General features: G+C 38.3%; 55 protein-coding genes, 1 tRNA gene and 1 pseudogene (1 of these 57 running past the window's edge). 16 read left to right on the forward strand and 41 right to left on the reverse strand.

All coding sequences use genetic code 11. The features are described 5' to 3' along the window. Nucleotides 1–198 precede the first annotated feature (198 nt). The 4 genes from EAX61_RS09220 (at nt 199) to EAX61_RS09235 (ending at nt 2,410) form a co-directional block, all read left to right on the forward strand. A complete protein-coding gene (locus tag EAX61_RS09220) occupies nt 199–435 on the forward strand; it encodes a hypothetical protein (RefSeq protein ID WP_121917403.1) in 237 nt (78 codons plus the stop codon). A 157-nt stretch (nt 436–592) separates the two neighbouring features. Continuing rightward, the gene (locus tag EAX61_RS09225) at nt 593–880 is read left to right on the forward strand and encodes a helix-turn-helix domain-containing protein (protein WP_121917404.1); all 288 of its coding nucleotides are present in this window, start codon (nt 593–595) and stop codon (nt 878–880) included. Next, nucleotides 877–1,206 carry a hypothetical protein gene (locus tag EAX61_RS09230; protein WP_121917405.1) on the forward strand — a complete coding sequence of 110 codons (330 nt, stop codon included), beginning with the start codon at nt 877–879 and terminating at the stop codon, nt 1,204–1,206. The genes EAX61_RS09225 and EAX61_RS09230 overlap by 4 nt, the downstream gene beginning before the upstream one ends. Next, nucleotides 1,193–2,410 carry a primase-helicase family protein gene (locus tag EAX61_RS09235; protein WP_121917406.1) on the forward strand — a complete coding sequence of 406 codons (1,218 nt, stop codon included), beginning with the start codon at nt 1,193–1,195 and terminating at the stop codon, nt 2,408–2,410. Before EAX61_RS09230 ends, EAX61_RS09235 begins: the two co-directional genes overlap by 14 nt. Before the next feature lie 161 nt (nt 2,411–2,571). Here the strand turns inward: EAX61_RS09235 and EAX61_RS09240 are convergent, their stop codons facing one another. From EAX61_RS09240 to EAX61_RS09345, 22 genes are all read right to left on the reverse strand, one after another. Then, a complete protein-coding gene (locus EAX61_RS09240; RefSeq protein ID WP_121917407.1) occupies nt 2,572–3,285 on the reverse strand; it encodes a hypothetical protein in 714 nt (237 codons plus the stop codon). Between the two features lie 257 nt (nt 3,286–3,542). After that, nucleotides 3,543–4,559, reverse strand: coding sequence for a hypothetical protein (locus EAX61_RS09245; RefSeq protein WP_121917408.1), 1,017 nt, complete (start codon nt 4,557–4,559; stop codon nt 3,543–3,545). Between the two features lie 105 nt (nt 4,560–4,664). Then, nucleotides 4,665–6,176, reverse strand: a complete 1,512-nt coding sequence (locus EAX61_RS09250) for a reverse transcriptase domain-containing protein (RefSeq protein ID WP_121917409.1) — start codon at nt 6,174–6,176, stop codon at nt 4,665–4,667. 406 nt (nt 6,177–6,582) lie between these two features. Next, nucleotides 6,583–7,287 (reverse strand): hypothetical protein, encoded by a 705-nt coding sequence (locus tag EAX61_RS09255; protein ID WP_121917410.1) that lies wholly within the window; start codon nt 7,285–7,287, stop codon nt 6,583–6,585. 14 nt (nt 7,288–7,301) lie between these two features. Beyond that, nucleotides 7,302–8,048: a hypothetical protein gene (locus tag EAX61_RS09260; protein ID WP_121917411.1), complete on the reverse strand. Its 747-nt coding sequence runs from the start codon at nt 8,046–8,048 to the stop codon at nt 7,302–7,304. A 25-nt stretch (nt 8,049–8,073) separates the two neighbouring features. After that, nucleotides 8,074–11,328: an Eco57I restriction-modification methylase domain-containing protein gene (locus EAX61_RS09265; RefSeq protein WP_121917412.1), complete on the reverse strand. Its 3,255-nt coding sequence runs from the start codon at nt 11,326–11,328 to the stop codon at nt 8,074–8,076. A 171-nt stretch (nt 11,329–11,499) separates the two neighbouring features. Then, nucleotides 11,500–11,587, reverse strand: a tRNA-Ser gene (locus EAX61_RS09270). A gap of 92 nt (nt 11,588–11,679) precedes the next feature. Then, a complete protein-coding gene (locus EAX61_RS09275) occupies nt 11,680–12,705 on the reverse strand; it encodes an asparaginase (RefSeq protein ID WP_121917413.1) in 1,026 nt (341 codons plus the stop codon). After that, nucleotides 12,702–13,823, reverse strand: a complete 1,122-nt coding sequence (locus tag EAX61_RS09280; protein WP_121917534.1) for a 1-acyl-sn-glycerol-3-phosphate acyltransferase — start codon at nt 13,821–13,823, stop codon at nt 12,702–12,704. The genes EAX61_RS09275 and EAX61_RS09280 overlap by 4 nt, the downstream gene beginning before the upstream one ends. A gap of 77 nt (nt 13,824–13,900) precedes the next feature. After that, complete coding sequence (locus EAX61_RS09285; protein WP_121917414.1) at nt 13,901–14,668, reverse strand: TatD family hydrolase; 768 nt, start codon at nt 14,666–14,668, stop codon at nt 13,901–13,903. Between the two features lie 44 nt (nt 14,669–14,712). Further along, complete coding sequence (locus EAX61_RS09290) at nt 14,713–15,198, reverse strand: DUF4199 domain-containing protein (RefSeq protein ID WP_121917415.1); 486 nt, start codon at nt 15,196–15,198, stop codon at nt 14,713–14,715. Between the two features lie 155 nt (nt 15,199–15,353). Next, nucleotides 15,354–18,872, reverse strand: coding sequence for an efflux RND transporter permease subunit (locus EAX61_RS09295; RefSeq protein ID WP_121917416.1), 3,519 nt, complete (start codon nt 18,870–18,872; stop codon nt 15,354–15,356). A gap of 4 nt (nt 18,873–18,876) precedes the next feature. Beyond that, complete coding sequence (locus EAX61_RS09300; protein ID WP_121917417.1) at nt 18,877–20,037, reverse strand: efflux RND transporter periplasmic adaptor subunit; 1,161 nt, start codon at nt 20,035–20,037, stop codon at nt 18,877–18,879. A gap of 99 nt (nt 20,038–20,136) precedes the next feature. Beyond that, complete coding sequence (locus tag EAX61_RS09305) at nt 20,137–20,505, reverse strand: four helix bundle protein (RefSeq protein ID WP_121917418.1); 369 nt, start codon at nt 20,503–20,505, stop codon at nt 20,137–20,139. A gap of 72 nt (nt 20,506–20,577) precedes the next feature. Next, nucleotides 20,578–21,921: a TolC family protein gene (locus EAX61_RS09310; RefSeq protein ID WP_121917419.1), complete on the reverse strand. Its 1,344-nt coding sequence runs from the start codon at nt 21,919–21,921 to the stop codon at nt 20,578–20,580. Then, nucleotides 21,922–22,527, reverse strand: coding sequence for a TetR/AcrR family transcriptional regulator (locus EAX61_RS09315; protein ID WP_121917420.1), 606 nt, complete (start codon nt 22,525–22,527; stop codon nt 21,922–21,924). A gap of 166 nt (nt 22,528–22,693) precedes the next feature. Then, nucleotides 22,694–23,347 (reverse strand): transglutaminase domain-containing protein, encoded by a 654-nt coding sequence (locus tag EAX61_RS09320; protein WP_121917421.1) that lies wholly within the window; start codon nt 23,345–23,347, stop codon nt 22,694–22,696. A gap of 45 nt (nt 23,348–23,392) precedes the next feature. Further along, complete coding sequence (locus EAX61_RS09325; RefSeq protein WP_121917422.1) at nt 23,393–24,088, reverse strand: DUF6503 family protein; 696 nt, start codon at nt 24,086–24,088, stop codon at nt 23,393–23,395. Nucleotides 24,089–24,112: 24 nt separating this feature from the next. Then, on the reverse strand, nt 24,113–24,436 hold the full coding sequence (locus EAX61_RS09330; protein ID WP_121917423.1) for a DUF6804 family protein: 324 nt from the start codon (nt 24,434–24,436) through the stop codon (nt 24,113–24,115). Between the two features lie 144 nt (nt 24,437–24,580). Next, nucleotides 24,581–28,972: a DNA polymerase III subunit alpha gene (gene dnaE, locus EAX61_RS09335; RefSeq protein ID WP_121917424.1), complete on the reverse strand. Its 4,392-nt coding sequence runs from the start codon at nt 28,970–28,972 to the stop codon at nt 24,581–24,583. Nucleotides 28,973–29,113: 141 nt separating this feature from the next. Further along, complete coding sequence (locus EAX61_RS09340; RefSeq protein ID WP_121917425.1) at nt 29,114–29,560, reverse strand: ferritin-like domain-containing protein; 447 nt, start codon at nt 29,558–29,560, stop codon at nt 29,114–29,116. Nucleotides 29,561–29,792: 232 nt separating this feature from the next. Next, nucleotides 29,793–30,599 carry a DUF6252 domain-containing protein gene (locus tag EAX61_RS09345; protein ID WP_147448356.1) on the reverse strand — a complete coding sequence of 269 codons (807 nt, stop codon included), beginning with the start codon at nt 30,597–30,599 and terminating at the stop codon, nt 29,793–29,795. Between the two features lie 128 nt (nt 30,600–30,727). On the opposite strand from EAX61_RS09345, the gene EAX61_RS09350 reads away from it, so the two are divergent. The 5 genes from EAX61_RS09350 to EAX61_RS09370 all read left to right on the forward strand — a co-directional run bounded on the left by EAX61_RS09350 (nt 30,728) and on the right by EAX61_RS09370 (nt 35,186). Next, nucleotides 30,728–31,252 carry a 30S ribosomal protein S16 gene (locus tag EAX61_RS09350; protein WP_121917427.1) on the forward strand — a complete coding sequence of 175 codons (525 nt, stop codon included), beginning with the start codon at nt 30,728–30,730 and terminating at the stop codon, nt 31,250–31,252. A gap of 97 nt (nt 31,253–31,349) precedes the next feature. Continuing rightward, nucleotides 31,350–31,874, forward strand: coding sequence for a ribosome maturation factor RimM (gene rimM / locus EAX61_RS09355; RefSeq protein WP_121917428.1), 525 nt, complete (start codon nt 31,350–31,352; stop codon nt 31,872–31,874). Nucleotides 31,875–32,106: 232 nt separating this feature from the next. Next, entirely contained in the window at nt 32,107–32,862 is a 756-nt protein-coding gene (locus EAX61_RS09360) for a tRNA1(Val) (adenine(37)-N6)-methyltransferase (RefSeq protein WP_236642018.1), read from the forward strand. Nucleotides 32,863–32,921: 59 nt separating this feature from the next. Further along, nucleotides 32,922–34,100: an acyl-CoA dehydrogenase family protein gene (locus EAX61_RS09365; RefSeq protein ID WP_121917430.1), complete on the forward strand. Its 1,179-nt coding sequence runs from the start codon at nt 32,922–32,924 to the stop codon at nt 34,098–34,100. Between the two features lie 189 nt (nt 34,101–34,289). Next, nucleotides 34,290–35,186, forward strand: a complete 897-nt coding sequence (locus tag EAX61_RS09370) for a metallophosphoesterase family protein (protein WP_121917431.1) — start codon at nt 34,290–34,292, stop codon at nt 35,184–35,186. 1 nt (nt 35,187) lies between these two features. Here EAX61_RS09370 and EAX61_RS09375 read toward each other — a convergent pair whose 3' ends face one another. The 13 genes from EAX61_RS09375 to trmB all read right to left on the reverse strand — a co-directional run bounded on the left by EAX61_RS09375 (nt 35,188) and on the right by trmB (nt 45,085). Then, nucleotides 35,188–35,757, reverse strand: coding sequence for a hypothetical protein (locus EAX61_RS09375; RefSeq protein WP_121917432.1), 570 nt, complete (start codon nt 35,755–35,757; stop codon nt 35,188–35,190). Further along, nucleotides 35,757–36,638 carry a GIN domain-containing protein gene (locus tag EAX61_RS09380; protein ID WP_121917433.1) on the reverse strand — a complete coding sequence of 294 codons (882 nt, stop codon included), beginning with the start codon at nt 36,636–36,638 and terminating at the stop codon, nt 35,757–35,759. The genes EAX61_RS09375 and EAX61_RS09380 overlap by 1 nt, the downstream gene beginning before the upstream one ends. 41 nt (nt 36,639–36,679) lie before the next feature. After that, nucleotides 36,680–37,072: an early set domain-containing protein gene (locus tag EAX61_RS09385; protein WP_121917434.1), complete on the reverse strand. Its 393-nt coding sequence runs from the start codon at nt 37,070–37,072 to the stop codon at nt 36,680–36,682. 4 nt (nt 37,073–37,076) lie between these two features. After that, nucleotides 37,077–37,565, reverse strand: coding sequence for a DoxX family protein (locus EAX61_RS09390; RefSeq protein ID WP_121917435.1), 489 nt, complete (start codon nt 37,563–37,565; stop codon nt 37,077–37,079). A gap of 163 nt (nt 37,566–37,728) precedes the next feature. After that, nucleotides 37,729–38,919: a helix-turn-helix domain-containing protein gene (locus tag EAX61_RS09395; RefSeq protein WP_236642019.1), complete on the reverse strand. Its 1,191-nt coding sequence runs from the start codon at nt 38,917–38,919 to the stop codon at nt 37,729–37,731. 76 nt (nt 38,920–38,995) lie between these two features. Next, on the reverse strand, nt 38,996–40,141 hold the full coding sequence (locus tag EAX61_RS09400) for a tetratricopeptide repeat protein (protein ID WP_121917436.1): 1,146 nt from the start codon (nt 40,139–40,141) through the stop codon (nt 38,996–38,998). Nucleotides 40,142–40,277: 136 nt separating this feature from the next. After that, nucleotides 40,278–40,607, reverse strand: a complete 330-nt coding sequence (locus EAX61_RS09405; protein ID WP_121917437.1) for a 2Fe-2S iron-sulfur cluster-binding family protein — start codon at nt 40,605–40,607, stop codon at nt 40,278–40,280. A gap of 65 nt (nt 40,608–40,672) precedes the next feature. Beyond that, nucleotides 40,673–41,725 carry an NAD(P)/FAD-dependent oxidoreductase gene (locus EAX61_RS09410; RefSeq protein ID WP_121917438.1) on the reverse strand — a complete coding sequence of 351 codons (1,053 nt, stop codon included), beginning with the start codon at nt 41,723–41,725 and terminating at the stop codon, nt 40,673–40,675. A gap of 128 nt (nt 41,726–41,853) precedes the next feature. Then, nucleotides 41,854–42,096 (reverse strand): NifU family protein, encoded by a 243-nt coding sequence (locus EAX61_RS09415; RefSeq protein WP_121917439.1) that lies wholly within the window; start codon nt 42,094–42,096, stop codon nt 41,854–41,856. 3 nt (nt 42,097–42,099) lie between these two features. Beyond that, entirely contained in the window at nt 42,100–43,236 is a 1,137-nt protein-coding gene (locus EAX61_RS09420) for an Mrp/NBP35 family ATP-binding protein (RefSeq protein ID WP_121917440.1), read from the reverse strand. Nucleotides 43,237–43,423: 187 nt separating this feature from the next. Next, a complete protein-coding gene (locus tag EAX61_RS09425; RefSeq protein WP_121917441.1) occupies nt 43,424–43,774 on the reverse strand; it encodes an MGMT family protein in 351 nt (116 codons plus the stop codon). Beyond that, entirely contained in the window at nt 43,771–44,400 is a 630-nt protein-coding gene (locus EAX61_RS09430; protein ID WP_121917442.1) for a LysE family transporter, read from the reverse strand. Before EAX61_RS09430 ends, EAX61_RS09425 begins: the two co-directional genes overlap by 4 nt. A gap of 10 nt (nt 44,401–44,410) precedes the next feature. After that, entirely contained in the window at nt 44,411–45,085 is a 675-nt protein-coding gene (gene trmB, locus EAX61_RS09435) for a tRNA (guanosine(46)-N7)-methyltransferase TrmB (protein WP_121917443.1), read from the reverse strand. Between the two features lie 573 nt (nt 45,086–45,658). On the opposite strand from trmB, the pseudogene EAX61_RS16730 reads away from it, so the two are divergent. Beyond that, nucleotides 45,659–46,072 (forward strand): annotated as a pseudogene (locus EAX61_RS16730) (glycosyltransferase); the annotation flags it as partial. A gap of 114 nt (nt 46,073–46,186) precedes the next feature. Here the strand turns inward: EAX61_RS16730 and EAX61_RS09445 are convergent. Then, a complete protein-coding gene (locus EAX61_RS09445) occupies nt 46,187–47,239 on the reverse strand; it encodes a sensor histidine kinase (RefSeq protein WP_121917444.1) in 1,053 nt (350 codons plus the stop codon). Beyond that, nucleotides 47,239–47,922 carry a response regulator transcription factor gene (locus tag EAX61_RS09450; RefSeq protein ID WP_121917445.1) on the reverse strand — a complete coding sequence of 228 codons (684 nt, stop codon included), beginning with the start codon at nt 47,920–47,922 and terminating at the stop codon, nt 47,239–47,241. Before EAX61_RS09450 ends, EAX61_RS09445 begins: the two co-directional genes overlap by 1 nt. 204 nt (nt 47,923–48,126) lie before the next feature. Here EAX61_RS09450 and EAX61_RS09460 point away from each other — a divergent pair, with 204 nt between their 5' ends. From EAX61_RS09460 to EAX61_RS09470, 3 genes are all read left to right on the forward strand, one after another. Further along, a complete protein-coding gene (locus EAX61_RS09460) occupies nt 48,127–49,821 on the forward strand; it encodes a T9SS type A sorting domain-containing protein (protein WP_121917447.1) in 1,695 nt (564 codons plus the stop codon). A 78-nt stretch (nt 49,822–49,899) separates the two neighbouring features. Further along, complete coding sequence (locus EAX61_RS09465; RefSeq protein WP_121917448.1) at nt 49,900–50,883, forward strand: LuxE/PaaK family acyltransferase; 984 nt, start codon at nt 49,900–49,902, stop codon at nt 50,881–50,883. 83 nt (nt 50,884–50,966) lie between these two features. Then, nucleotides 50,967–51,419: a YHS domain-containing (seleno)protein gene (locus tag EAX61_RS09470; RefSeq protein ID WP_121917449.1), complete on the forward strand. Its 453-nt coding sequence runs from the start codon at nt 50,967–50,969 to the stop codon at nt 51,417–51,419. Nucleotides 51,420–51,556: 137 nt separating this feature from the next. Here the strand turns inward: EAX61_RS09470 and tyrS are convergent, their stop codons facing one another. Then, a complete protein-coding gene (gene tyrS / locus EAX61_RS09475; protein WP_121917450.1) occupies nt 51,557–52,852 on the reverse strand; it encodes a tyrosine--tRNA ligase in 1,296 nt (431 codons plus the stop codon). Between the two features lie 69 nt (nt 52,853–52,921). On the opposite strand from tyrS, the gene EAX61_RS09480 reads away from it, so the two are divergent. After that, entirely contained in the window at nt 52,922–53,968 is a 1,047-nt protein-coding gene (locus EAX61_RS09480) for an NAD-dependent epimerase/dehydratase family protein (protein ID WP_236642020.1), read from the forward strand. Here the strand turns inward: EAX61_RS09480 and EAX61_RS09485 are convergent. From EAX61_RS09485 to EAX61_RS09495, 3 genes are read right to left on the reverse strand one after another with little or no spacing between them, the layout of a single operon-like run. After that, nucleotides 53,915–54,424, reverse strand: coding sequence for a DUF4296 domain-containing protein (locus EAX61_RS09485; protein WP_161555216.1), 510 nt, complete (start codon nt 54,422–54,424; stop codon nt 53,915–53,917). The genes EAX61_RS09480 and EAX61_RS09485 overlap by 54 nt on opposite strands. A gap of 1 nt (nt 54,425) precedes the next feature. Then, nucleotides 54,426–55,766 (reverse strand): dihydroorotase, encoded by a 1,341-nt coding sequence (locus EAX61_RS09490; protein WP_121917453.1) that lies wholly within the window; start codon nt 55,764–55,766, stop codon nt 54,426–54,428. Between the two features lie 6 nt (nt 55,767–55,772). Then, nucleotides 55,773–56,501, reverse strand: coding sequence for a polyprenol monophosphomannose synthase (locus EAX61_RS09495; RefSeq protein ID WP_121917454.1), 729 nt, complete (start codon nt 56,499–56,501; stop codon nt 55,773–55,775). Nucleotides 56,502–56,652: 151 nt separating this feature from the next. Between EAX61_RS09495 and EAX61_RS09500 the strand changes: the two genes are divergently transcribed. Further along, on the forward strand, nt 56,653–57,264 hold the full coding sequence (locus tag EAX61_RS09500) for a DUF4271 domain-containing protein (protein WP_121917455.1): 612 nt from the start codon (nt 56,653–56,655) through the stop codon (nt 57,262–57,264). A 24-nt stretch (nt 57,265–57,288) separates the two neighbouring features. Next, nucleotides 57,289–57,671, forward strand: partial view of a uroporphyrinogen-III synthase gene (locus EAX61_RS09505; protein WP_121917456.1) — the 5' portion only. It continues 364 nt past the right edge of the window; 383 of the gene's 747 nt are visible here — the first part of the coding sequence; the start codon lies at nt 57,289–57,291; its stop codon lies off the right edge, out of view.

The following is a 57,671-nucleotide window of genomic DNA, read 5'->3' on the forward strand; positions in this document are numbered from 1 at the left end:
TGTTCATTTTCTTTGAGAGCTTTGATAATCTGACTCTCACTAAATTTGCTGCTTTTCATAATGACAGTTTGAATTTAAAGTTAGTAAATTCGAATTAGTAACTGTCCTATTTATGGGGAAGTCTACAGGGGTACTTTTTGTCATAGTATACAGAAAGAGTCCGAATTGTATTTCGAACTTAGAGGCGTAAAGGACAAAATGACTCATAAAGATATTGGCTATTTTCTGCATCGTTTAGAAGGCTTGTACAGCTATAATGTTTTTAGTTACGAATCTTGGCTATGCCAAAGGGTTGTTATCACTTCAACTCACGGAAAGAAAATGGATATGCCCAACTATTATAAAAAATATATTAGAGAGTATAAAGATGTGTATGATGCTCCTCCTCATATAGAAGAAATTGATAAGCTTTTCAATCAAATTGGCATAAGTTAATCCACAATTATGCCTGCTAAATATTTCCAATTCCAAATTGCAATGATGGCTTAACCTCTCAAATCACTACATACCAACATTTTAGATATTTAAAATATTTTAAAGTTCTCTATTTCAATTCCACTTGCAATCTCTGTTCTCATCGGAAATTGCAACTATGAAATTAATTATAACAAGTAAGGAGGATCTCGAAGATTTAGTACAGACCTCTTTAAACGATGCACTGGGTCAGTTTTACAAGAATAGAGCTAATCAGAAGAAAAAATCAAAGAACCTCACAGTTAAAGAATCAGCTGCGCTTCTTAAAGTTTCTGAAATAACTATTCGGAATTATATTAAGAAAGGTCTTATCTCGGCTGAAAAGATTGGGTCACGAATCATAATAAATCGTGAGAAACTCGAAAATACCTTAAAAGAAGTCAAATCTTTAAAATATAAAAGATGAGGCGGTCCAAAAGTGCTTATCCTTTCATTGAGAATGAACTAGATAAAATATCTATCCAAGTACATAGAAGTCTTGAAATAGAGAATCACAACAAATCGGCTCAACGCATTCTTTGCGAGGTTGCAGATGGATTGCAATCGGTAATTAACTTTTTAATTAATAATCCTTCCTTAAGTCTTGCTGAATTAGGGCTTGCAATCAATTCTCTTTATATGGCAGACCGCACCGTTGAAGCAATAGATGTACGCATACAATTGCAAGATAATCCCATACCCACTCGCATAAGCAGATTAACCTTTAAAACATTTACTTATGGAGTATCTTAGAATAGGCACAGAATACTATAAAAAGGTTGAAAAGCCAACAGCATCTGGAAACGTTGCAACCGTTATGCTACCTTGGAAAAAACAAACAATCCTTGACGACCACGATAAGGACTATTTACTTGCAATTCCAAAGTATGAAGGTTTTGGAGTTTACCCATCGCATATCAATTACGTCCAGGTTAAACAAGGGTTCTATAATAAGTACAAAAAGCTTTCTCATTCCGAAACACCCATTGCAACGAGTATTGCAACAAACATTGCAATGGAGCAAACATTTGTTGCAACCGTTAAATTTCTTGAGCACATCTTTGGGAATCATTATTTACTAGGTATGGACTACCTAACAATCCTTTACCAAAAGCCATTGCAAATCTTACCAATTCTTTGCCTTGTAAGCAGTGAACGTAATACGGGAAAAACAACCTTTCTCAATTGGCTTAAGCTACTGTTTGAAGAAAATATGACCATAAATAAGAATGAAGATTTTCGTAGTAGGTTCAATTCTGATTGGTCTGAAAAATTAATTATTGCAATTGATGAAGTTTTACTTGACAAAAAAGAGGATAGTGAAAGAATTAAGAATCTCTCAACTGCTGCAAATTTCAAAACGGAATCGAAAGGTAAAGACAAAGTTGAATCTGATTTTTTTGGGAAGTTTATTCTTTGCTCTAATAATGAAGATAATTTTATTCTCATCGACAAGCAAGAAATACGCTATTGGGTGATTAAGGTTAATCCTCTTGAAAACTCAGACCCTAATCTATTTAAAAAACTAGCCTTAGAAGTTACCCATTTCGCAAGCTATTTAAGAAATCGCATCATAAGCACGCCAAAAATGTCGAGGATGTGGTTCACAAAAGAACAGATTCATACAGAAGCTTTAAACAAATTAGTTCAGGGTACAAAGTATTATGCAGAAAGGGAATTAAAGGCTTTACTGCTTGAAATGCTTGATGATTTTGAAACAGATGTTATCTGTCTCACGGTTAAGGAAATTCTTGAGCTTTGCCAGTACTTTAAATACAAAATCAGTCGCACTGAAATTAATAGAATTATGCAGTCTTGGAGTTTAGAAAGTACAAATAGCAGCTATAGGTATTTTTACAAATCAATAAATCCAGCAGATAATGAGTGGCAAGTAAGCTCCACTACAAGAAAGGGAAGGTTTTATACTTTTGAGAAGAAATACTTGGAAAATTGTTGATATGTTGATAATACTTTCGAACTCACTATACTAAGTAATTTAGCCATCAACGGATAATCAACAAATTGGAAATTAAAATTTGTTGATTATCTGTTGAATGGTCTCTGGTAGTAATAGGCATTCTAGAGGTATGATTTCAACAAACAACATCAAAATAGAATTTAGGAATCAAACAAGCAACTTGCTTCTTTTTTTAATAATGATTTGATTGAAGTATTATATTTTTTTAAAATGAATAGTAGCGAATAAAGTTCTAAGTATCCGTATTTAATCTTACTCTCAAAAGAGCTATTAATAACCTTTAATTCTGAATATGCAGTAAGAAGCTTATTGAGATCGGAAGGTTTAATGTAGTCATAATTAATATATTCAGAATAACTTACTATTCCATTAGTCATCAATAAGTCCAATCTCTCATAATCTCCATTAGTAAATCTTTTAGCTATCTCTCCTTTACTAAATGCTTCAAAAGAATTCCCTTTAGGTTCATCTTGCCAAAATTTGAGAATCATATATGATTCAGAGAACGTGAACACTCGTCTATTTTGTAGTCCAAGGTTTTGTAAATGAGCATTAAAATATTTATTGAAAGTTCCTCGATCCTTTAACCCCGTCAATTCACGAAGCACTTTTTTAGGTAGTATTTTCTGATTTTCCGTGCTTTTAAATATTACACCCAGCAAATACTCATCAGTATATACATCAGCATCAAATTTGAGAGTATTATGCGATATATGATTTGTAAAATAAAAGAAGTAAAGAAGCTTACGATTAAAAGTTTCAATTTTCGAACAAAAAAATACAGCTAAAATAAATTCTGCATTAATCTCATTATTCGCTTTAAAACGATATGGGTTAATTGCTTCAATTTCCAATAGTACTCGATTTAAAAAGTCTCATTCAAGAATTGCTTAAATGAGACTTTTGAATAAGTTCTTAATTTTCTTCCCTTGAATTATGATATTCATCATTGTTAGGATTCAGTTGATTTGAGTGGTTATCCAAATCGTCTTGTGTGTACTCATAATCTTTGCTTAAGGACATAATTTTTATTTTTAATGAATTATATAGCTCAAATTTAATCTCACAAAGTTTTCCTACCATAGAAATTTTCTACGTTAGCAAAAAACAGCTATTGTATACTTTCAGTAATGCTCGTGAGTTTTAGATTACTATCCCAGAAAGTAAGAAGTTTGAGATCATATGTAGTATACTGTTCTTCTTCTGTCTTCTTTGACTTGAATAGCATAGTATAAGATGCATAGTAGCCCTTTTTATCTTCAACCACGATCAATGAGTTCCAGTCAACCTCTGAAATACGATATGGATATGTCTTATTGTATTCTTTCGCCGCAGTAATAATTTCTCCTAGTGTCATATCCTTTTGCCCATACCAATTCACATTTTTTTTACTTAAAAAATTAGGAAGTCGCTCTATTTGACTTTTATCTGAGCTGCTGTAATAGGTAGATAAAGTTTTCACCAGTTTATCCTTAATGGGTTGACTAGAGATCGAAGGTTTCGTAAGTAAAAATACCGTTAAACTGAAAACAACAGCAGCGGCAATTATATAGAAAATATTATGAAATTTCCATTTAGCTTTTTGGGGCGCTACAAATTCTTTCTCTACTTTATCCTTTGATATCTCTTGATTATTATTGAACCGCTCATTATTTAATGCTTTATTAAAAGGTTGCAACTCCTTGCTAGGATATAATCCCTTGTCTATCTTATAAATGACCACTAACTCGGGAGACAATTTTCTATTAATTATTTTTTGCAAAGGAAAAAAGCTTACGTAGTCAGGATTAGAAGCTAATCCTCCATAACCGAAAGCTACGAACACAGGGCTCTCATTTTCTTGAATTGAAGGAAAGCTCTCAAACTGCTGTTCGCTCAACAGCTCATATTCATTCAGATATGGTTTAGTTCTATACTTAGCCTCAACATAGAAAACAAAGCCTGTCAAGAGGCACTTAAATTGAAAATCTGGTTTTAATGAAGCTTTGACATACCGTTCAGAATTCTGTTTGAAGTCACTAGTTTTATACAGCAACTCGTAATACTCAGAAGGAAATAGAATATGCTCTACGTAGTTTTCAAATTGAGCGCCTTTTTCCCACGAGTCTTGTCGGTAATTACTTGTCATAAATTCAAAATTGATTTGGGATCAGTTTTTATGTAAATATATTGATTCAAATAGACACCATTCCGACTAAAATTGAATAAGTTGCCCTTAGGCTTGGCCATTCGATTATTCAGGACCATTCTCGAAAGAAAACTTTCTCATATAATTTTTCAAGATTATCATATGATGTCTCAACTGTCGCTTTATCTCTGGCGCCTCCATAATGTCAGAAGCGCGATATGCATACTTAATAAAGTTTCCTCTGTATTTTCGGGTAAATTTTTTATTTACAAGCTTGCCGTCTTGAAATATTGTTTTTGAAGCTGGCAATTCTCTAGATTGTATACCCCTAAAGCTATACAATCTATAAATCTTTCGCTTATAAATTATTGAATCATCTGTAAGATACTTCTGTTGGACAGTTTCTATTCGCTTCGCTTTTATAGCCATACTCTGTTTCATTTCACGATAGAAACGGGATAAATTGGCAGCCTTAATTAAGGTCTTATAACCATAGAAATCAAAACCGAGATATTGCAAATATGAGTTAGGAACTAAACCGCCATTTTCGATTTTATAACAAGACAACCGACTGTCCACAAACTTGAATTGAAATTTTTCTGTTTTTGATGGCGAAATCGAAAGTGCTATTTTTTTAATCTCAGTGAGTACAAATTGCTCTACATCGTCCACATCTTTCGTATTACATATAACAACAAGATCATCTGAGTAGCGCCTATAGTAGCAACCTTTTATTTGTACCAAATTTTCTATTACACTTTCATCAAACGGCAACATATACAAATTTGCCAACATTGCACTTATTGGCAACCCTTGTGGGATTCCAGATATTTTCTTACTACCTACACTTTGATTTTTGTAAACTTGAATTCCAGAATCTTCGAAGTCTTTATAATCATTAAAGAATTGAAACTTACCTTGATTTTTAAGGTGTGCAATTTTTTTTTCATCGAGATGACCTTTCCGTCTTTTGCGTAAATCATCATAATAGAAATAGCTATAATTCGTAATTGATTTAAAAACGGAGTAGTGATCCTCAGGCAAAGTCTTCGTACCCAAAATCTTTGACCATATCTTTTTGAGCTGACTGTGGTCTAGGGTTGGGAAAAAGTTCTCAATATCCAGCGCTAATACTGCACATTCTCCTCGATCTTTAACTTCATCGAATACCTCTTTTGCAAAATCAACATTATATTTGAAACGAACTTCATCCTCACTATCAATCTGCCTATAAGCAGTTACACAATTATTTAGGAGTGCATTGTTCTTTAAATACGCTTCATATTTTGGCTGAATAATTTTTTGAGAATAATAAGAGTATATATTAGAATCAATGTGTGTTGCGTACATTATAGGGCGAACTTTTGCATTGGAAACTAAATTACCTTTATCATCTACGCTTTTGTGTGAGCGCCTACCTAAATCTTTAGAGTATTTATAACGCCTAGTAGTTGTTTGTCTGAGTATGAACGGCGAAAACCTATGCTTTACAACATTTTTTGTTGATTTAATATATTTCTCCGCAGCTAGACGATCTACTTTTGATATTCTATTAGTTAAATGAAGGTAACCCCTATCTTTAAACCAATCTTTATGTTCTGTTGATGGATTATTCATAAAATAAAAGGAAGCTCCCAAAGCTAGTTTCCTAAAAATGCATAACACTAAATAATAGTCGCACCACTAACCGAATTCTCGGTTCACTTTTCGTCTTTACGGTTCTAAGATTAATTCTATTTATATTAACTCAAATAATAATTGCCTATATGAAGTACACAAATACCTCTAATGTAACAAATGCTATATTAAGTCGTCTAACAGATTTAGAGTTCTTAGTCAATTGCCTAGAAAGAATGAGTTGCATCGATGCAAGTTATTCTTTCGAAAGTGCAAGTAAATCAATCTACGTATTTATTCTCCCTCAAAATTAATTAAGGTCTGATTGATTGGACTTTTAAGTCCTAAGGTGCAATAGATGTCATTTTTAAATGTAAAGAGCTTCCTTAAAAACAAATTTAGATTATTAATTATCAACTGGAGGAGAAGAAACCAAACTTCTATATATTCTGCTATCATCAGTAAAAAATTCTGACGGCATAAACTCTTCTGAATACTTCTCTTGATATGAATTATACCATATAACTTTATAAAGATCTTTAGAGCATTGCCGTATTAATTTACCACTTTTACCATCGTATTGATTCCCTTTATCATTTCTCATAAAACCGCTGAGCAAAAAAGCTGGTGATGTGTGAGTCATTAAGCTTTTATTTGAGGAAACAGCGGATATTCCGGCACTTTTAAAAGTCTTTCTTTTTTCTAATTTATACGTTTTAAAAAAAATCCTTTTACCATATTGATAATTACAAATATTATAATCTAAAGTTTCATCTATTAATTTCTGGTGCAATTCCGACCCATTATCTTTTGCTTTATGAAACAATAGTTCTTCAAATGACAAAAGAAGCTCTTGATAAACATATTTATCCTCAAAAATCAAACGATGTTGATTAAAATAAGTACATAAGTATTTCACATTATCAGCTATCTGACTCCCCTCCATCTCTTTGCTGTACATCTCCTTTTTTCTTTCTATGTGTATCTCTTTAATGCACATTAGAGGCGGTATGTGACTTACAAAAGAATCAATTTCTCCTTTCGGTTGAAAGGCCATAGGATGAGATTTAAGTGTTACGATATCCCCAATTTTAAATTTTATAGTTGGCATATTTAATTTTTTTATTAGAAAAAAGATTCATCAAGATTAATATCTTCATCCTTCCATATAACAGGTAATTCAAAATTATAGTACTCTTTTAATACGGCATTCAAATAGTTGATAATATATTTAGAAGCTTCTTCTATATTCATAGGTGCTTTAGAATATTTTTTGCCACCAGCATATTTTGACCCGTGTCTTGCATCATAACCTCCGATCGACTTATTGTTCGCGGTCGCTTGAAATCTACCAAAGTCTTCATTAGACCTGAAATTTCTATCTCGACTACCCTTTGCCTTAACAAATGCGATGAGCTCATCATTGATCCGTGATATATTAGCCAAATTCCATCCTGACCCAGCATAAATTAAAATATCTCTAAAGAATCCAGGCTTAAAAGCTGCATTTATCACTCCATTATTATCATAACTACACTCTTCTTGGTCTAACAAATCGTCAATTGAATTGAGATCTAAATTTACAGACTCAATTGTTTCTCTTTTATTGTCAATATATAACCCCCTAAGTGAGGGTGAGAAACCTTCGTGATTAGCATCGATCAAAATACTATAGCCTCGTAAGAGCAGTAAAATAAATTCACCTACGCGAACTATCTCAGAAAGACTATTTTTATCTCGAAAATGTTTGCTCATTAACAAGTAATTTAAAGGCATCTGATCATTATCTTCTATAATACTATAATGACCTTCTCCTAATATCCTAAAGGTTCCTGTCTTATTACCAGCCGGGGCTAATTCAAAGTACACCATCTTATTTATTATTTAATTAACTGAACTAAGATTTCTCAATAATTTTTATCTCCTCCTTACTAAGTCCATACAACTCATACACCTTTTGGTCGATTTCCTTTTCTGTGGTGGCTATTTGGGTTTGTAGTGCAACTGCCTTTTTCTTGTTTTCTTCAAAAAGTTCCATCCACTCAAACTCATCTTTTTTGTTAAGCGTAGCGATTGGGTCAAGGTTGTCTTTGGTTCTTAATTTGTTGGTGGCTTTTACTGCCTTGTTGAGTTCTTTTATAAACTCTGAAAAATTTAAATCATACCAACTTTCGAGTTTTCTTTGAAGCCTGTTAAGTTGCAATGTGCCTTTAAAATAGTCTTGAAATCTATTTTCCAATATTTGAAGTTCACTAACATATTTTACAATGTTATCTGTCTCATCATTAAAATATGCTTCATTTTCAAACTGTGGAATGGGGATTTGTTCAAAATATTGTGGTTTTACTTCAATATACCCACCACTTCTTACTACACATATAGATTTAAGATACTCCCAAACTACTTTAGAATTTAGCACACATAATAATATTCGACTATCAGAAGGAATAAATACGGCAGGCGCATTAACGTAAGTGCCTTCCATATCTAAACAGAATTTGTTTGTGTTTTGAAGGTTTGGAAAGATGATTTTTGGCTTTTCAAACAAATCGTAATAAGCACAATTTCTTAACTCCCACCAGTAATCTCCTTGATCATAACGTTTTTTAGCGCGATCTATAAAAGGTAACAAGTGATTGAATATTTCAGGATGAGCTTTGGACAATGCATTTAATTTTTCATCTTCTGTTTCCAAATTTGAATATTCTTCGTTAGTCCACTTACTTTCGAAAAGGATTAGACTTTGTGTTGCGTCTTGTGTATTCCATTTTTTAATTTCTTTCCCTTCTAAAATTGGTTTTATATGTTCTGAATTTGGAAATGATTTTTGTGATATAAACGCATCATTCAAAGCAGTTTTCACTCCATAATAACACTTTCCGTATCTATCACGCACATTAGAAAAAGCATTTAATTTTTCGAATAGCAAGGATTTTTCTGCAGAAAGAAATGACCAAGAGTTGGCATCGAGACTTTCTTGTATCACATTGATAGCGTCGTGTACTTCAATATTGATGATACTTGCCTGTGAAGATTTTGGTATTTTGATAAATTTGAAAGTGTTATCGATTGGGGGATTTTTATCAAGAATAATAATCACTGGATACGTAGTTGCTCCACCAAATATCTGTACTTCAGTAAAATCGATGTATTCTTTAAAACGTGTTTGATTGTTTAAGTAATCTCGTAGTACTTTTCCTGCGGTTGTTTTGTCAAATGTGTTAGATATGTAGCCCATCAAACCATTTCTATTTATGATGTTTGAACCTAACTCGTAGAAATAAGCAAATAAGTCGCTTGCGGGATGAAATACTTTATAGTTCTTCTCAAAATAAGGGATAAAATCTGTGAGTAGCTCTGCTCTTACATAAGGTGGATTACCAATAATCACATCAAAACCACCATTTTCAAACACTTTCGCGAAAGCGGTCTCCCAATTAAAAGCTTTATCTCCTGCAACACTTTTATTATCAATCAAGCTATTACCACATTTTATATTGCTACTTAAATCATTGAGTTTACGTCGTGGTTGTGCGGTACGCAACCATAGGGATAGTTTTGCTATCTCCACACTTTCTTCATTGAGATCTACTCCGTAGATGTTGTTCTCCAGTATGGTATTTTCAATATCAGGAAATTGCAAACCACCACCCAACACACGTACTTTAAGCTCATCTATATAGCTGTGTTCTTTTATGAGAAAATCAAGTGCCTGGTTTAAGAATGCTCCAGAACCACAGGCAGGATCACAAATTGTAATTTGCAGTAACCACTCACGATAGGTGTCGAGAATGCTAACCAATTTTTCAATGGTTGTTTTATTACGGTTCTTACGCCCTTTAAAGTATTGCTCTTCATCAAAACCCAATTCTTGTTTCTTCTCATCACATAGCTTACCTACGGTATTTTCTACTATGTATTTGGTAACATATTTAGGCGTGTAGAATACTCCATCCTTTTTACGCTTACTGGTCTGTTTATCAAATTCGCCACCTTCAATCTCTGCATTTACGCTCTCAATCTCATTGAGTGAGTTTTCAAAAATGTGTCCCAGTATATTTACATCTACCTGACTTTCAAAATCGTAGTTGGATAATTTAAGTGTGAATTTATATAAGAGGTCGTTGTCTATTTCGAGTGCATCGAGTATGGCATCTGGTTTAAATAAACCACCGTTGTATGCGTAGATTTCAGCACGTTTCTCTGTACCCTTGCGCCCTATATCCAGAAAGTTAAAATAATGTTTAAAGAGACCATATAATGGACGTTCATCGCCAAAATCCCAATCATCTTTCCACTTGTTCAATATTTGTAACGTAGAGTTAGAAGGCAGTAACATTCTATCTTCTGCAAAGAAGATAAACAGAAAACGGTCTATGAGTTTTTGTGATTTTTGAAACAGCGTTAATTTGACATTTTTTTCAAGTCGTAGTATTTCATCTTGATTGTCGTTTTCGTTAGCATTTGTAGTACCATTTGCGAGTTTTGACTTAACCGTTTTAGAGTTCTTTTTTACAAGGTCACGGTATAGCTCTCGTTTAAAGATTGAATAATCTTTATAGAACGCTTTGGTAATTTCTTCTTCTTCTACAATGGATGCTTCTTTAATCTTTAGCGGTGTATTGTTGAGTACCTTATCAAGATGTAAACAGAAATAGAGTAGGTTAAACCGTTTTCGCGAAAGCGTAAACAAGTCAAATTCTTCAAACTCTGTAGCATCATTGATGTAAAAGCGCAGCTTTTCAAAGTTGGATGTTATTACGTACACACAGCCTTTTTGATTAGCCTTATAATCAAATGCCTGTCGCCTAATGCTCTCCAAGTCCTTTGTATTTGTTCCTTTTAACTCTATAACTCCTATGGCTGTACCGTCTTTAAGAATTGCGCCATCTGCCTTACGGGCGTTTTTCTCATTCTTAAATTCGGTAGTTAGGTTGGAATTAGGGTTTGGGAATAGTGTATAGCCCAGAATATTTACAAACAATTCGTTTAGAAACGTTGCTTGATACTGTTCTTCCTTTGCACTTTTAATATTCTCCTGTATCGTCTTGTTCCAGAAGTAGTTGCAGTATTTTTTATATGCTTTATCTACCGCTGCTTCATTAAGCAAAGCGAGATGTGATTTAAGTACTGAAGTTTGAAATAATGCCACTAAGTAGAGTTTGACACTAAAATAGAAATCTTTAGGTTAGAATGAATGAGGGTTTCCGTAATTCAAACAAAATATTTCAACAGCGATTAAAAAGTATCAACAATAATATGCCCCTATTTATGCCCCCATAAATAAAAAAGCCCACCATCATTACGATAGCGAGCTTATCAGCAGAGAGGAAGGGATTCGAACCCTCGATACGCTTTTGGCGTATACACACTTTCCAGGCGTGCGCCTTCGACCACTCGGCCACCTCTCTATTTTTTACGCTTTCGCGAAAGCGTAACCTTAAATCTTTTTAAGGAGTGCAAAAATATGAAAATTTATCTGCTAGTAGTGATGATACTACAATTATGTGAGTTCACCTCGCAGGGAGGTTTCAAATACCGTCTTAAATGTTTTTGGACCCACTTCTTGCCCCAGCAAATACATCATTTTAGTAATAGCCGCTTCTGTAGTACAGTCTGCCCCGCTTATAACGCCTGCTTTCTTTAACCCAATGCTAGTTTCATAATTCCCCATCTGCACGCTACCTCCATTGCATTGCGTTATATTAACTACAGGAATGTCACGCTTTACTGTTTTTTTAATGAGTTGAATAAACCACTCGTCTGTAGTTGTGTTACCAGCACCATAGGTTTCCAATATTACGCCACGCAATTCTCCAAAAGAAAGTAGGTGCGCAACAGTCGCCTCAGTAATTCCAGGGTACATCTTAAGAACAACGATATCACTTACCATATTCTTATGAATTTTAAGCTGTCGTCTCGATGGTCGCAATAATAGCTCCTCGTTAATACTGAGGTTGACCCCAGAGGTAAGAAGCGGTGGGTAGTTAGGAGAATCAAAAGCTTCAAAATGTTCTGCACTTACTTTTGTACTTCGGTTAGCACGGTAGAGCTTATATTCAAAATAAAGAGCTACTTCTTGTATGACAGGTCTACTGCGCTTACGCAAGGCAGCAAGTTGTACTGCTGTAATTAGATTTTCTTTTGCATCTGTGCGTAAATCACCTATGGGTAATTGAGAGCCCGTAAGAATGATAGGTTTTGTGAGATTCTCAAACATAAAGCTTAGAGCACTACCAGTATAGCTCATCGTGTCACTACCGTGAAGTACTACAAAACCATCGTAGTTTTCATAATCTTTTTCTATGAAATTACAAATTTCTACCCAATGAGTAGGACTCATATTGGACGAATCAATGGGCTCCTCAAAAGAAACCGTACTTATGTTACACTCCAGCAAGCGCAGTTCGGGAATTTTTAGAAGCAATTCATTAAAGTCAAAAGACTTGAGCGCACCTGTCTCAAAATCCTTTATCATACCGATGGTTCCTCCCGTATAAATGAGAAGAATGTTAGGACAATAGCTCATGACTTGCGTTGATTTATTACTGGATTTGCATACATAAGCAAGAAACTGTCTACCTCTAACTGTATACTTGCATCTACACGACGCTCGATACGTCGCTCAAACTGACGCTTATCCTTAATAGTATACTGAGTAGCATACTCATCTGTTTTGTGATAAAGATCATAAGCTACGTAATTGGATGGCCAGAGTTTATAATTTCTATAAATATTGCGATCTATTTCTTGTGCAAAGCGCTGTAGTTTATCATTATCGCTTTGTTCTTCATTTTCTATGCGATCATATATATCTTGAGATAATTTTTCGCAGGCTATTTCAATATGTTTTTTATTTCCGAGCGCACCTTTCAGTATACTATTGAAATCCTCATTTGCAGTTTTCACATAAGGCAGGTTTTCCTCCTTTGCCACGATCTCAGGAATTTTCAATGTATCTGTGGGGTCATATTCATATGATATCGCCACTGGAACGATGTTCAGATTTTTGAGATATTCCATCATAGGAACGTCTCCCTTTGCCATTGTAATCATCTTAAGCACACCTTGCTGCGTTACATCGGATCCATTTTTTGTACGTCCTTCACGTTGAGCAACCCATACAGAACGCCCTTGTTCTTGTAGATATCCCATATACTCAGAAAGCAATTTTGAACTCCGTAATAATTCTCGAGGTGATGTGCTGCGCTGTACTAAGAAATTACGGTTAAGTTTAGAAAGTGCCATTAAGAAATCTTTCTGGACAAGATTATCTCCTATCGCGCTTGCCGTGGAAATAAGTCCATTATCTAACAATGCGATATTGAGTAACGAAGTATCTAGAACGATATCCCTATGGTTTGAGATGTATAAATAGGTTTTATCCTCTTTTAAAGTGTCAAAACCTCTGGTTGAAAAGCCTTCGGAGCTTTTCTCGAGGAGATTTTGAACAGACTTATAGATAACCTTGGTCTGGAAATCATATATAGAATGGCAGTCCGCAAGAACATCCTGTATCTCTTCTGGAGATTTTTCTGGGAAGGTAAACTGCAACAGCACCTTAAACATAGGGTGTTGTGCGTGATGCTTTAAGGCTTCATTTACCTCATCATCGTTATAGGGTCGTATTTCTTCAAATTTTGTCAAGGCCAGTAGGGGTTGTTTAATGTGGTAAAAGAACAAAATAAATACCGCATCTCAATCACTTTGTGAGGGACAAACAATTATCTCAAGAAAACAGCGTCGGCGTTTTGAGAAGTTATTCTTGCTATTTCTTCTAAAGTACACTTGTAAATTGTAGCAAGCTTTTCTGCAACGAGCTTCAAGTAAGCACTTTCATTACGCTTTCCGCGAAAAGGTACAGGGCTTAAATAAGGAGCATCGGTCTCTAAAACGATATGCTTTAGATCTATATCTGCAAGAAATTGGTCTATTTTACCATTCTTAAAAGTGGCAACCCCGCCTATTCCCAGCTTGAGATTGTTGCCTATGGCTCGTTCTGCCTGTTCTTTCGTTCCAGTAAAACAATGAAATATCCCGAAAAGGTCATCGCCCTTCTCACTTTCGAGCACCTCGAAAACTTCGTCAAAAGCGTCTCTGCAGTGAATAACGATGGGAAGTTTGAACTTCTTAGCAAGTTGAATTTGAGTTCTAAAAGCATCCTGTTGTATGGTAAGTGTAGTTTTATCCCAGTACAAATCAATACCTATCTCACCTACTGCATAGAACGTACGCTTTTCCAGTTCCTCTTGTACATGCTTAAGTTCATCTTTATAGTTCTTCTTTACGTGGGTAGGATGCAGTCCCATCATTAAGAAAACATTGTCAGGATAGGCTTTTTCCAGCGCATACATACGCGCTGTATACTCAGAGTCTATCGCAGGAATAAAAAATCGAGAGATTCCATCATCCAGCGCCCTGTGAATCATCGCATCACGATCTTCGTCAAAGGCTTCACTATATAAATGGGTATGTGTATCTGTAAAATTCATTGTGCAAAAATAGCACTCCAAATAATTACAGCCACAGGAGTTCTTTAATTTCCTTTTATGGCATCACCACGTTCCTTCAACACTCTTTTTGTGCCCTCAGTATTCCAGCTAGGCTTAAAAAGTTGCATTAAGGAGAGTGTAATTACAATAGTAGTTGCAAAGCCACCTATCGCCACTGTAAAGAGCGTAACCCCTAGACTGGCTGTACCACTCCACGGCCCTACAAGGTTCTCAAGAAAATCTGGAGCGAGATTACCCGCATAGATTCCAAAGAACAAGGTAAATATAAGCGTTGCCACAAATCCAGCTACAAGACCGGCACTAAAACCATCGCCGTACTGAAAGGCATCACCTTTCTTAATCTTAGTATATTTTACAACCTCGTATAGTCCAAAACCCGTAATTACTCCGTTAAATAAGCTAAACAATGGGTTTGTATGCCACCCAAAAAGAGCAATAATCAGGAAATAAGCTATAAGAGAGCCACTAATTGCAATCGCAAAGCGTATAGGAAGAATAAATTTTGACATAATTGGTTTTTTAGAACATTAATTTAATCAATATGAGCGAATAAAAATTAAAACTTATGTTAAATGGTTTCTGCCGCTTTCGCGAAAGCGTAATCCAAAACAAAAAACGCACCCAGCCGAAACCGAATGCGTTTAGAAAATGGGGGGAATTCTATTTATGCTGCTTCCTGCAGTTCCATTGCTTCTGGATCCTTATCCTTACCGCCACGAAGTCTGATTTTAATTTTATATACTATTAAAAATAATAATGGCACCACCACCAGAGTTAAGAATGTAGCCACTATAAGACCATAAATCACGGCCCAAGCAAGTGGTCCCCAGAAAATTACGTTATCTCCACCTACATAGAATTTTGGATCAAACTCTGCAAACAGCGAGAAGAAATCTATATTAATTCCTATTGCGAGCGGTATGAGCCCAAGTACCGTTGTAATTGCCGTAAGCAATACAGGACGTAATCTTGCACGGCCGCCCTTTACAATAAGCTCAGTTACCTGCTCTTTACTCAACAATGCGTTGTCTTCTAAATCCAGTTCAACAATTTTTCTATCTATGAGGAGCTGGGTGTAGTCCAGAAGTACCACGCCATTGTTTACCACGATACCGGCTAGAGAGATAATTCCCATCATAGACATAATAATAACGAATGAAGATCCTGTAACGAGTATACCTCCAAAGACACCTATAAAACTTAGAAAAATCGCAATCATAATCATCATAGGTTTAGAAATAGAGCCAAATTGGAAAATTAAAATCAAGAAAATTAATCCCAATCCTCCAAAAAATGCACTCATTAAAAATGCCATCTCCTTGTTCTGCTCTTCTATCTGCCCAGTGTAATCTATGTTTACCGTTTGTGGTTTCCCGTCAAAACTGAGCATTGCTTTCTGGATATTTTCTACCACTGCCGCAGCATCTGTATACCCTGGAGACAATCCTGAATACACCGTCACCACACGTTTTGTATCTCTGTGTTTAATGGCACTAAAGGAGGAGCTATTCTGTCTTTTTGCCACAGCAGAAACAGGAATCTCCCTTATCTGCCCAGTAGCCGGATCCCTAAAGGTAATGTTCTGGTCAAAAAGTGCCGATGTATTATAACGATCATCCCCTTCAAAACGCACGTTAATATCGTAGTCCTCTCCATCTTCTTTATAAATACCAGCTTTTTCTCCAAACAAAGCACGACGCAATTGATTACCTACTTGCCCAGCAGACACCCCAAGTGCTCCCGCCTTCTCACGATCTACCACAACTTGCATTGCGGGTTTCCCACGGTTTACGTCTATTTTAAGCTCTTCTATTCCAGCAATGTTTTTCTCGTTTATAAAACGGCGCATTTGCTCTGCGGTTGCGATGAGTTCCTCATAGTCAGGACCTTCTAACTCTATATTTATAGGGTAACCTATCGGGGGACCTACCGCATCCTTCTCAACAGAAATTGCCAAGCCTGGATACACATCTCTCAGCTCATCCTGTACCTTTTCCCGTAACACTTCCGAGTCTTCCCCCTGACGAAATTTGTACTCCCGCATTGTTGCCGTGATTTTTGAACGGTGAGGCATTTCGGCGGCATTACCACCGTCTGTTTGTGGATTTCCAGAACCCTCTCCCACTTGAGACACGGCAGACTCTACGAGGAAGTTCCTCCCTCCATCTGTCGTATATTGATCTGCATTGAGCACGTCATACATACGTTGCTCGATATCCTTTGTTACAGCATTTGTTCGAGCAATATCTGTTCCTTCAGGATATTCTATGTAGACGATGATCTGATTTGGCGTGTTATCTGGAAAGAACTCAATGGCTGTTCTCTTTGCTCCTACCGAAGCTCCAAAGCCCATGAAAATCAGAATAAGCAATAAGAATGTCGCTCCCACCAAGAGACTAGGCTTGCGACCACTAAGCGCCCATTTTAAAAAGTTTTGATATTTATTCTCTAACCAAACTAGCGTATTTCTTTGGAAATAATCTGCAGCGCCTTTGATTCCATACTTATATAACCAAAATAATATTGCAGTAAATATCATTACTGATCCAAGACCTCTCACAGCTCCTCCAAAGAATAAAATCAAAAGTCCAATGGGAATTAAGATAAGGGTGAGACGGATGAGCCCTTTTCGCGAAAGCGTTTTCTCCTCCACATCCATAAACTTACTTACGAGCATAGAGTTGATAAAAATAGCGACAAATAACGATGACCCCAGTACTACAGATAGTGTAATCGGGAAATAGATCATAAACTGCCCCATAATTCCAGGCCACATTCCTAATGGAACGAAGGCTGCAACGGTGGTAAGTGTAGAAATTATGATAGGAAATGCGATTTCTCCTATCCCTTTTTTAGCAGCTTCGATGCGCGACATTCCTTCCTCATCCATAAGACGGTACACGTTCTCTACCACCACAATACCATTGTCCACCAGCATTCCTAATCCCATAATCAAGGCAAAGAGAATCATCGTGTTCATTGTGTACCCCAAAGCATCCAGAATCATAAAGGACATAAACATAGACATCGGGATCGCAAATCCTACAAAAAGCGCATTTCTAAATCCTAAGAAAAACGTAAGTACGCCCACTACCAGAATAATCCCAAAAATGATGTTATTCACAAGGTCGTTTACCTGATTTACAGTTTTCTCAGACTGATCATTTGCCGTAGTAACATTTACATCTGGAGGAAAAACATTTGCCGTGGCATCCTCTATAATGGTGTTGATTTTTTCAACGGCATCCACCATATTTTTTCCCGAGCGCTTCTTGACCTCAAGCATTACCACGTTTTCTCCCCACTCACGAGCATACGTCGTTTTGTCTTCTTCCTTAAAAGTGACATCTGCAATATCACGTAGGTATACTGCTCCTCCCTGAGACTTTACAATAAAGTTTTCAAGTTCACTTGGCTTTTCTATTTCGCCCAGAATACGGATGGTACGGCGTTGCCCGCTGGTAATTAAATTCCCGGCAGACATTGTCATATTCCCTCCTCTTATGGAATTGAGCACATCGTCAAAACTTACCTGAGCGGCCATCATCTTTGTAACGTCTACGGCCACCTCAACTTCTCTGTCCTGCGCACCGCGTATGGAGGCTTCTTTGATCTCTTTAAGATCTTCTATCTCGTCCTGTAAATACTCTGCAAACTCTTTAAGCTGTGTAACTTGATAATTCCCCTTAATGTTTACACTAAGTATTGGGGTTTCCTCAGATATGGAAAGGTCAAAAACATTTGGCTCTACTTTTACACCATTAGAGGTGGGCCAGTCTTCATTAGATGTTTCTTGATCTACCTCATCTTTTACTTTAGTTTTTGCTTCCTCAACGGTCATATCCTCGTCAAACTCGACCGTGATGAGTGCGTAGTTTTCCTGAGCGGTAGATAAAATTTCTACTTGTCCAGTAAGATTTTTAAGCCTATCCTCTAGCGGGTCTACAATGAGTTTTTCTACATCTTCGGCGGTGTTTCCTGGGTATGGGGCAGAGATGTAAATCTTAGTCTCATTAATTTCTGGAAAACTCTCACGGGGCATCGAGTAATATGCCATCCCTCCAAAAACCAGAAGGATTGCCATAATCACCCAAATCACCGTAGGATTATCTATGGCCCAGCTAGACAAAGCAAACTCCTTATCTACCTGTTTTTTCTTCTTATTATTTTTATTTTCAGCCATTGATCTAGTTATTTAAGATTCTGATATTCTGTTCGTTTTGCACACTTCTTGCGCCTTCCACGATGATTTCATCGCCTACTTTGAGGCCTTCTAGAATTTCGACCATATCGCCTTGTGCCCTCCCTGTCTGTACGATAACACGTTTTGCTATTTTTTCGTTGTCCGCTTTCGCGAAAGCGGTATACACATATTGGTCACCCTCTGCGTTTTCAGAAATCACACTAAGTGGAACCAAAATCGCGTTCTCACTAGTGTAATCGTTTATTTTGAGCTGGGCTGTGAGATTGGGCTTTATCTCACCATCTTTATTAGGCACGTCTACCTCGATGGTAAATGTCCTGTTGGTCGGATTTATAAAACTGCTGGTTTCTCTCACCTTTGCATCTACTGATTTGTTAAGCACAGGGAAATCCACTTTTACCGTTTTTCCTTCTCTCACCGTAGATAAATAACTCTCTGGCACAGATGCCTTTATGTACATATCCGAAAGGTTTACCAGTCTAAACAACTGTGTCCCCGGCATCACGGCGCTCCCCTGCTCCGTAATCACCTGGTCTATTTTTCCCGAGAACGGCGCATTTACCGTCGTTTTCCCCAGCTGTGCCTTGAGCTGATTTACAGCCGTGACGGAACCTTCATAATTTGCTTTAGCATTAAGGTACTGCATTTCCGAACCTATTTTCTGGTCCCAAAGACGTTGCTGACGCTCGAAAGTAGTTTTGGCTAATTGAGATTGCACCTCCAACTGTGCCAGTTGACTACTCAGTCCTCCGTCGTCTATCCGGGCGAGAATCTGTCCCTTCCGCACTTGATCGCCTTCCTTTACAAAGGCTCTAGTGATTACCCCTCCATACTCTGCCGAAACAATAACATTCTGACTCGTTTCTACGTTTCCTTGAATCTCAAGAAAGTGATTAAAGAGCGTATCCTTTACTTTCATCGTAGAAACCAATGGACCACCTTTCTTTACTGCCTGTTTGTCCAGCGCTTTGTCTAATTTATTCATTTTAGATTGTTGCTGAGTGATTTCATTTTGAAGCTTTTCACGTTCCGCTTTTATCGCTTCTATATCTCCAGAAGCCACAAGGGCGTCCACATCTACAGGTTTTTCACCGCAAGATGCGAGAGTGACTAGGATGATGGCAAGGGTTATGTATTTTTTCATATCTATTTAATTTCGGCGAAGGCGGAAATCTCGTTCCGCATTTGCTATTGTTGTTGATTAGTTCGTTTATATAGTTTAAGAGTTTATACGTTTAGAAGTTTAGAGGTGACTTCCTATTTGTGATTTATACAGACCGTCCAGCATCGCTGTTGTTTCTGTAATCTCCCGTCTTATTTCTTTATAGTTTTCTAAACTTAAAAATTCCAAATCATTTGAGATAATAGCCTGATTGAGCAACTCTAAAGCCGAACCATAGGCTATTTCAGTAAAACGGGCTTTGTCCTTAGGAGAATGTCTTCCAGTACCCTCAGCAATATTTGAAGATATTGAAATAGAACATCTGCGCATCTGACTCGTAAGCCCAAACTTTTCTTCAGCGGGAAACTGAGCCGTACTTTTATAAATTTTAATGGAAAGCTTCCTCGACTTTTGCCAAACATTCAACTTTTCAAAACTAAAAATCTTCATATTCTTAATGTTTTAAGATTTGCGGGCTCTCCTAAACTCCTAAACTCATAAACACTTCAACGGCTAAACTATTTACCTTTTTTCCCTTAAATCCGGCGTATTGAGAATAGTTTCAAGCTCGGCCTTGGTCGTTATAATCTGAAGCATCGATTGGATTAACTCCTGTTGAACTGTGTATAATTGAGTTTGAGCTTGACGTAGGTCAAAACTTGTACTTAATCCTTCTTTAAATTTTATTTGATTCTTGTTTTCTATACGCTCAGCAAGTGATAAGTTTTTCTGAGCGGTATTATAATTGTCTATAGCGAGCTCGTGGTCACTTTTTGCAGATGCGTAACCTAATAAAATCTGTTGCTCTGTCTCCTTTTGTTGCGTAAGAGATTGATCTAAGGCAATTTTTGCCTTAGCTGTTCTGGCATTTCTCATACCAGAACTGAAAATAGGCACATTGAGCGTAAAACCAGTAATGGACTGTGCAAACCATCGTTCTTGCGTGTCAAAAAAGTTAAACTCATTACGTCCCGCAAACGTTCCTACATTTATAAATCCTGCTAGACTTGGTAAAGCCTTACTTTTTTCAAGTTTTAATTCTAGCTCACGTTGCTCTGTAAGGTTTGTGGCAATTTTAAAATCCACATTTTGCTCCATATTTACAGAATCATTGAGCAATCCTAAGGCAGGGGTTGCAAGGTCATCCAGTTGTTGTACGAGCGTCACGGGGGTGTTTATGTCCAGTCCCAGGGCTAGATTGAACATCTGTTTTGCAATCTGCTCCATACGCACGGTATTATTGCGCTGATTTTCTAAGGATGAGAGCGTGATTTGAAGTTGCTCCACATCCTCCTCCTCAGCAAAACCGTTTTCAAAAATAGCTCTGGTTTCTCTCAGGTTTTCTTTGAGCGTGTTGATGTTACTATCTAAAATTTTGATGCTTTCTTGGGTAAGTAAAACGCTACCATAAGCATTTATAACGCCTTTGCGCACTTCAAGTTGGGTCTTTTCATTTGCGTTTTCAGAGAATTCCAGAAATGTTTTGGCCGCCTGCAAACCTACAAGATAAGAACCATCAAAAATGAGCTGACTCAAGGTAGCAACAGCCGTAGCATTGTGCTTTGTCCCAAAAACTACAGGTACAAAAGTTCCCGGAGGACCTCCGGTAAACTCCGCTGGAATTAATTGTGTGGGCTGTACAATCTGATAATTATAATCTAAAGTTCCATTGATTTGTGGTAGTCCCGTGGCGGTGGTTTCCCATTTCTGTTTGATTGCTTTTGCAATATCCCTTCTTGCGTTTATGGCAGTATAATTACTGTCCAGCGCGTAGGTCACGGCTTCCTCTAGGGTAAAGGTTTTTGGGGTTTGCGCTTTCGCGAAAGCGGAAACCAAAACAAGTATAAGTATAATGAAATGCTTCATTTATTCGTGGTTTGATTGGATAAGTTGGTTGAGTATTTTTCTTCCTTTTGGGGTAACAATGCCTCGTATGTGGTATTCTAAGTACATATCATATAAATCCTTAGGCTGAAATTCTGACTGCGGAAAAATAGAAGCATCCTTTATTCCCGTCATTCCCGTAAAGTAAATACGAGAAACAAACTGAACGTTGATGTCATTTATAAAAAGTCCCTGCTCAATTCCTCGCTCTAGATTGTCAGTCACACAGGTTTGCATATAGTCATACTGGCCCCTGCGCATCGTCTGGTGGATTTTAGGATAATATTTCTGGAGTTGATACATAGGCGAAGTTTGCTCTCCCTTAAGGTGTTCAAGTACGTATCGTTTAATATCGTACAATTCCTCAATTGGGTTATTCTTTTTGGCGCAAATAGCGTCGATACCTCCGCAAATAGATGTGAACAAATGAGCAGCACTAGCTTCTACTACCGCTTCTTTGTTGTTGTAATAGGTGTAAATAGTCTTTTTAGACATCCCCATCTCACGGGCAATATCGTCCATTGTAATGCTCTTAAATCCTTGATTTAAAAACAGTTCTGTAGCCGTATGTAAAATGGTCTCTTTCATAAAATTCGAGCACAAATGTAGTATGGAAACTTTAAAAACGATAAAAGTTTCCGTAGTTTTCACAATTTTTTAACTTTTAGGAAGATTCGGGTTGTTGCGGATTACGCTTTCGCGAACCTGCCTGCCGGCAGGCAGGAGCGTACAAATATTCAAAAAAAGGGGCTATTTAATTAGTTGCCAGAACACCTTCGAAACGGCGGAAGGAAATAGGATTTTTAAGCAACGTCCAGGCAACATCCTTAGGGTAATGTGTGAGGATAAAATCCTGTGGACGCGTACGGTACCAGAAGGTATCTGGCATCCCGTTTTTACCAAAACTTGTCGCCCAGGTGATATCCAGCAGTTCCCAGTTGCCGTTGAGCTTAACAGCGTTCCAGGTATGGTGTACCTGATTTCTGACGGTATTAGAAGGAACGGTCTTTTTTGTAAATCCGTCGATAACCGAAGCTTCTATGCCAACCTCCCGACATAGTGCTTGGAATAGATAAGCATACCCCGCACAAACTGTTTTCTTGCGCTCGAGGGCTTTCTTTATCAATTTGTCTTTTGACCTGAAATACTCCTCTTGCAATTTTGGGTTGTATCGTAGATCGCTGTCATAATCGATGTTTGTGGCAATCCACGTAAAAATGGCTCGAGATTTCTGAGTGTCAGTAGTTGTATTTCTGGTAATCTGGTTTGCCAAAGTCTTTAGACTTGAAGTCTTTTTTTCCTTTGGCAAATGATTAATGATCACTCTAGAGCGCTGGGCTACAAGTTGCTGTGTGCTCCCTAAAAGTAGTCCGAAAGCAAAAAGTAAAAATAAGAGTTGTTTACGCATCCTAACTAGAAACGGTAGAATGGAAAGAATATTGAATGTTCTTAATTACTCTTTAATTACAAGCTTATCTGTTGCGAGATATCCATTGTCTTTATTGTAGTACCAAGCGCGGTCCTTTGGAAATTTTATTTGGTTTATGACAACCTCATCTGTAAGTAAAATATACTCTCCCGTTTTCTCATCAGTACCTTTAAAGAATTGATACACTTCCATCGCATAGGTTTCAGGATTGAAATAAAATTGCCAAATGTCAGAACCCACCGCTTCATCATACGTCGCGCGTAACTTCAAATATTCTTTTCCTTTAAAAGTTACTTTTTGAACTTCCGAGTTTATGTTTGTCCCAGGATCTTTCAACTTCATAGGTAAACCGTACAAATATGTATAGTAATTTTTGAACATTACTGTAAGCTCACATTCACTAGCTGCCACCGTTGTTTCGGTAATCGTTTCATCTTCATTTGAGAAGCGACAGGAGTTGCCTGTTATTTCGCGAAAGCTGGTTTTGCCACCTTGATTCGTACTAAGATTAAAGTACTGATTAGGCAAATCAATAGTTATGATGCTTTCTCGGTCAGGCTTTCCTGGCATTTCCATATTGATTAGAAACTCTCCCTTAAAGGTATCCCAAGTTCCATAAGGGTCGTGATAAGCAATTGCTTTTTCTAAGAGCTCAGCGCCAGTAAAGTTTTGAGCGCTTGTAGTAAGCACAATAAATAAGCATAAGATTGTAAGTCGCATCTTTATATTTTGAGCAAAAGATACTTAAAAACGGTCAGATGGTTTTTCGTTTTTAGGATTTACAAATAGACTTACGAGTAAGAAAGTGGCAACGCCAACATCTACAGCATTCCAGATAAATCTTCCCAAAGAGAGCTTCACAAAGGGTTGAAACGTTATTGCTAGCAAAACATAAATCAAAGCCATCCTTTTATAACCCGACTCATTACTATCAAATGCTAAAACAACAAAAACCATAAATGCGATATATCGCACGAGCTGATAGTATCCATAGGGCATATCTAGTAGACAAAGGAGCAATGCTATTGCTAAAATGACTTTTAAAATTGGAGCTATTTTGGGTTTCATAAGTTGATTTTAATTCTTTCCTATAAGTGCTAAAATCAAACCTACTGCTCTAAATAAAAAATCCCTTACGGGTTTCCGTAAGGGATAAGTTTTTTCAGCCTATATTTTTAAGTTCCACTCGGGAAGTTCGTGATTTTGGGCTTTCTAATTCAACTTAAAATGGACATTACTCACTTCTAGTGCATCCAGTAATTCTTGACAGATATTTACCTTCTGACGTTTACTAGGCATTCTCACGTATAGTTTCTCAGTAGGCTCAAATACTTGAAAATGGAGTTTTCCGTCGCCTTTATGTAGTTCTAGGATATTTTTAATTTCCTCCACTCTTTCCTCGGCAAGTTCATTTATGTCTATGTTTATGGTCAACTTTTTTGCGTGCTTCTCCATCACATCCTGTAACAACTCGATGCTGTTAAACTGCGTCCTTGGGTCACTCTTGCGACCGGTTTCCCTGTTTGTGTAACCGTCTTTTATGAACACTTTTGCGTGAATAAAGCTGTTTGGAATAAGGAAGTGACGGTTTTTTAAATATTCCTCGCCAAACATTCTAAACTCAAATGTATCTGTAAAATCCTCTACCGTAAAAAGAGCCCAGCCCTTTCCATTTTTTGAAACACGGTGTTGCACATCTGTTATAACACCGCCAAAGGTGAGCTCCCTATTTACAAAAGCTTCCATCTGATTAAAATGAGCCACCGTCGCATTGCAAAAGGTTTTCATCTCGGTCTTAAAATCATCCAGCGGATGACCAGAGATATAAACTCCCACGACTTCTTTTTCTCGGCGTAGTTTTTCCATAGTACCCCATTCCTCGCAAGGCGGTACTTCTGGCTCGGGAATTTGCACTTCGCTCGATTCCCCAAAAAGGCTCACCTGCGCACTATTTTCATTTTCTTGAAAACGAGCTCCATATTTTACTGCCTTTTCTAAAAAGGTAATCCCGTCACCGTCGTGGTTGAGAAACTGCGCTCTATGCTCGCTCCCCTCAAGTTCATCAAAACCTCCAGCTAGTGCAAGGCTCTCAAAGGCCTTCTTGTTTGCAGCTCTTAAATCAACTCTTCTCGCAAAGTCAAAAACAGATTTGTACTTTGCATCTTTCCTATTTTCAACAATTGTAGCAACTGCTCCAGTTCCGACACCTTTTACAGCTCCCATCCCAAAGCGGATAGCGCCGTTTTCATTTACTGTAAACTTTCTAAAAGATTCATTTACGTCAGGACCCAATACTTCAAGACCCATACGTTTTGCTTCTTCCATAAAGAACGTTACCTGCTTGATGTCGTTCATATTATTTGAGAGGACAGCTGCAAGATATTCTGCAGGATAATGTGCTTTTAAATATGCGGTTTGATACGCAATCCACGCATAACAAGTGGAGTGCGATTTATTAAATGCATATGCTGCAAAAGCTTCCCAATCCTTCCAGATTTTCTCTAGTTTTTCTGCATCGTGACCTTTGGCGGAAGCCTGCTCAATAAACTTAGGCTTCATTTTATCCAGAACGGCAATCTGTTTTTTACCCATCGCCTTACGCAGGACATCTGCCTCACCTTTAGTAAAGTCGGCGAGCTTTTGTGACAGGAGCATTACTTGCTCTTGGTACACTGTGATTCCGTAAGTTTCCTTGAGATACTCTTCCATTGCAGGAAGGTCATACTCGATTTCCTCTTCACCGTGTTTCCTGCGAACGAATGATGGAATATATTCCATAGGTCCTGGACGGTATAGCGCGTTCATTGCAATAAGATCTTCAAAAACCGTAGGCTTAAGAGACTGCATATGTTTCTGCATTCCTGGCGATTCATATTGAAATATCCCTACTGTATCTCCGCGCTGGAATAACTCGTATGTTTTCTCATCATCTAGTGGAAAATTCTCTGGATCCAGATCTATATCGTGTCTGTACTTTACAAGTTTTACGGTATCCTTAATCAATGTAAGGGTCTTAAGACCCAAAAAGTCCATTTTTAAGAGACCCGCCTCTTCTACCACGGAGTTATCAAACTGCGTGACATATAAATCAGAATCCTTTGCCAGTGCTACTGGAACATAGTTCGTAATATCACTAGGTGTGATTATCACTCCACAGGCGTGTATCCCCGTATTACGTACAGAACCTTCTAACTGGCGCGCCTGGCGCAACATTTGACCTTCCAGATTGTCTGCTTGTTCAAGAGTTATCAGCTCCTGAACTTTAGGTAAATCATCTGACCTAAAAGCGCTGCGCAACTCTGCATCTGTCTTGCCAAAAATCTTTCTGAGCTTACTCATCGTCGGGATGAGTTTTGCTATTCTATCTGCATCACCCAGTGATAAATCTAGGGCTCGTGAAGTATCTCTAATGGATGACTTAGCCGCCATCGTACCGTAGGTAATGATCTGAGCAACCTGATTTGCACCATACTTTTCGATTACATAATCCATCACACGACTACGCCCTTCATCATCAAAGTCAATATCAATATCGGGCATACTCACACGATCCGGATTTAAGAATCTCTCAAAAAGCAAGTCATACTTGAGCGGGTCGATATTTGTAATCCATAAACAGTATGCTGCCACAGACCCCGCTGCAGACCCACGTCCAGGACCTACAGATACATCCATATTTCGAGCCTCTCGTATAAAATCTTCGACAATCAAGAAATAGCCGGGATACCCTGTTTTCTCAATTACATCCAGCTCAAAGTCCAGACGCTCTGTGACTTCTTGAGATAATTCTTCGCCATAACGTTTTTTTGCTCCTTCATATACAAGGTGTCTTAGGTAGGCGTTTTCTCCCCGTTTTCCGCCATGTACGGCATCTTCTGGAGACACAAATTCTTGTGGAATATCAAAAGCTGGTAGCAGTACATCCCTCGCGAGTTCGTAGGATTCTACTTTATCAATTACTTCTTGCACATTGAGAATTGCCTCCGGCACATCTGCAAAGAGGGTTTTCATTTCCTCAGCGCTCTTGAAGTAATATTCATCATTAGGCAAGCCATAACGATAGCCTCGACCTCGTCCTTTAGGCGTAGCAACTTTTTCTCCATCTTTCACACAAAGTAGTACATCGTGCGCATCTGCATCTGACTTGTCTATGTAAAAGGTATTATTTGTAGCGATGAGTTTAATATTATGCTTTCGCGAAAGCGTAATAAGCACCGGCATTACCCTGTCCTCATCTTCTTGACCGTGTCGCATCAACTCGACGTACAAATCATCGCCAAACTGTTCTTTCCACCAAATGAGTGCCTCCTCGGCTTGATTTTCTCCTACGTTTAAGATTTTACTGGGTACTTCTCCGTAAAGGTTTCCCGTGAGTACAATGAGATCTTCCTTATATTTTTCGACCACCGCTCTGTCTATTCTAGGGACGTAATAAAATCCTTCTGTGTAGGCAATGGATGCCATTTTACAGAGGTTCTGGTAGCCGTTTTTATTTTTGGCGAGGATCACTATTTGATAACCGTTGTCCTTTTGGCTCTTGTTCGTATGGTCATTACAGACGTTGAACTCACAGCCTATGATGGCCTTCATAGGTACGTGCTCTTCGGCTTCTCCTGCTTCGGCGAGTTTTGCGTTTTCCGCTTTCGCGAAAGCGTTATGACTTTTTACCGCCTTTGTAAAATGAAAAGCGCCCATCATATTTGCCATATCTGTCATCGCAACGGCTGGCATTTTATGAGATGCTGCAGCCTTTACAATATCCTGAACGCTAGCGGTAGACTGGAGGATGGAGAATTGGGAATGGTTGTGCAGGTGTGCAAATTTAACCTCCGAGAGTTGCTCTTTATTCTCTTGGATCTCAGCTTTTGAAATTTCTGGAGTTTCATCTTGAGCTGCAAGTGACTTGGCTATTTTCTGCGAAGCCTTTTTGAGATTAATATGCTTAAGCCCTATAAACTCAATAGGTTGCGGATTTGCCTCAGAAAAATTCTCAAAATAATCTGGCTGTACATCCAGCTCTTCCTTTGTAAAAACTCGCTGGCGAACAAGCTCTAAGAAACAACGTGTTGTCGCCTCAACATCTGCCGTGGCGTTATGCGCCTCTCCAAAACCTTCACCAAAAAGGTGTTTGTGCAATTCTGTAAGCGTGGGCAGTTTAAACTTCCCTCCACGACCTCCTGGAATCTGGCAGAGTGTTGCCGTTTTTTCTGTACAGGTATCTAGTACAGGCATTTCCTGTAGGTTATTCCCTATACTAAGCCTATGGAACTCGGCACCCATAATGTTTAAGTCAAAACCTACATTTTGCCCGACCACAAACTTAGACTTTGAAAGTGCAATGTTGAATTTTTCTAGCACTTCTGACAAGGAGACTCCCTCCTTCTCTGCCAGTGCAGTAGAGATACCGTGAATACGCTCTGCATCATAGGGAATATCAAAACCGTCTGGCTTTACAAGATAGTCCTGATGCTCGATTACATTCCCCATGGCATCGTGCAACTGCCAGGCAATCTGTATACAGCGAGGCCAGTTGTCAGAGTCAGTTAATGGGGCATTCCAATTCTTGGGAAGTCCAGTAGTTTCGGTGTCAAAAATGAGGTACATAGGCGTGTCGTGCAAGAAAGGAAAATTACTAAAAACTACAGGTTTTTGGGTCTTTAATAAGTTATGACTTATCAAGTTTTATGCACAAAAAAAAACCAACCAATTTGGCTGGATTTTCTAATTCGTTTTAAAAAATAGGACTTATGCCCACTCTTCTAATGATTTTACATTATTTAACGCATTCTGAACACTGTCACGCTCTTTTGTAATAAGATTTGCCGTAGACGGTGGTAAACTAGTTTCAGATAATACTTCGTTGTATTCGGCCACAGCCGCTTTTTCCCCTCGTATTGCTTCTTCTAAAACAGCCTCATCCTTATCTGAAGAGAATGCCGTTTTAATATCAATCCAAGTTCTGTGTGCGTCTCCAGTAAAACTTGTTCCTTTTTCTGGCTCTTGACCAAAACTCTTAATCTCAGATTTTAACTCGTGTCCGAAATCGTAGCGCTCCTTTGCTCTTTGATTAAAGAAATTTTTTAACTTAGGGTTAGATACTTTTTCAGCTGCTTGTTTATAGCCAGCTTCAGCATCATAATTCTTAGTTAGTAAGTCATTTAATCTATTTGATACTTTTTCTGTATAACTCATAATATGTGATGTTTTGGTTAATAATACCCTAAAGATACATTCACATAGACCTGCAAACGAGTTGTTTAACTAGGTTTAACCTAATCGACGAAATATTAGCTTTAATTAACCTAAAGCCGTGTTAAGTCTCTTAAAACCATTAACTAAAAAAGCACCCCGAGTAGGAGTGCTTCTGTTATTGTTTCCGCTTTCCGCGAGACAAGCTCAGGATGAATCGCGCAAGTGGTATCCATTAATAGTTCAATGTAAATCTACCTTCAGTCACAGAAAAGTCTCCTGTTTCAAAACTAAACTCACCCATAATTACGCTGTTCTCTGTATCATTCGAAATGATATTTAAAGTTCCAGATTGAGATGGATAATCTGTATCCATCACGCGGTAAACACCTACAAATGCACCGGTAGATGCAAATTCATACATTCCCGCACCCGTATTAGAGGGAAAAACAAGCCTAATAGATGCATTAGATGATTCTCCAACCAGCGAAAGATTTCCACCAGAAACTGCGGCTGCGGTAACAGTTGGATTAAAAATGACTGTATTAACACGTGCGGAAAAACTATCTTCAACCGCATCTGGGTCATTAGGATCATCTACCACTGGACCTGCAATGGGTACTTCATATAAAACACCTTCGCTAAAAACCCTAGTACCTAGAACACCAGAAAAGGTAGTTAAATTAAATGTTCCTGATACCGTATTATTATTTATTGATAATCGAGTCAATCCAGAACCGTTTGGAGAGGTTGAAAATACTCTACCGTCAGAATTTTCAAAGGCCGCAACATTAGTACAACATTCACCAAAACCCTGGGCCCCTGTAGTTTCTCTCATGAGTAAGGTAAGAGTCTCTAAGTCTGTAATTCCACGTATGAGTAAGTCACCGTCATCTGTGAATAAAGCCCGAACATCTGTTGCCTTAAAAAACAATGAGTCATTCACTCTAGCTTGCATTGCCGGTGTATTATCTTCTATTTCAGAGCTACAAGAGGCAAGTAGCATAAGTGCCACAATGGGCAATAGTAGTAATTGTTTCATAGTAACATAAATAGGTAAGGGACAAATGTACTGTAAAAAACTAAATAACGTATTGGAACGTACTAAATTGTATTATCTTTGCACTCTTAATTAAAAACAGGGGTCGGGTACCCCACAAATTTAACATTATGCCAGTTAAAATTAGATTACAAAGACACGGTAAGAAAGGAAAACCTTTTTACTGGATCGTAGCAGCAGACGCTCGCGCAAAAAGAGATGGTAAATTTCTAGAGAAATTAGGTGTTTACAATCCTAACACAAACCCAGCTACTATCGAGCTAGATGTAGACGGGTCTGTGACATGGTTACAAAATGGAGCGCAGCCTACAGAAACTGCAAAACGTCTTTTATCTTACAAAGGAGCAATGCTTAAGAACCACCTTGCAGGAGGGGTTCGCAAGGGAGCGCTTACTGAGGAGCAAGCAGAAGAAAAATTCAACGCTTGGTTAGAAGAAAAAGCAAACAAAGTAGCGTCTAAGAAAGGTGATCTTTCTAAAGCAGAAGAAAAAGCAAAAGCAGATGCTCTTGCAGCAGAAAAAGCAACAAATGAAGCTCGTATCGCTGCAAACCAGCCTGAGCCAGAAGTTGTGGCAGATGCTGAGGATGCACCAGGTGCAGACGCTGAGACTCCAGCAGGAGACTCAGAAGAGTAAAATTCCAAAAGTATATATTTACGCTTTCGCGAAAATGTTATCAGAAACGTCTCAATTTTTATAAATTGAGACGTCTTCTTTTTAAACCGAATACACAATGAAAAAGGAGGATTGTTTTTATTTAGGAAAGATCGTACGCAAATACAGTTTTAAGGGCGAATTACTGGCAAAATTGGAAACTGACGAACCAGAAACTTACATAAATCTAGATTCTGTTTTTGTAGAATATGGACCCAATCTTGTTCCCTTTTTCCTAGAATCTTCCCAGCTACACAAGTCAGCATTATTGCGTTTTAAATTTGAGGATGTAGATACTGAAGAAGATGCAGACGACCTCATAGGAGCAGATTTATACCTGCCGCTCACGATGCTTCCTGAGCTTACGGGAGATAAATTTTATTTTCACGAGATAATTGGTTTTACCGCTGTAGACGCAAACTTTGGCGCAATAGGAGAAATTACTAGTGTAAATGACACTACCGCACAGGCCATTTTTGAAATAGACCGCAACGGAAGCCAAGTACTTATCCCAATGATAGATGACTTTATTAAAAAAGTAGATCGAGATAAGAAGGAAATACATCTAGAGGTGCCTGAAGGACTAATTGAGCTTTATCTCTAGTCGGTAGTCGGTAGTCGGTAGTCGGTAGTCGGTAGTCGGTAGTCGGTAGTCGGTAGTCGGTAGTCGGTAGTCGGTAGTCGAAAAAAATAAATCTCAAACTTGCTGTTTACGCTTTCGCGAAAGAAATTTTACGTTTTTTACACATCCAATCTTTTTTTTAATTTCCTAGTAATTAATGTCTAGCAAACCATTTCAATTCAAACAATTCTCTGTAGCGCAAGATCGCTGCGCGATGAAAATCGGTACTGACGGGGTATTGCTGGGCGCTTGGACAAACTTAAGCGACCACCCAAATTCTATTCTCGATATAGGAACAGGAACAGGAGTTATTGCACTTATGCTAGCACAGCATAGTGATGCTCAAACCATCGACGGGCTGGAACTGGATGACAATGCCTTTGAGCAGGCTGCTGGCAATTTTGAGAATAGTCCTTGGGGAGATAGACTATTTTGCTATCACGCACATCTATATGAATTTGCTACTGAGATTGATGACGAGTATGATCTGATTGTTTGTAATCCGCCGTTTTTTGACGAGCAACTTAGTGATGACTCCAAGAGATTGCTTCGCTTGCGCTCTCAATTAGATGGTGCTTCTGAAGAGGCGCGGGAGAACGCGAGATTTGAGGACGCAATGCCATTTGACTTATTAGTGGGTGCGGTGGCAAAACTCCTAGCTCCTGGCGGACAGTTTAATGTTATTTTACCTTACGACCGTGAAGAAAGTTTTATCGCTTTATGTGATCAAGTAAACTTACACCCTAGCCGGATCACACGAGTGAGGGGAACTACTTCTTCGGCAGTAAAACGAAGTTTGATGGAGTTTCGGTTTTTTGATGGGGAGAATGACCTGAGTGTGGTGGACGATAAAAGTGGCGATTTTCGCGAAAGCGCAATAAAAATAAGCGAACTCATTATCGAAAAATCCCGCCACAATTATACTGAAGACTATATCGCTCTGGTTAAAGACTTCTACCTTAAAATGTAGTGCGAATTTTATGACGAAGAAAACGTTTTCGTTACCTTTACAGTACTAAAAAAACTACGATGAAACCAGATCTTTTTGAAGCTCCAGATTATTATAATCTAGACGACTTACTTACTGAAGAACATAAACTAATACGTGATACTGCTCGCGCTTGGGTAAAGCGTGATGTGTCACCCATTATAGAAGATGCTGCTCAAAAAGCAGAGTTCCCTAAATCCATCATACCAGGACTGGCAGAGATTGGAGCCTTTGGCCCATATATTCCGGAAGAATATGGTGGCGCCGGACTGGATCAAATTTCTTACGGTCTGATTATGCAAGAAATAGAACGTGGGGATTCTGGAGTACGATCTACAGCATCTGTGCAATCCTCGCTAGTCATGTATCCTATCTGGAAATACGGAAGTGAGGAGCAACGCAAGAAGTTTTTACCTAAGCTTGCCTCTGGTGAGTTTATGGGATCATTTGGTCTTACGGAGCCTGATCACGGATCTAATCCTGGCGGAATGGTGACTAACTTTAAGGACAAAGGCGATCACTACCTATTAAACGGTGCAAAACTTTGGATATCAAATAGCCCGTTTTGTGATGTGGCTGTGGTATGGGCAAAAAATGAAGAAGGTCGCATACACGGACTAATTGTAGAGCGCGGGATGGAAGGTTTCTCTACTCCGGAAACGCACAATAAATGGTCTTTAAGAGCTAGTGCTACAGGAGAATTGATATTCCAAGATGTAAAAGTTCCCAAAGAAAATTTATTACCTAACAAATCTGGCCTTGGTGCACCTTTAGGATGCTTAGATAGCGCACGTTTTGGGATTGCCTGGGGAGCCATAGGCGCTGCGATGGATTGTTATGATACTGCATTACGTTATGCAAAGGAGCGTATCCAGTTTGGGAAGCCTATCGCCGCTTTCCAGCTACAACAAAAGAAACTCGCCGAAATGATTACAGAAATCACCAAGGCACAACTACTAGCTTTACGCTTAGGGCAACTCAAAAATGAAGATCGTGCAACTTCTGCACAAATCTCTATGGCAAAGCGTAACAATGTCGATATGGCAATAAAGATTGCCCGTGAGGCGCGTCAAATTCTAGGAGGAATGGGAATCACTGGCGAGTACAGCATTATGCGTCATATGATGAACTTAGAAAGTGTTATTACCTACGAGGGTACTCACGATATACACTTACTTATTACGGGACTTGATATTACTGGAGAGAACGCTTTTAAGTAGTCTTGTGTAAATAGTACGGTAAATGGCTCCCTCTTCCCGATGGAGCCATTTTTATTATCAAAAAAGTAGCACGGCAACTCGCGTTTTTCTGGATACAAATTTTTGATTGTTATTCCGCTTTCGCGAAAGCGTAACTAACAATATTTTAAGTCGTTTCAAGGGTCTCGCTTTTTTTGCAGATATTTATATATGAATTCTAAGCAACGATTAGATCGAGCATATAGAGAAGCTAAGGTGGTAAACTTTAGCGATTCCGATAAATTCGTTTTCTTTTCTGACTGCCATCGCGGCGATAAAAGCTTTGCCGATGATTTTGCCCGCAATGACAATATTTACTTTCACGCGCTGAAGCATTATTACAAGGAGGGGTTTACCTATTGCGAATTAGGTGATGGCGACGAACTCTGGGAGAACCGATCGTTTGAGAGTATACTTATGGCGCATAAGAATGTGTATGCGTTGCTTCAAAAATTCCATTTTGAAGACAGATTGCATTTAATGTGGGGCAATCACGATATGGTATATCGCGATCCCGCATTTGTTCAGAAACAGCTTTCTACCTATTTTGATCCTAAGGATGGACGGGAAGAAGTGCTTTTTAAGAATCTCGAATATCACGAAGCTGTAATTCTTAAACATTGCGATACGGGTCAAGAGCTTTTTTTATGTCACGGTCATCAGGCTGACTGGATGAATTATCACGGGTGGCGCTTTAACCGTTTTCTTGTACGCGCCTTGTGGCACCCTTTGCAAATCTTTGGTATTTCTGACCCAACGAGTCCTGCAAAAAATTATAAAGAACTCATTAAAGTTGAACGGCGTGTGAAGAAATGGATTACAGATAACAATAATATAATTACCATCATAGGGCACACGCACAGACCTAGATTTCCGGAGCCAGGCGAAATTGCTTTTTTTAATGATGGAAGCTGTGTTCACCCTCGTAGCATTACTGGCCTAGAAATAGAGAATGGCGCCATAAGCCTTGTCAAATGGCAAATTTCCACTAGTGATGACGGGTATTTACAAGTAGTAAGAGTTTTGTTAGAAGGCCCTAGACCATTAATTGAATATAAAACTACCTAGATTAAAACCCAAACTCTTCCTCCATTGTTATTGTACACGAAGTATCAAGATCTATAGGCAAACCATCTTCTATCATCCAGTGCTCATCTAAAAGTGACGCGTAACAAATCACAATCTTCAAGTCTCGAACGCGCTTTTCAAGTATTCGAGTTTCTGTGGTCCATTTGAGAAATATAAGATTTACTTCCTCCCCTGGGGTAATCATTTGCCTTCTTATATTTCCTGCTGTATTTATAATACTATAGTCAATCCCTTGTGCTTCTGGCATCACCGTTTGCAAGACATCAAACCAGTCTCTAAAATACAATGTGTCATTTGCCACTTTATAAGAATCAATTTTAGCCAGACCATTACCGCTATTTTTAAGTATATAGCCAAAACCTTCACTATTATATGACATGCCGACCGTAAGGTATGGATACATAGACGCTTTTTGCTGTGTGCGCATTATACGCATCTCCTGTACTGATATGAGTAGTGCACAAGCACTTATAAAAAGGGCACTGCCTGCTACAATAAGGTTTGTATTACCTTTCTTCCCTAAGTTTTTTAAACGCTGTAATAATTTCATTAGTCCTTAAATAATTTAATAGTTTTACCTTCATCTGCAGCAGTAATGGTCAGTAGATGTTTTTTAAGACCTATTGAATTAACCTTATAAATCTTCGTTCCTACGGTCCAACGCTCCTTTTTTGAAGCCCCAGGCATCATAGGAAAACCGTAAACAAAATAACTTCTATCTTGCTTAGGCCCTTTTACTGAAAAATGATTACGGTTAAAAGAGTTATTCTTAATTTTAATATTGATGTATCTTGCTTTTGCAAAGGTGCTCTTAGCATCACCGCTCAAGGTATTTGTATCTCCATTGATCTTTGCGGGTTCTCGTACGAGTTCAAGACGAGCATCTTTATCTAGTTTACTTTCTACAAGATCCGTAGCGTTTACAATGGCCTTTCCATTACCCCAAATATTTACAGTCGCCTGTTCCACCTCCAATTTTGATGCATCTACGGTTCCATTTTCTGCACTTATTCCTACACTAAAGGCTTTTCCTGAAACTATTATTTTACCATTGATTGCCATTAAATCAATAGTATTTTTATTTATATTTTTGAGTAGTACGGTCTCGTTCACCCCCACTTGTAGTCGCTCAAGATTGCTAGCACCTATTGTAATTTTTATGCGCGCCGAGGGCTGTATCCATTCTAACTGTGTAAGTTTAAGTACTCCATCAACAATCTCTTTATCGATGAGCTCTTGAAGGTTACTATCTGTAGTAATCACCATTTGGTTAGATGCACGTTGATCTATAGTGACATTTGCATACAGCCCCATTTCGATAGCGACTAATCCTTTTGTATCTATAGTCGTGGTTGTAATTTCTTTATTTCCTTTAACTTGAGCAAGTGAAGTCATCCCGACAAACACTAGTAATACGGTAATATATTTCATAATATTCTGTTTTAAGTTCGTTTATGTGACAGTGGATACTTTTATTTTAATTTATTTGTCTGGATCCCATTTGGGTCGTTAAACACCGCTTCATAGATTACGGTTTCTGGTTCATACTTCATTTGAATTTGTCTATTCTTCTGATTTTCTAATTCATATTCTCCGTTATGTATAAATTTGAATTCGGCTGTGTTCTGAGCAGTTTCCTTACTTATGGTAACTTCATAAACACCATCCTTATCATCATCTGTAAGTGGTATTTCCTGTTCCCAAGATGGGCTTGTAAATTGACCTTTTAGTCCAACGTTTCCTAGAGGCATAACCGCAGTCATATCTATTCTAAAAGTGACTATTTTCATATGCTGTTTCTGTACGCAACTCGCACATAAAAGAAGTAAAATGGCAAAAGAGGATAGTTTTTTAATACGTTTCATTGTTTTAAGATTTAAGTTTTTTTGATAGTAAGTAATCTAGTCCAAATCGCCCAGACCCTAGATATAGGTGAAAAATAGCAACCCATAGAAAGCTCATTGCTGGAAGTATTGCCCAAGTACCTTGATTCCATTTTTGAAGAAAAATGGCAACAAGCATTGTACAGACAATTAAGAATGCAGTAATACGTGTTTTAAGACCTAGGGCAAATAAGATTCCGCCCACTGCCTCGCTAAAAGCACCCATCCACGCAAAAAATACAGGCATAACAGCAAAGATGCCACCGTAAGCTGCTACGTCTTCTGGAAACCAGGCTGATACTTCAAAAAGTGGGAGATTTTGACTTTCTGGTGTCCACGGCATCCCGAATTTCCCAGAGCCAAATTCTAGAGATAGCAGCATCCCACATATAAAACGGACACTTGCAAAAGTAAGATCTGCAAACCAGTGGTTTTGTAAAACTGGTGTGATTAAAATAGAGAGAAACTTTTTCATTGTTGTTATTTTGATTTGACAGGACAAATGTGGCAAACAACAACAAGTCTCACGACCCAAGGTGTCGCGAGTCGTCTCAAATACGATTTGAGCCGTCCTAAAGTAGTCTAAGCAGTTCTCTTTTAAAAAAAACTAATTGGCGTAAAACCAATGAAAACAGCGACTAAGAATGTGTACGAGCATATTCTGATGGAGAGAGATGTGTAAGCTTCTTAAACACACGATTAAAAGTGGCTTTACTGTTAAAACCACAGTTTAATGCAATACCTAGCAACGAGAGTTGCTCCTGTTTTCCTTCGGCGAGCATTTGTTTTACCGCTTCTACTCGATATCCATTTACAAAGTCATTGAAGTTTTTACCCAATCCTGAGTTAATGATTTCAGAAAGTTCTGCACGAGAAAGGTTAAGCTTTCGCGAAAGCGTAATAAGATTTATTTCTGCATCTAGATAGGGTTTTTCTGCCTCCATAAAACTTGTGACACTCTCTACTTTTTCCCTCATTTGTGGGCTATTGTCGTCCTGGACTAATTGAGACCTTGAGGTATTGAAATTCAGACTACCGTCAAAACTAAGACCAAGCAACTTGTCAGTATTTGTAAAATAGCCTTTTACACCTATGTAAATGATCGCTAGTGCATTAAGAAATTGCAGCCACCAGCGCTGTGTCCAGCTTAGATCTGTTATAGCAACATCAACTATAGTTTGTAGTAACCCATAGACAAAAAGAGCCGTATAAATGAATAAGAAATTACGTATCCAATTAAGTTCTAAATCATAGGCATTAGAAAAATACTGTTGGATATTTTTACGGTAAGCGTAATACAATTGAAAGGTAAGCACTAAGTAAACTACTTCCTGAATGTAGGTAAAAGCAGTTACAAAAGGGTCAAGATACTTCCATTGAAAATTCTCCACGAGATAGCCATTTTGAGTACTGGCAAAACCAGGCAAACTAGCATCATAAATAAGGATAAATAGTTTTATAAAAACGTATACAACCCCTGGAATGAAGTGCAAAATATCCTTGCGTTTAAAGCGAAAGTCAGATATTGTGATGCTGCGCACGTAGAAATAAATGAAGGGCACAAAAAACAGACTCAGGCTAATCAAATAATAATTAATCTTTGTATTGCGAAAGGTATCGTACCAGTCCATAAAACCTATGGTATAGGTTGTGCGGTGATAGCAAACTATAAAGAGAATAACGGCTAGCAAGAGGTAAGAAATACTTTTCTCTTTCCTATACTTATGAAGTAATAGAAATGCAAATATTAAACCTTGAAGCACTAAGACGAGAAGCGGAGTGCTATAGATATTAAAATTAGGAAATTCTATGAGTAAAGAAAATATCATTACTCAAATGTACTCAAAACAGATACTAGAATGAAAAAGTTACTGATGATAGCCTAAAATATCCTAGATGCGTGGATTAAGTCATTTCTTTATCTTGTGCTCTAGTCATACGAAAACTAGATATAGAAGTTGAGGCCTTTTTACGCAGCTCCCTCTCCTCTAACTCTTTAGTCACTAATCTCGTTTGAATATCGTGCATATTTTTAGTCATACGCATCATCTTAAGTTGTCGGGAGATAAGAAATATGATTAGAACAAAACCTACACCTACAAGAATATAAATAATGTTAAGATACTTCGCTTTTTCAGATAAATATGTAAGCTCTTTTTCTTTTCTGGATAGATCAAAATTGAGCTTAAGTTTTTCTTTATTATTAAGTTCTCTTGCCGCATTGAGGCTGTCCTTATAAACAACAAAGCGCTCATAGTGATTGATTGCCAAGGCATAATTTTCTCTGACCACATTTATTTTATACAGCAACTCAGAGGCCTCTGAGATATTTTTAATATTTTTTTCTTCTTGAGCACCTTTAAGTCCTAGTTTTCCCTGCTTTTCGGCAGCGGTGATACTGTCTAAAGCCAATAATGTATTCCCGTAGTAAATGTTTCCAGCTGAGAATTGCACGCCTTTTTCCTTCATTAGCTCTAAGGCGTACTCAAGGTGAACTTTAGAATCTAGATACTTATCTAACTTATACTCCGATTCACCTACATTGAGATAATCTATAATCATACCTATCGTATCATTCTGGGCAATTGATATTTTAATAGCCTTCTGATAATAATCAATAGCCTCATTGTATTGCTTCTTATTGAAATACATCGCAGCAATACTACTATTCACTACACTTAAATTAACAGGATCATCCAAGATGTAAAATAATGACTGCGCCTCCAGATAATTTTCAAGTGCGCCACCATAATCTCCAAGCACGTCTTGTATCATTCCAAAATTAAAATAAGATCTGGCGATTTCTTTAGTGATATTGTGCTCCTTAGCCAAGGTCATCGCCTTCTCATTGTAGAAGTAGGAGCTATCATAGTAAACCTGAGAATCATAAAATTCCTCAGAAATAGTCGCATATATATTCACTTGTCGTTTAGGAGGATGATTCTCTTTTAAAAGTAGTCTGAGACTGTCAATTTTTGAATTTTGACATAGAGCAATGTTAGAAACGAGAAGTAAGCCTATCATAAATAGGCTAGATTTAATTGGGGGCATTTTTAACTATTTAGGGGGTCGCAAGATAGCTTGTTTCTAACAAACTAGCAACAAGAAGGTTGACTATTTAAAAAGACAGTATTTACTTATTCAAAGCCAAAATTTAGAACATCCTATTAGGACTTTAATATTGCCATTATTCCTCTGGAGCGAGGGTAACTTTTAATCCTTCCATCTCTGGAGCGAGATGAATCTGGCAACCTAAGCGACTATTATCCTCCACATAGAAAGCCTCAGCCAGCATTGCCTCCTCATCATCACCCATTTCTGGCAACTCGTGGTCGGACTCCACATAACATTGGCAGGAAGCACACATTGCCATACCGCCACAAACACCAATAGTCCCTTCTGGCGCGAGTTCATAAGAACGCACGATTTCCATAAGGTTCATATTCATATCTGTAGGAGCATCTACTTCGTGAGTGATGCCATCTCGATCTGTAATATGTATTTTTATATCGGACAAATGAGGTTAGAGGTTAATTTATGAATTGTTAAAAGTATATTCTTGGTTTCAGCTACTTATCAAAATTAATCAATAGCTTTTACAACTGCCTTTGGTGCCTCTTTTTTAGAACCATCAAAGCCGGTGACGCCACCTACAGTTGTATACTTCATTACATAACGCTTGTCTGGAAAAATACGTTGATACGCACTCTGACACATTAATGTTGCCTCGTGGAAACCACAAAGAATGAGTTTTAGTTTTCCAGGATATGTATTTACATCGCCTATAGCATAGATGCCTGGGATATTGGTTTGATAATCGAGACTGTTATCTACCTTGATTGCATTTTTCTCTATTTCTAAGCCCCAGTCTGCGATGGGACCTAATTTAGGCGCCAGACCAAAAAGCGGAATGAAATGATCGCATTCTAAATTGTAGACATCTGCACCTTGTTTGATGCTTACGCCTTCTACTTTTTCTTCGCCCACAATATCTATTACCTCACCTGGAGTTATAAGTTTGATTTTACCCTGATTTTTGAGTTCTTGAACTTTATCCACACTATCTAAAGCTCCTCTAAACTCGTTGCGTCTGTGCACCAGTGTTACCTGGCTGGCAATATCTGTCAGGAATATGCTCCAATCCAATGCGCTATCTCCTCCTCCTGCAATAACGACTTTCTTATCTCGATATAATTCTGGATTACGTATGATGTACTCTACACCTTTATCCTCAAAGTCTGAAAGATTTGTAATAGGCGGTTTACGAGGTTCAAAACTGCCTAAGCCTCCTGCGATAGCCACAATGGGAGCGTGATGTCTTGTACCTTTGCTTGTTGTCACGATAAAGGAACCATCTTCTTGTTTTTCTATAGTCTCGGCACGTTCGCCTAGCGTAAAACCCGGTTGGAACGGCTCAATTTGCTTCATAAGATTATCTACTAAGTCTCCCGCTAACACTTCAGGAAAAGCCGGAATATCGTAGATAGGCTTTTTGGGATATATTTCTGCACACTGCCCCCCTGGTTGCGGCAAGGCATCTATCAAGTGACACTTAAGCTTTAATAATCCTGCTTCAAAAACGGCAAAAAGCCCCGTAGGACCCGCACCAATTATAAGAATATCTGTCTTTATCATATTCAATTTCCGCAAAGGCGGCAATTTTTTTATTGCTCACGTTGTCGTAAACAAAACTTTTAAACTTGGAACTCTAGAATTAAATTGCTAGTTACGCTTTCGCGAAAGCGTGCTCCTCAAAAACAACACTATGCAACCACATTAATAACTTCATCAATTTGCGGAGCATACTTCTTAATCGTCATCTCAACACCACTTTTAAGCGTCATCTGATTTACCGAACAACCCACGCAAGCACCTTCTAGTTGCACTCGCACGACCTTTCCGTCATCTATACCTAGCAAGGAAATATCACCTCCATCACTCTGAAGAAATGGACGAATCTCATCGAGTGCGTCTTCCACCTTTTGGTTTAATTCCTGATCTGTCATTTTCTAATTTTTTACCGCAGCACAACCTGCCATTGTAGTGATCTTTATTGCTTCTGTGGGTGGCAAATCTGTATTGCGACGCACCGTTTCTTCTACCACGTTGCGCGTAATTTCGTCCATCACATTGATAAGTGGTCCATCTGCCTGCAAGGCCGCCGGTCTTCCCACATCTCCCGCTTCTCGTATACTCTGAATAAGGGGTATCTCCCCTAACATACGCACATCCAGATCTTCGGCAAGGTTCTTTGCTCCTTCCCTACCAAAAATATAATACTTGTTCTCTGGAAGTTCTGCTGGTGTGAAGTATGCCATATTCTCAATGATTCCCAAGACAGGAACGTTAATACTGTCTTGCTGGAACATAGCGACACCCTTCTTTGCATCTGCTAGCGCAATTGCCTGAGGTGTGCTTACTACAACCGCACCCGTGATAGGTAGCGCTTGCATAATACTCAAATGAATATCTCCCGTTCCTGGAGGTAAATCCAGTAATAAGAAATCTAATTCTCCCCAAGCCGCATCAAAAATCATTTGATTTAATGCTTTGGCGGCCATAGGGCCACGCCAGATAACTGCCTGGTCTGGCTTTGTAAAAAATCCTATAGAGAGCACTTTTACTCCGTAGCTTTCGACAGGTTTCATCTTAGACTTACCATCTATCGTTACCGAAAGTGGACGCTCGCTAGCAACATCAAACATAATAGGCATAGACGGTCCGTAGATATCTGCGTCCAACACGCCAACTTTAAAGCCCATTTTTGCAAGTGTGACAGCAAGATTTGCCGTTACTGTAGACTTCCCTACGCCTCCTTTACCAGAGGCCACAGCTACTATATTTTTTATCCCGGGAATCGCCTTCCCTTTAATTTCATTCTTTTCTGGAGCTGCAGGTGCATTTACCTTAACGTTAACTTTTACCTGAGCTTTCTCATATACCTTTTCGTGTATGGTTTTGAGAATGTCAACCTCAGTTTTTTTACGGGCTTGAAGTGTAGGATTGTTTATCGTAACATCTACGATGACCTCATCGCCAAACGTCAATACGTTTGTCACGGCACCACTATCTACCATATTCTCTCCTGCGCCAGGAACTGTGATTGTCTTTAGCGCTTCGAGGATGTCTTTTTTGTTCAATTTCATAATTCTTTTTCTGCAATAGCGAATCTACCTTACTTAGATTGATTCTAAATGCAAAGATAAGGTCTAGTATGTGAAGTGCAAAGTTTTTAAATAAGGTATATAGACAGAATGTAACAGAATAAATTTTAGACAAATAACACAAAAACTCATTTTGCTTTTGCGCAAGCGTGTAATTAAGAATCTACGCCTATTCTTCCATTCCCAATGCTAAGACTGGATCCCAAAACAAGTTTTTAAAATCTGCAACTTGATCATTTATGACTACTATGCCCTCACTTTCCAATAATTGTTGCATTAAATGCGTTCCAGGGAAATGATGTTTTCCTGTGAGGACGCCTGCTCTATTGAGCACGCGATGTGCAGGGATATCGGGATATTTTCCAGCGCCATTCATTGCCCAGCCTACCATACGTGAGCTTCTCGCAGCTCCTAAATACTTTGCAATGGCCCCGTAACTCGTCACTCGACCGTTAGGAATTTGCCTGACGACTGCATAGACACGTTTAAAAAAACTTTCGGTTTCGGGAGCGTAATTCATTCGAAGTATACAGTTCTAATCAAAGTAACGATAACGAGAACCACCATAAGAATAGCCATAAAGTAGTTAGAGTATCTCGCAAAACTTTCGGATTTCTTACTGATTTTATCAAAAAACGCGACGTATCCATATAACGCCGTAAAGGTTCCTGCCGTAGCTGCGGCTATAAAAACTGCAATCGCGAGAACATCATAATCTACTTTACCACTTACATTAAGTGCGGCTCCAAGAGCACAGAAATAAGGTATAGGTAGCACGTTAAGTACTCCCATCATCATACCCTTCCCTAAACTGCGCAATCCTGAGTGGTTTGTAATTTGTACCGTCTTTACCTTTCCCTTCCTTGCTTTTATAAAGAAAAAAATGGCCATAAAAATAAATATGACCAGCCCCGTACGTAACAACATATTACGTACAAAGGGGTTTCCAAAAATATACTTTGCAAGAAGAATTGCAATAAGCGCCTGGACCATTACAATGATAGATGCGCCTATAGCTACTATGAGACCACTATTTCTTCCTTGTTGCACACAGGTTTTTGCCACAGACATATTAATAAGCCCAGGTGGAATGACTCCTGCTAGTGCAGCAAAGTATGTGATAAGAAAAAGCTTGGTGGTTTCCAAAAAAGGTCAGCTATTTAACCCTAAATTTAATATAAGTTATGGGTTTTCCCTGCTCTAGGTATTGTTTTTCATAAAAAGTCTGGATCCCTACAACTTCCTTAGGGGAGTATTCATTCTTATAGACATTGTGATTTGCGTCCAAAATCTCGTGTCCCTCTCCGTGTAAAAGCCCCAAGGTGTAGCCGTGCATAAACTCTGAATCTGTTTTGAGATTTACCACTCCATCAGATTTTAAAACGTGCTTATACCTTTTGAGAAATTCAGAATTTGTCATTCTGTGCTTGGTGCGTTTATATTTGATTTGAGGATCTGGGAAAGTGATCCAGATTTCATCTATTTCCGCTTTCGCGAAAGCGTACTCAATCAACTCTATCTGCGTGCGCATAAAACCTACGTTATCCAGCCCTTCTTCTAAAGCTGTCTTTGCGCCTCGCCAAAAACGCGCACCTTTTATATCGATACCTATAAAGTTTTTTTCTGGGTATGCCTGCGCAAGTCCAACCGAATATTCACCTTTACCGCAACCCAGCTCAAGGACAATGGGCTTATCGTTATGGAAAAAATCACGGTTCCAGTTTCCCTTTAATGAGAACTTTCCATCTACTAATTCTTCCCTTGTGGGTTGCACTACATTTTTAAACGTATCGTTCTCTCTAAATCTCTTAAGCTTATTTTTACTTCCCACGGCTAAATTTAATATTTTGGTAAAATTAAGGAAACTTTAAATAGGCATTGCAATCGCACTTTTGCATATATGATACGTAAGAAAACTATTCTCGTTGCCCCTCTTAATTGGGGATTAGGACACGCCACGCGATGCATCCCCATTGTGCGCGCACTACTCGAGGATGGTTTTAAGGTAATACTGGGTGGCGATGGAACATCGCTAGAGTTACTCGGGCTCGAGTTTCCGGATCTTAAGAAACTCCAATTACCATCATACGATATAGAATACTCGAAAAATGCAAGCCATTTTAAGACCAAAATACTCTTAAGATCTCCTAAACTGATTAAAGCGATACGCGCAGAACATAAAGTTGTTGATAGATATATAGATACGCACGATATCGATGGTATTATTTCTGACAACCGTTTGGGGTTGTATACGGCAAAGGTTCCTACGGTTTTTATCACTCACCAATTACAAGTCTTAAGCGGTATCACTACAAAACTTACTACCTTGGTGCATAGTAAGTATATTAAACGTTTTGACGAGTGCTGGGTTCCCGATTTTAAAGATGAACCTAACCTTAGCGGTATGTTAGGGCATCCTGAAAAAAACAAAATCCCTGTTCGTTACATAGGTGCTCTTAGTAGATTTAAAAAAATAGCAGAACCTATACTATGGGATGCACTTGTCGTACTTTCTGGACCAGAGCCCCAACGAAGTATCTTAGAACAGAAACTTACTCTTGAATTAAAAAAATACGTAGGCAAAGTCCTCATTGTACGTGGTGTTATTACAAAAGATAAAGAAAGAAAAGTTATAGGAAATCTGACGTTTATAGACTTCCTTACCTCAAAAGAGCTTGAACAAGCACTTAACAGAAGTGCTTTTGTAATATCTAGATCTGGATACACAACTATAATGGACCTTGCCAATTTAGGAAAAAAGGCTTTTTTTATTCCGACTCCTGGTCAGACGGAGCAGGAATACCTTGCTCAGCGATTAAAGGATTTACGCATTGCTCCTTTTAAAACGCAAGATAGTTTTAGACTCAAAGACCTCGCGAGCTTATCTGTATATAAAGGCTTTGGAGAACGACACGAGAGTACAAAACAACCGCTACTCGATATCTTCGGCCTCTTCAAGGGTGAAAGAGAACTCAGAACCCACCCCAAACTCGCTCTCGACATAGATGCGCTCATCGTGCGCTTCAATAATATGTTTTACGATAGAAAGACCAAGGCCTGACCCTCCTACCTTACGATTTCCAGACTTATCTACACGATAAAAACGTTCAAATAAACGTGTAAGGTGTTCGTTTGAGATACCTTCACCATTATCTGTTACACGCACTAAAATTTTATTTTGAATCAGGTGTTGTATACTTATCTCCGTAGTACCATCCTCTTTTCCATATTTTATCGAGTTATCAAGCAGGTTTGTGAGCAGCTGCTGTATACGTTCCTCGTCTGCATTTACCATTACGGGCTCTAGATACTCTGCATCAAAAGTGAGGGTGATATTACGCTTTGCTGCTTTCATTTCAAGAAGTTCGAAGGAGTTTTTTACCAGCTTGACGATATCAAAGTAAGAGTAATTTAGGTTCATATCTCCCACCTCCAACTTTGTGATCATATCGAGATCATTCACAAGGTAAATAAGTCGTTCTACTCCCTTGTCTGCTCGCTGGAGGTATTTTTTACGCACACTCTTATCGTTCATAGCCCCATCCAAAAGGGTTAGGATATATCCTTGAACTGTAAAAAGTGGGGTTTTAAGTTCGTGTGCCACATTTCCTATAAAATCTTTACGATACTCCTCCTGAATACGCAGAGACTCAATTTCCAGCTTTTTATCTGTGGCATATTTTTGAACCTCTTGCTTGAGGCTCTCCATATTTGTGGTTATTTTATGAGGGGTAAGTTGCGCGTCTTCGAGTAAAGAAACGTCATCGTAAATCTTTTTTATAGAACGGTAAATAAAAACACGGACTCGAAAATGGGTTAACAAAAAAATAAAGACGAAAGTTACAGTTGTAAATATGAAGATAATCTCCCATTCGAAGAACCCGAAATACTTTCCGAGTACTCCTAAAAACAAGCCTAAAAAAAGCGTTGCATAGGTCGCAGTAGCAATAGGGTAGCCTAAGGATTCCTTATGCGCTCCTGACATTACACCACAAATTTATATCCCACACCTTTTATCGTTTTGAAAGACTTTTCTCCTATTTTCTCACGTAGTTTACGAATGTGCACATCTATTGTACGACCACCCACAACAACCTCATAACCCCATACACGATCCAAGATATCTTCTCTTGTAAAAACTTTATTAGGCTTTGAGGCAAGCAAGGCAAGGAGTTCAAACTCTTTGCGAGGAAGTACAATTTCCTCTTTCCCTTTTCTTATTTTATATTCATCTCTGTCTATCGTTATATGACCAACTTTTACAATATCTGAAGAGCTACTACTATTTTTAAAACGTCGCAGCAGCGCTTTAACCTTACTTACTAAGACCTTTGGCTTTATCGGTTTCGTAATATAATCATCTGCTCCAGCGTCAAATCCGGCTACTTGAGAATAATCTTCCCCACGTGCCGTAAGGAATGTAATAACCGTCTCGGATAGTTCTGGATTCTGACGTATAATTTCGCAAGCTTCAATACCGTCCATCTCTGGCATCATTACATCAAGAATCACTAGATGGGGCTTGTGCTTTTTTGCAAGTTTTACCGCCTGCACGCCATTTTCTCCTGTAATGACCTGATAGCCCTCCTTTGACAGGTTATAACCTACAATCTCTAAAATGTCCGGCTCATCATCTACTAGTAAAATCTTAATGTTTTTCTTTTTCATCGCTATCGGTTGTAAACAGTCTTATACGCTAGACCCTAAAATTAATCATTCTAAGCCATATTTAGAGCAATGTAGATTTTTAGCTCAAATATTTTTGGAATTCAATATTAAGAATGCGTTAAATATACGCTTTCGCGAAAGCGTAAAAACCCTAGCACCTCACTTTTTTGTAATTTTGCAGCTCATATAAACACTATATAGATTATGAAAAAAATTACTTTACTGCTTGCTCTTCTCGTAGCAAGTTTTTCTTATGGACAGATTGTTATTAACGAGGTTGATGCAGATCAAACAGGTACTGATGAAACAGAATTCATAGAGCTTTTATCCGATACTGGAAATTTTTCTTTAGACGGTTATATTGTGGTACTCTTTAACGGTGGTCAAGCAAGTAACACGAACTACAGAACTATTGATTTACAAGGACAAACGACAGATGCAAACGGATATTTTATTATAGGTGGCGACCTTGTTTCTGGAGCAGATATCACACTAGGTGCTGATAACGTGATTCAGAATGGTCCAGATGCCGTAGCCATATATCAAGCTAGTGCATCAGATTTTCCTGAGGACGCTCCCGTACCACCGACTACGACTAATCTTATAGACGCATTAGTTTATGGGACAAATGATGCTGACGATGCTGGATTACTTTCTGATTTAGGAGAATCTATTCAATATGATGAGGATGCAAATAATGCAAAAGACACAGAGTCTTTACAACGCCGTGATGATGGAACATTTTGTGCAGCTCTACCTACTTTAAGAGCAGAAAATGCCTGCTCCGCTTGTACACTAACATTTGCTTTTGAAAGCGCTGTGTGTGATGCAGAGACTACAGGAACAGATACTGTAACCTACACGATAAGTTTTTCTGGTGGAGGGCAGGAAACTATTACGCTTACATCTGACGTAGGAGGAACTATCTCTGGAGATGACCCAAGTACAGCTGCGACTGGAACTATTACTATCGTAACAGACGAGGACACAGATTCTATGCTCACAGCAACTGGAGCTACTTGTGATGTTTCTATAGAACTTTTTGGAGAAGCTTGCGCACCTACTGAAGATGTCACTACAATTGCAGATCTTAGAGCCGGAACGATCGGGTTAGAATATGTACTTACTAGTGAAGCACTACTTACATACCAACAAGATTTCCGTAATCAAAAGTTTATTGAAGATGATACCGCGGCAATTTTAATAGACGACAATGACGGAGTCATTACCTCTGTTTATACCATAGGCGATAGAATTGCTGGTATTCAAGGTACGCTTAGTGAGTTCCAAGGAATGTTACAATTTGTACCTACGCAAGATCCAGGAGGAGCGGTATCTAGTAACAATGCCGTTGATGCACAGGACGTAACTGCTGCTCAACTCAATGCAAATCCTAATGACTACGAATCTGAGTATGTACGTATACTTGCTGCAACCATAGACAACACAAACAGCGCAACTTGGGAAAATGGAGAGGAGTATGCTCTTACAACAGCAGCTGGAGATTTTACTTTTAGAACATCCTTCTTTAATGTAGATTATATTGGAACTGATGTACCAACAGACCCTTCCAATATTTCTGGAATAATTACAGAACGTAATAATGGTGACTATTTTATTACTGCTCGTAACGCTGCAGATATTGATAGCAACCTTTCTATTGCAGAAAGTAATATTGTTGGACTTTCAGTATATCCTAACCCAGCAACAGATGTATTGACCATCTCAACAGCTCTTAACGCTGAGAAAGCTGTAGTTGTTTTTGATATTACAGGTAAAAAGGTAATAGACACAAAGACTTCTGGTGTACTTAACGTAAATAACCTACAAGCTGGTGTTTACATCATGCAAATTACTGAGGGAGAGGCGACCGCAACTGCAAAGCTCGTGATCAAATAAGTTTTACCCGTAGGACATTTAAGGAAAGCATCCCAATCGGGATGCTTTTCTTTTCTTATGTAGTTAACTTTGCAATGTATGCAGCAATTAGAAGAACAGATATTTCATATTAAAAATCCTCAGGAATTTGAAACTGCGGCACTAACCGTTTTTAAGTATCAATTTGAAAATTGCAGCGTTTATAGATCCTTCTGCGACTTATTATATAAGCATCCTAGTGATGTAAAAGAAATAGAAGATATTCCTTTTTTACCCATTCAGTTTTTTAAATCTCACGATATAATCACCTCTACTAAGACACCCGAAGCTACCTTTACAAGTAGCGGCACAACTGGTAGTATGACCAGTAAACATCTTATAAAAGATTTATCTCTTTACGAAAATAGCTTTACACGTGGATTTACAAAAGAGTATGGACTTATAGAGGACTACACTATACTTGCGCTACTTCCTTCCTATTTAGAACGTTCTGGATCTTCCCTTGTTTATATGATACGGCATTTTATAAACAAAAGCCATTCTAAAGAAAGTGGCTTTTACCTAAATGATTTTACAGCTTTACGCGAAAAATTGATTCGGTTAGATAATGCGGGAAGCAAGATACTTCTCATTGGGGTTTCTTTTGCACTTCTAGACCTTCTAGAAAAATATGACTTTAAACTAAAAAACACCGTCATCATGGAAACTGGCGGAATGAAAGGTCGCCGAAAGGAATTGATAAGAGAAGAGCTACACGAGATGCTCTCTAAAGGTTTTGGAGTAGACCATATACATAGTGAGTACGGCATGACAGAACTCCTGTCGCAAGCATATTCAAAGGGAAACGGTACTTTTACTTGTCCATCGTGGATGAAAGTTTTTACAAGGGACACAGAAGATGCGCTTACCCTATTGAAAGATTCTAGAACGGGCGGGCTCAATATTATAGACCTCGCAAATCTTTACTCCTGTTCCTTTATAGCTACACAAGATTTAGGAAAGGTAAATCCTGACGGCAGCTTTTCTGTGTTAGGCAGATTTGATAACTCCGATATCCGCGGTTGTAATTTAATGGCATTATGAGTTGATTGTTATACTTATGTTAAGGTTGTAATGATGTCCATTTAATTCGACTTATTTGGTCTAAGGAGTGTAAAAACAACATAATGAGAAAATTCATCATAATTATACTTGCTTTTGTAAGTTTTGGAATAAACGCACAACAAACTGATTATAATCTAAAAAAAGGTTATGCCGCTGAGGGTTACGATGTGACGGAATATTTTAACAATAAAGCTGTTGAAGGTCACAAAGATTTTACACACGCCTATGATGGCGTAAAGTTCAAATTTGCAAATCAGGCAAATTTGGATAAGTTTAAAGCAAACCCAACGCAATTCTTGCCACAATATGGTGGATATTGCGCCTATGCTGTAGCAGATAAAGGAAAAAAAGTAGGCGTAGATCCCGAGACTTTTGAGATCAGAGATGGAAAGCTCTATCTCTTTTACAATTCTTGGGGTAACAATACGCTTGAGAACTGGACAGAAGAAGGTCCTGAAAAATTAAAAGCGCAAGCAGATGCCGCTTGGGCTAAAGTACAATACGAGAAATCGTAGACGATAATCATAATTGATTGGTTAGTTAGTTAGAAAACTCCAGATGCACATTTTTGTATACTGGAGTTTTTGTCTTTTAAGAAAACACAAAGAGCAGCCCTATTGGTGCTCTCTTTTTAACTCTATATCGTTACTAGTTAGACGGCACGAATTACAAAATAGTTTTTCTTACCACGCTGTAAAAGGATAAATGTATCGTTTATGAGGTCGCGGTGCGTTACTTTATACTCATCCCCAACTTTCTCCTTATTTACAGAAATACTGTTCTCTTTTAAAGCACGACGCGCTTCACCATTAGACTTTAGAAAACCTGTCTTTTCTGCTAGAGCTGCAACAATGTCTAGCCCTGCATCTATCTCATCCTTTGCAATTTCCGATTGAGGAACTCCGTCAAAAACATCTAGAAATGTTTTATCGTCCAGTTTTTTGAGATCTGAGCTTGTAGATGCCCCAAAGAGGATATTAGATGCCATAATCGCATTTTCCAGCGCTTCTGGACCGTGAACTGTAAGTGTTACTTCTTCTGCAAGTTTCTTTTGTAAAGCTCTTTGGTGTGGTGCCTCATTATGCTCCGTCTCTAGTGTCTCAATAGCTTCTCTTTCTAAAAAGGTAAAAATTTTAATATACTTTGCCGCATCCTCGTCTGTAGTATTTAACCAGTACTGATAAAACTTATAAGGAGACGTGCGCTCTGGGTCTAACCATACGTTGCCCCCTTCGCTTTTTCCAAATTTACTTCCATCAGATTTTGTAATTAATGGGCACGTTAGTGCATATCCCTTTCCGCCAGCGATACGACGTATTAATTCTGTTCCTGTGGTAATATTACCCCATTGGTCACTACCTCCCATCTGGAGTGTACATTGCTTATCCTTATAAAGATGTAAAAAATCATACCCTTGTACCATCTGGTATGTAAATTCTGTAAATGACATACCCTCGACATCTTCACCTGTAAGTCTATTCTTTACAGAATCTTTTGCCATCATATAATTTACCGTTATATGTTTTCCTACATCACGTATAAAATCAAGAAACGAAAACTCTTTCATCCAGTCGTAGTTGTTAACCATTACCGCCTCATTGTCCATCCCTGAATTAAAATCTAGGAAATGAGCCAATTGCTTGCGCACGCATTCTTGATTATGCCGCAATGTTTCTTCATCCAGAAGATTGCGCTCCGAAGATTTTCCAGAAGGATCTCCTATCATACCTGTAGCCCCTCCTACAAGTGCTACTGGCCTATGTCCCGCTCTCTGAAAATGTGCGAGAAGCATAATAGGCACAAGATTACCTATGTGAAGAGAATCTGCTGTTGGATCAAACCCTACATAGGCGCTGCGCATCTCTTCCATTAAATGTTCTTCGGCGCCAGGCATTGTGTCGTGCACCATCCCTCGCCATTGTAATTCTGCAACAAAATTCTTAATCATTGATTTTAATTTTACAGGCGCAAATATAAAAATAAGCAGCACAGCAACGAGAATATCTATGTATGGATTATGGCTAAAGTTATGCCGCTCCCCTATCTTTACAATATGATTTTAATCACAGGCGGCACGGGAATGGTTGGGATGCATTTATTGCTTGCCCTAACGAAGGAAGAAACAATGGTGCGTGCCATTTATCGTACTGAGGATAAAGTAACTAAGGTGGAAGATTTTTTTGCTTTCGCGAAAGCGGAATCTCAATTCTCCCGCATCCATTGGTTTGAAGCAGACATAACAGACATCCCAAGTTTAAACGAAGCCTTTAAGGGAATAACGAGGGTCTATCATTGTGCTGCATTAATCTCTTTTGACCCGTACGATTATCATAAACTCAAAAAAGTTAACACTGAAGGTACGGCAAATGTGGTCAACTTATGTTTGTTCCATAATGTAGTAAAACTGTGCTATCTGAGTTCTATCGCTACGCTAGCCAAAACCCCAAACAAGCCTATCACCGAAGAAAATTACTGGAATCCTGACGCAGAAAACTCCGTTTATGCTATCACAAAATACGGAGCCGAAATGGAAGTGTGGAGAGGGACCCAAGAAGGCCTTCCTGCTGTAATTCTTAATCCTGGGGTTATACTAGGAGAAGGAAACTACAACTCAGGGAGCGGTGCTATTTTTAAACGCCTTTATGATGGTCTCAATTACTACAGCGCTGGTAGTACTGGGGTGATCGATGTAAAGGATCTGGTAGAGGCGATGCTTGAGGCAATGGATAAACCAATGATGTGTGAGCGATTTATTCTAATATCTCAAAACATATCATATAAAGAATTGGTCTCAAGCGTATCACTGTCACTAGGGCTTAAATCTAAAACAAAAAGAGTTTCCTTATTTGCTCTTCAGCTTTTTCGCTGTTATGATTTGATAAAAGGGTGGTTTGTTAGAAGAAGACAACTTACGAGAGTAGATGTGCACGCCCTTCAAGAAACATCTGTTTATGATAATAGTAAAGCACTTACTAACTTGTCTCTTAATCTGACACCTCTAAAAAAATCTCTAGAGAGAATCTCTCAACACTTCCTTCACTTTAAAAGTACTAAAGAGCTTTGATTTATCTTTGGGTGACTTAAGGGTATCTCGATTAAGCTTCCGTATACTGTCTCGTTTTCTGACTTCTATACTTTTAATTTTCTTGAGTGAATCTTCTACCTGCTTCTGTTTTTCAAACTCAATACTGAGACTATCACTTAATTTATTGATACGCTTCTCAACCCTGATATACATCTCTTTGTAGTCATCAATGTCTGTAGCGTAGTAAGCCGTATTCTGCGCATATTGTAAGCTATCAATATTGTATTTTTCAAAAATATAGGTGTCTGGAGATACATTATTTCTTTTTAATAATTGAACGTTATAGCCCCGAGCAGCATTAACCACAGCCACATCGTACAGAATCTGTTCCATCTTCTCTTTGCTGATAAAGTTTTCCGGCTTTTCTTGCTTCTGAATGCTCTGACAGCTTGCAAGTAAGAGTATTAATAGTATTGCCCCTGCTAAAAATCTCATACTACCTGTCAAATGTGAGACGCTCGCCGTGAAGACCTTCATAAACTTTAAAATTCTTATAGACTAGATTTCCATTTACAAAAGTGTGTGTGACTCGAGATTTAAAAGTAGTTCCCTCAAAGGGCGACCAACCACATTTATATAAAATATTATCTTTTTGGACCGTCCACGGATTATTTAAATCGACTAAAATCAGGTCTGCTTTATACCCCTCTCTAATGTAACCTCTTTTTTCCACTTCAAATAAGATAGCAGGATTATGACACATTTTTTCTACAATTTTTTCTAGAGAGATCGCTCCCTCGTGGTAAAACTCCAGCATTGCAGGTAGAGCATGTTGAACTAGTGGACCTCCACTAGGCGCTTTTGTGTAGACATTATCCTTCTCTTCTAATGTGTGTGGAGCGTGGTCAGTAGCAATAACATCCAACCTATCATCTAAAAGTGCTTGAAACAATTGTTTTCTGTCTGTTTCAGTTTTTACGGCTGGATTCCACTTTATAAGTGTTCCTTTTTCGTCATAATCCTCATCTGAAAACCAAAGGTGATGTATACAAACCTCTGCAGTAATTTTTTTATCCTTAAGAGGGATGGTATTATCAAAAAGCTCTGTCTCCTTTCCTGTACTTAGGTGAAAAACGTGTAGACGTGCTCCAGTTTTTTTTGCTAAGGCAACTGCCTTAGACGAGGATATATAACATGCTTCTTCACTACGAATAATTGGGTGCAGATTAATAGGAATATCCTCCCCATAACGCTCGGTATAAATTTCCATATTCTTACGAATCGTATTCTCATCCTCACAATGCGCGGAGATAAGCAAGTCTGTAGCCGAAAAAATTTTTTCTAGCACCTCTTCATCATCTACTAACATGTTTCCTGTAGAGCTTCCTAGGAAAAGCTTAAGTCCCGCCACCTTTTTCTTATCCACTTTTAAGATTTCGTCAAGATTGTCATTTGTCCCGCCAAACATAAATGAATAATTTGCGTGGCTGGTCTTTGACGCGATCGCAAATTTTTCTTCTAGCTTCTCTATGGTTGTAGCCTGAGGATTTGTATTAGGCATTTCTATAAACGAAGTAATCCCTCCAGCAACTGCCGCGGCACTCTCTGTAGCAATGGTCGCTTTATGCGTGAGTCCAGGCTCTCTGAAATGTACTTGATCATCTATAATCCCAGGCAACAAATGCTTCCCTTCTGCGTGAAAAATATTTACATCTGGTGACTTTGCACTAATGTTCTCCGCTATTTCTCTTATAATGCCGTCTATGATAAGGACATCTCCTGTAAAGACTTTTCCTTCATTGACGATCTGAGCGTCCTTAATTAAAACCTGCTGCATAATTCTCTATTTGGTCTTTTTTAAAAGTTGAGTTAGTCTCATTTTTATTACCCCAAAGATAGCCTCGGAAATGATACCTGTGCTCATTTTACTTTCTCCTTTTGTGCGATCTGTAAACACAACTGGAACTTCTTTAATTTTAAATTTCTTCAAGTAAGTCTTATATTTCATTTCAATCTGAAATGCATAGCCTACAAATTTTATTCTGTTGAGGTCTATGTGCTCCAATACCTTCCGGCGATAGCATATAAAACCTGCCGTCGTATCGTGTATGGGCATTCCAGTAATAAATTTTACATATTTTGATGCTCCCCACGATAACAATACCCTTCCCATAGGCCAGTTTACAACATTTACTCCAGTAACATATCGCGACCCTATTGATAGATCATAACCCTCTTTTGCGCAAGCATTATATAAACGCATAAGGTCGTTAGGGTTATGTGAAAAATCTGCATCCATCTCAAATATAAATTCATAAGACCTGTCTAATGACCATTTAAAACCAGCGATATAAGCCGTTCCTAAACCTTGTTTTCCACTACGTTCAATTAAAAAAAGTTTTTTTTTGTAATCCTTCTGAAGTTCCTTAACCTTTATTGCCGTTCCATCTGGTGACCCATCATCTACAACTAAAATGTGAAAATCACGTTGCAGCGCATAGATATTACGCACGAGTCGCTCAATATTTTCTATCTCGTTATATGTAGGTATAATGACTACAGCGTCGGCCATAAAACGTGCTTTGAGCAAATGTAACTATTTTCATAAGGGGCTTGCAAAGATTATGCGTTTCAAGGGTTAGAATTATTGTATTTTTAACGTCTTATAAACTGTAGTTCTGGAATCACTCCTTAGACATCACCTCTCACAAGACTGGCTTACAATGATTATCGTAAGCTGTTTTGTTGTACTCGCACTTGCAAAATATTTCTATAATGAGCGCTTTCTTGATTTTATAACCGTATTACAAAATGACCGTTATCTAAATACGGGACTTCGTAAGACCTCAAACTGGCATCCTTTTAATATTCTCGTGACTCTGGTACAGGTATGTACCGTAAGCCTCACGATATTTTTAATTTACTCGTACCTCAATAACAAAATTCCGTCTGAACAGCCATTTATATTCTTACAACTTCTTTTAGGCTACATCATCTTGTTATTTTCTAAAGGTATTTTAGAATATGTGGTAACTTATTTTTTAGGACTAAAAGAACTCTTTGAATCTTATCATTTTAAGAAAATTACTTACCGAAATTTACTTAGTATTGCTCTACTGGTATGTTGTTGCTTCTTCATCTTCAGCAAAAACCCTAACAATACGCTTATATTCATAATTTTAGGCATATCAGGTGTCATAATACTTATTTCTTCCTTCAATATTGCCAGTAAATATCGAGGAGAAATTCTTAGCCATCCGTTTTATTTTATTTTGTATTTTTGCGCACTCGAAATAGCACCCTATTATATTTTATATAAGGTAATTGAACCATAGTAGTGTGCACGAAAATCGAAGCCTATGAAAGTGAAAACTATTTTAGTCTCGCAGCCCAAACCTAAAGTTGAGAACTCACCATACTTTGAACTCGAGCAGCGACAAAAAGTCAAGATAGATTTCATCCCTTTCATTCACGTAGAAGGAGAAAGTGGGAAAGATGTACGGCTCCAGAAAGTTGATCTTAAAGACTACACAGCAATTATCCTCACAAGTCGCAATGCTGTAGACCATTTCTTTAGAATTGCCGAAGAAATGCGCTTTAAAGTGCCAGACACGATGAAGTATTTTTGTCAGAGCGAGGCTGTCGCCTATTACCTACAAAAATATGTTGTTTACAGAAAGAGAAAAATCTATGTAGGTAAACGCACATTTACCGAGATGGCACCCATCATTAAGAAATACAA

Origin of the sequence: Dokdonia sinensis, from assembly GCF_003688895.1 — a bacterium.
Lineage (GTDB): Bacteria > Bacteroidota > Bacteroidia > Flavobacteriales > Flavobacteriaceae > Dokdonia > Dokdonia sinensis.

Bases quoted from the DNA above. Each gene is read 5' to 3' on its own strand.
- EAX61_RS09410 (WP_121917438.1), bottom strand. From the start codon at position 41,725: ATGATAAAGACAGATATTCTTATAATTGGTGCGGGTCCTACGGGGCTT.
- EAX61_RS09465 (WP_121917448.1), top strand. From the start codon at position 49,900: ATGCAGCAATTAGAAGAACAGATATTTCATATTAAAAATCCTCAGGAA.
- EAX61_RS09245 (WP_121917408.1), bottom strand. From the start codon at position 4,559: ATGACAAGTAATTACCGACAAGACTCGTGGGAAAAAGGCGCTCAATTT.
- EAX61_RS09425 (WP_121917441.1), bottom strand. From the start codon at position 43,774: ATGAATTACGCTCCCGAAACCGAAAGTTTTTTTAAACGTGTCTATGCA.
- EAX61_RS09400 (WP_121917436.1), bottom strand. From the start codon at position 40,141: ATGCCCCCAATTAAATCTAGCCTATTTATGATAGGCTTACTTCTCGTT.
- EAX61_RS09390 (WP_121917435.1), bottom strand. From the start codon at position 37,565: ATGAAAAAGTTTCTCTCTATTTTAATCACACCAGTTTTACAAAACCAC.
- EAX61_RS09300 (WP_121917417.1), bottom strand. From the start codon at position 20,037: ATGAAAAAATACATAACCCTTGCCATCATCCTAGTCACTCTCGCATCT.
- EAX61_RS09375 (WP_121917432.1), bottom strand. From the start codon at position 35,757: ATGAAATTATTACAGCGTTTAAAAAACTTAGGGAAGAAAGGTAATACA.
- EAX61_RS09490 (WP_121917453.1), bottom strand. From the start codon at position 55,766: ATGCAGCAGGTTTTAATTAAGGACGCTCAGATCGTCAATGAAGGAAAA.
- EAX61_RS09420 (WP_121917440.1), bottom strand. From the start codon at position 43,236: ATGAAATTGAACAAAAAAGACATCCTCGAAGCGCTAAAGACAATCACA.
- EAX61_RS09305 (WP_121917418.1), bottom strand. From the start codon at position 20,505: ATGAAGATTTTTAGTTTTGAAAAGTTGAATGTTTGGCAAAAGTCGAGG.
- EAX61_RS09365 (WP_121917430.1), top strand. From the start codon at position 32,922: ATGAAACCAGATCTTTTTGAAGCTCCAGATTATTATAATCTAGACGAC.
- EAX61_RS09315 (WP_121917420.1), bottom strand. From the start codon at position 22,527: ATGAAAGAGACCATTTTACATACGGCTACAGAACTGTTTTTAAATCAA.
- EAX61_RS09480 (WP_236642020.1), top strand. From the start codon at position 52,922: ATGGCTAAAGTTATGCCGCTCCCCTATCTTTACAATATGATTTTAATC.
- EAX61_RS09415 (WP_121917439.1), bottom strand. From the start codon at position 42,096: ATGACAGATCAGGAATTAAACCAAAAGGTGGAAGACGCACTCGATGAG.
- EAX61_RS09235 (WP_121917406.1), top strand. From the start codon at position 1,193: ATGGAGTATCTTAGAATAGGCACAGAATACTATAAAAAGGTTGAAAAG.
- EAX61_RS09310 (WP_121917419.1), bottom strand. From the start codon at position 21,921: ATGAAGCATTTCATTATACTTATACTTGTTTTGGTTTCCGCTTTCGCG.
- dnaE (WP_121917424.1), bottom strand. From the start codon at position 28,972: ATGTACCTCATTTTTGACACCGAAACTACTGGACTTCCCAAGAATTGG.
- EAX61_RS09230 (WP_121917405.1), top strand. From the start codon at position 877: ATGAGGCGGTCCAAAAGTGCTTATCCTTTCATTGAGAATGAACTAGAT.
- EAX61_RS09350 (WP_121917427.1), top strand. From the start codon at position 30,728: ATGCCAGTTAAAATTAGATTACAAAGACACGGTAAGAAAGGAAAACCT.
- EAX61_RS09360 (WP_236642018.1), top strand. From the start codon at position 32,107: ATGAAAATCGGTACTGACGGGGTATTGCTGGGCGCTTGGACAAACTTA.
- EAX61_RS09330 (WP_121917423.1), bottom strand. From the start codon at position 24,436: ATGAAACCCAAAATAGCTCCAATTTTAAAAGTCATTTTAGCAATAGCA.
- EAX61_RS09295 (WP_121917416.1), bottom strand. From the start codon at position 18,872: ATGGCTGAAAATAAAAATAATAAGAAGAAAAAACAGGTAGATAAGGAG.
- EAX61_RS09445 (WP_121917444.1), bottom strand. From the start codon at position 47,239: ATGTCAGGAGCGCATAAGGAATCCTTAGGCTACCCTATTGCTACTGCG.
- EAX61_RS09500 (WP_121917455.1), top strand. From the start codon at position 56,653: ATGATTATCGTAAGCTGTTTTGTTGTACTCGCACTTGCAAAATATTTC.
- tyrS (WP_121917450.1), bottom strand. From the start codon at position 52,852: ATGATTAAGAATTTTGTTGCAGAATTACAATGGCGAGGGATGGTGCAC.
- EAX61_RS09290 (WP_121917415.1), bottom strand. From the start codon at position 15,198: ATGTCAAAATTTATTCTTCCTATACGCTTTGCGATTGCAATTAGTGGC.
- EAX61_RS09220 (WP_121917403.1), top strand. From the start codon at position 199: ATGACTCATAAAGATATTGGCTATTTTCTGCATCGTTTAGAAGGCTTG.
- EAX61_RS09395 (WP_236642019.1), bottom strand. From the start codon at position 38,919: ATGATATTTTCTTTACTCATAGAATTTCCTAATTTTAATATCTATAGC.
- EAX61_RS09485 (WP_161555216.1), bottom strand. From the start codon at position 54,424: ATGAGATTTTTAGCAGGGGCAATACTATTAATACTCTTACTTGCAAGC.
- EAX61_RS09320 (WP_121917421.1), bottom strand. From the start codon at position 23,347: ATGCGTAAACAACTCTTATTTTTACTTTTTGCTTTCGGACTACTTTTA.
- rimM (WP_121917428.1), top strand. From the start codon at position 31,350: ATGAAAAAGGAGGATTGTTTTTATTTAGGAAAGATCGTACGCAAATAC.
- EAX61_RS09450 (WP_121917445.1), bottom strand. From the start codon at position 47,922: ATGAAAAAGAAAAACATTAAGATTTTACTAGTAGATGATGAGCCGGAC.
- EAX61_RS09385 (WP_121917434.1), bottom strand. From the start codon at position 37,072: ATGAAACGTATTAAAAAACTATCCTCTTTTGCCATTTTACTTCTTTTA.
- EAX61_RS09250 (WP_121917409.1), bottom strand. From the start codon at position 6,176: ATGAATAATCCATCAACAGAACATAAAGATTGGTTTAAAGATAGGGGT.
- EAX61_RS09255 (WP_121917410.1), bottom strand. From the start codon at position 7,287: ATGCCAACTATAAAATTTAAAATTGGGGATATCGTAACACTTAAATCT.
- EAX61_RS09470 (WP_121917449.1), top strand. From the start codon at position 50,967: ATGAGAAAATTCATCATAATTATACTTGCTTTTGTAAGTTTTGGAATA.
- EAX61_RS09370 (WP_121917431.1), top strand. From the start codon at position 34,290: ATGAATTCTAAGCAACGATTAGATCGAGCATATAGAGAAGCTAAGGTG.
- EAX61_RS09340 (WP_121917425.1), bottom strand. From the start codon at position 29,560: ATGAGTTATACAGAAAAAGTATCAAATAGATTAAATGACTTACTAACT.
- EAX61_RS09275 (WP_121917413.1), bottom strand. From the start codon at position 12,705: ATGAGCTATTGTCCTAACATTCTTCTCATTTATACGGGAGGAACCATC.
- EAX61_RS09225 (WP_121917404.1), top strand. From the start codon at position 593: ATGAAATTAATTATAACAAGTAAGGAGGATCTCGAAGATTTAGTACAG.
- EAX61_RS09285 (WP_121917414.1), bottom strand. From the start codon at position 14,668: ATGAATTTTACAGATACACATACCCATTTATATAGTGAAGCCTTTGAC.
- EAX61_RS09345 (WP_147448356.1), bottom strand. From the start codon at position 30,599: ATGAAACAATTACTACTATTGCCCATTGTGGCACTTATGCTACTTGCC.
- EAX61_RS09460 (WP_121917447.1), top strand. From the start codon at position 48,127: ATGAAAAAAATTACTTTACTGCTTGCTCTTCTCGTAGCAAGTTTTTCT.
- EAX61_RS09325 (WP_121917422.1), bottom strand. From the start codon at position 24,088: ATGCGACTTACAATCTTATGCTTATTTATTGTGCTTACTACAAGCGCT.
- EAX61_RS09260 (WP_121917411.1), bottom strand. From the start codon at position 8,048: ATGGTGTACTTTGAATTAGCCCCGGCTGGTAATAAGACAGGAACCTTT.
- EAX61_RS09495 (WP_121917454.1), bottom strand. From the start codon at position 56,501: ATGGCCGACGCTGTAGTCATTATACCTACATATAACGAGATAGAAAAT.
- EAX61_RS09380 (WP_121917433.1), bottom strand. From the start codon at position 36,638: ATGAAATATATTACCGTATTACTAGTGTTTGTCGGGATGACTTCACTT.